Here is a 51061-nt window from a genome sequence, read left to right on the forward strand (position 1 = left end):
CGAAAGTGAGAGAGGACAACATCCCGGACCCCGGCGTCCTGCTCCCCATAAGGCATCTCTGGCTCAGAACGAGAAGACAGTGGGCAATAATGAGAATAAGACATACAATAGAAAAGGCGATACACGACTACTTTGATAACCTCGGATTTATAAGGATTGACTCCCCCATTCTCACACCCGCCGCCTGCGAAGGGACCACGACCCTTTTTGAAACCGACTATTTCGGAGAAAAAGCCTATCTATCACAATCAGGCCAGCTCTATCAGGAAGCTGCCTGTATGGCACACGGTAAAACTTACTGCTTTGGTACAATCGTAGTGCGTTAGCGCAAATTCTTCTTGAATGCTTTTACAGATCAATTAGAGATTGCAATCTGCCTTTCCAGGTAAAAAATATCACAATTCTAAAAATTAGGGTCTAACATGACCGATTGATGTACTCCTTTATAAGCAAAAATGCTATAGGAATAGCAAATTTATCAAATAGTCCTTAAAATTCGCAAAAATGGAGGTGCAAATGAGAATTACTGCTTGGTTACTATGTGCGGCTTTGACCTTGCCAGCTACATTATTGGCTCAAGAGGCATTATAAAAACGGAGCCAGCACCTGAAGACATAAGAGAGTCTATAAGCAAACAGCTTTCCAAAGAGGCAAAGAACATCCTGATTGTGAAAGAAGATGATAAAACGCAGCCCAGATTAGTAATTGTAACTTTCGAAGACGGAACCGTTGAAGTGTATAATATGCCTAAAGGCACAGTTTCAGAAGCTGGTACTTCGGGAAGAACCTTCCACACAATCAGCCAGACACTGCTGGGGTTTTCTCTGTACAGCTGGTCATTCCCTTCACTATTTGAACTCAAGGGCAATGCTGCGGGGCAGTAGGACTTTTGACACCTGTGGCGTGGTTTGGCTATTCACTATACTCAGCGAAAAACATCTCGTATCCCGAGGCTCTCGCGGGCTTTCTTGGTGGAATATCAGGCGCAGTGCAAGGTTATTATGTGGTAAGTGATGTAAAAGGTGTTTTCCCGTTATCTATGACGTCAAATTTTCTTGACCGCTATATTGTGAGGAAAACTGGAATCTAACCGGGCATCATATTTAGAAAATCTGTAAATAGCTATAACTCTTTTTATGAAGCCAACATGCTCAACTTGATAATTACAGGTAGAGGTCTTTCTGAAAATGGAATGAGGGGAGCCGCACTTTATTCTCTGCTTAAGAGTTATGGAACCTTTTTGCTTTTCAGAAATTCTAAGAATGTTACGGAAGGAGACGCACTATTTGAAGCTAAGCTTCAAATTCTAGGGGCAGAGTTTTTGCCTCTAATACTTCACAATGTTCAAATGGAAGGACAGGTTAGGGCTTTAACATCGTTCCTAGGATATGCCGCTGGATATGGCGTTGGATTGAAGCTCTCAGAAGACAGAGACCTTTCCTTTGGCAATGCTTTAATAATTGCCTTTTCCCCTGCTCTTGCATCATACCTCGTGGGTGGACTTACGTTACTTTTTACTGAAGATATTCCAGACGAAATGCTAAGCATCTATCCTGTCGTTGATTTGGGTCTAACTTATTTACTGTATCGGAACTTCTCAAGAAGAGAATATCTATCACCTTCCTCGATGCGGATCAATATATCATCTATGGTGGATGTTTTTGTTAAAAACTATGGGATAAGTTTTAATTTTAAGTTTTAAGGAAAAATCAGAACGGTATTGCCTGTTTTCAACTTTTTATCCACCTAATTTTCGCAACTCGTTCGTCGGGCGTATTTTTTCCATTTGGTGCTCTAAGGGTTTGTTGTAAATGGCTTTCTCTAAAACTGTCTTTAGCTTCTCAATCTTATCAGGATTCTTGCTTCTCGGGATACTTCTTAGATCGTATTTTACAGACGATGCTATGCAGGGAATAAGGTTGCCGTCGGCTGTGAGTCTTACGCGGTTGCAAGAACTACAGAATTTGTGAGATAAAGCAGAGATAAGGCCTACGTTCACCTCGCCTTGAGGTAATTTTATGATAAAATATCTTGCAGGTCCATCACCGAAAGTGCCACTTAGAGGTCTTATTTCTCCCAGTGCTTTCATTCTGTCGTAGAATACCTCTTCCCTGACGTAGTCTTCTTTCCATTTTCATCAAAGGGCATTAGTTCGATAAATCCACAGCGGATTTTCTGCAAGTCAACAAATTAGAGGACATATATTGAATTGCGAGTTTGAGCGCACCGATACCTTCGCTAGACATTTCAACCCTCATAAGAGACACATAGAAGAAATTCTTTAAATTATTTTTGTTTTTCCTCAACGCGGGGAAGCAAAAGTGCATTAAGGGTTGGACGTCTATGTCTATTTATTTTAACAAATATAATATTGACAAATCCCGGGAGAAGATATACACTTTAAAAATCTACAAGGAGGGTGCTATGTTAAAAGTACTAAGAAGCACAGGAGTAGTAGTGACTTTAGCAGCTATCCTCTCAGCGCAGGCATCTGCGTGTGATACTTGGGTAGCCATGAAAGATGCTACCGCTGATGGCTCAATTATATTAGCAAAGAACAGCGACAGACCTCCTATGGAAGCGCAACCTCTTGTCCACTTCCCTCGTCAGACATGGAAACCAGGATCCACTGTGAAATGCACATACATTGAAATCCCTCAAGTTAAAGAGACATATGAACATATTGGGTCAAAAATATGGTGGACGTACGGCTACGAGATGGGAATGAATGAGTTCGGAGTCGCAATTGGGAATGAGGCTGTGTGGTCAAAAGAGCCTTATCAATGGGGTGAGGGTCTTTTGGGAATGGATTTGTTGCGCCTTGGTTTGGAGAGAGGAAAAACAGCTTATGAGGCAATGCATGTCATAATTGACCTCCTCGAAAAATATGGTCAATGTGGAGATTGCGAGTATAAGGGAGAATGGGGAAATGCAAATTATCACAACTCATTTATAATTGCGGACCCTAACGAAGCATGGGTTTTGGAAACGGCTGGTAAATATTGGGTTGCCAAGAAGATTACGAGCGGCGTATATTCAATTTCCAATATCTACACAATTGAAAATGACTGGGATGAGGCACACCCTAGGTTAATAGACCATGCGATCGAAATGGGTTGGACAAAAAGCAGAGCTGACTTCAATTTTGCACGCGACTATGGAGCATACTGGACAAAGGAAGGCGCGAATCCTGGGGACATGCAAATAAGACGGAATGCCAGCTTAAGGCGTATGATGGAACAATATGGCAGGATTACAGTGGAAACAATGATGAATATCTGCAGAGATCACCATGAAGGTACTGTTGTGGAACCACGTTGGGGTGCAGCTGAAACGTTCTGGGCAACATTATGCATGCATGATAATCCAAAATCTGGATATCACACCGCGGCTTCAATGGTTGCTCATCTCAGATCCAACATGCCGCCACTCTTGAGGCAGGTATACTGGGCAAGTTTTTCAAACCCCTGTGTAAATGTCTTTAAACCATTCTACTTCCAAGGCGTGAAAGTACCTGCAAATTACGCAACAGGTACAAGCGATTACAACGCAAACTCACCATGGTGGTGGGCTAACCGCGTAAAACTTCTCTGCGACCTCAACTACGAGGCACTCGCCCCAGTAGCCCAATCGGTATTCAAGCAGACAGAAAAGTGGGAGCTGAATCGGATTCAGACAGTTGAAGCTACAGCACTCGATCTAGTTAGGAAAGGGAAGAATGCTGACGCGGTAAACCTTTTACAATCCTTTGTAAACGAGAACTGCACACGAGTCGAAAGTGAATACAAACTCTTAAACGAAATTCTTGAAAAAATGGTCAAATCATTAGGAATAAAATATCTCTATCTTGATTACTTGAAGAGCTGGACGAAACAAAAGAAAGTTCCTCTTCCAATAGAATAACACAACTGCAAGGCGAAACAATGGGCCCGCAGGAACTTGCGGGCCCATTGTTTCTCACAGCTCCTCTCTATTTTGTCTGAGCTACTAGAACAATCTGAACATCCATTACATTCGTGTTGGTTGGACCAGTAATATATAAGTCTCCAACTTTTTTGAAGAAATTATACGAGTCATTATTTTTTAAATATTCTTGTGGATTTAATCCTAACTTCCGTGCTCGAACCACGGTAGTGCCGTCTACAATAGCACCAGCAGCATCCGTGGGGCCATCTGTCCCATCGGTACCTGCGCTCATAAGTACAATGTTGTTTTCGCCTTCGAGTAAAATAGCTGCTGAAAGACACAACTCCTGATTCCTTCCACCGAGACCATTCCCACTGACCGTAACTGTAGTTTCGCCTCCGCATATTATGCAAGCAGGAGGAGATATCGGGTTACCTGATTTCATTGCCTCTTTTGCAACCGCACACAACACTTTTGCAACTTCTCTAGCTTCCCCCTCGACCATCGAAGAGAGAATAATTGCATTATATCCTAGATCCTTTGCTTTTTCTTTTATCGCTTGCAGAGCAATGTAATTATTCCCAACAATAAAATTATAAGTCTTACGGAATACATCCTCTCCTGGTTTTGGAGTCTCCGGAATTTTCCCTTGAAGGCCCATTTCGATCCTTGCAACCACCGATTTCGGAACTTTATCCTTAATATTATATTTCTCCAGTACATTAAAAGCATCAGCGAAAGTAGTCTCATCCGGAACTGTAGGCCCTGAAGCAATTGTATCAAGACGGTCACCAATCACGTCTGAAAGTATGAGGCTTACTACTGTCGCAGGATAAGCGAGCCTGGATAACTGTCCGCCTTTAATTTCCGAAATATGTTTTCGCACTGCATTCATATCCCGAATATTAGCCCCACAGGCTAAAAGAATCTTAGTTGTGAAAATCTTTTCATCCAGAGTAATACCATCTGCGGGATAAGGCAGTAAAGCTGACCCTCCTCCTGATATTAGAAAGAAAACAAGATCATCTTCTGTTGCACTTTTAAGGAAATTTAGTATTTCCTTAGCAGCTTTAAATCCATTTTCATCGGGAACAGGATGTCCGGCCTCAACAATCCTTATTTTATTTAGTTTTGCTGTATACCCGTATTTTACAACTATCAGGCCATCTGTTATCTTGTCCCCCAGTAATTCTTCAAGTGCTTTTGCCATAAAGGCAGTCGCTTTCCCCATGCCAAAAACATAAATTCTTTTAAATTGCCGAAGATCAAATGACTGTGAATCGCTGGTCCCATTTTTTATAAAAATAGAATCGTCTGATATCCTCACTGTATTTTTAATTATGTGATACGGATCGACGGCGAGTAATCCGTATCGAAACAGCTCTTTAATATCCCTACGTAAATCTACTATTGACTTCATAGCAATATAAGTGATATTATAAATATTACAATCATTGATGTGATCCCCATAACTATCGTCGCTGTAGTATATACCTTCAGAGCAATTGGAACATCGAGATTGGAGAATCTCGAAACAACCCAGAAATAACTGTCATTCGCATGGGACGCAACCATTGAGCCAGAACCCATTGCCAACAGAGCTAGCACTGGACCCCACCCAGCCGCCAAACCTAAACTATGCAACATAGGAGCAACAATTGCTGCAGTGGTAATAATAGCAACTGTAGAAGAACCCTGCGCTGTTTTCAGAGCCGAAGCTATGAGAAACGGAAGGAAAATTCCCAAGTGCAGATTTGTAAGCACCCCGCCGATGTAATCACCGATATGGGTAACTTTCAAAATATTCCCAAATACGCCACCCGCAGCCGTAATAGCCAAGATAGAACCTGCTTTTTCAACACCATCAAACAACCATTTATCTAATACATTTTTATTCCACGACTTGACCAGTGTAAGTGAAAAAAAGACCCCAATTAACAAAGCGAGCTGCGGTTCGCCCGCAAATATCACAAAATTTTTAAAAAAGCCACTTCCGATCGAGATACCTGGCATTAATATAATTGATTTTGTCGCAATGAGGATCACTGGTAATATTATTGGTATAAATGAATGCAGAGGGCTTGGTAATTTCTTATATTGCTCTTGAAGTTGTTCATACCTAACTTCGGATTCAGCAGGTACAAAATATTTTCTTCCCACTGTTACCGCCCAAATGTATCCAACAGCGGCAGGAAACAGCGTAACAGGCAAGCCCAAGAGCATTACACGACCAAGGTCCTCACCTACTATTCCAGCCGCGGCTGTTGCACCAGGATGAGGGGGTATTAAACAATGAACTGAATATAAAGCTGAACCAAGTGCCACCGCCATCACACTCATGCTGACTTTCGCTCTTTCTGCCAGAGCCTTATTCAGAGTGCTCAAAACCACAAATCCTGAGTCACAAAATATAGGTATTCCCACAATGTAACCGCTTATGCTCATCACTAAAGGTATTAACCGGGTCCCTACAATCTTTAAAATAAAATTAGCCATACTAAAAGCAGCTCCCGTTCTCTCAAGAATTACGCCGATTGTTGTGCCGCATATTATCACGATTCCGATAGATGCCATAGTGTTTCCAAACCCTTCTTTGATGGCTTCTAGGATTTTTTCGGCCGGTAAACCAGCAGCAATACCCACTCCAAGGGCAGTAATGAGCAAAACATAAAATGCATTCATCCTCACTACTGCCGTCATTATTATTATAAACAAAATTGCCACGAGGAAAATTATGAACAACCAGATACCATCAACCATTATCTCCTCCTCGCTAAAATTATAAACATATCCAACAGATGTGTCAAGTTGTTAACAAATTTATACATTTTTTTTATAAATAACTTGACATAACATCCCCATTATCTTATAATTTATCTACCTTAAAAGGAGGTTTCAAATGCTTAAATCAGCAAAAACCGTAGGAGCGGTGATACTAGCCACAATCGCAAGCATTGCAATTGTGGCTGCCTGTGACACCGGTGTGGCTCTCCCAGATGCGACAAAATCCGGATATACTATCCTAGGGAAAAACAGCGACAGACCGATATTTGACTGCCAGCCACTTGAGTTTCACCCCAGACAAAAGTGGCCTAAGGGAACAATGCTGAACCTTGAATACATTTCTATCCCACAAGTAGAAGAAACGTATGCTACCATTGGGTCAAGCCCATATTGGTGCTGGGGGTACGAAGAGGGAATAAACGAGTATGGGGTTGCGATAGGGAATGAGGCAATCTTCACAAAAACATTCAGGGAAGCCGCAAAGGCTTATAAAGAATCTGGCAAGGGAGAACTTGGCCTACTTGGAATGGACATCCTTCGCCTCGCACTTGAAAGGTCTAAAACCGCAAGGGAAGCAGTAGAATGGATCGGAAAACTAGTGGAAACCTACGGACAATTTGGTTCAGGTGTACCAACAGCCGATCACGCTAGCGGAGGTTACGATAATTCATATATTGTAGCAGATTGGAAAGAAGCATGGGTAGTTGAAACCTATGGTAAACGCTGGGTAGCCAAAAGGATTACTCACGGAACGTATGCAATCTCAAACGAGCCAAGCATTACTACACAATGGGATCTGGCCAGCTCAGACCTGGTGGATTATGCAGTCAAAAAGGGATGGTGGCCTAAGGATAGAACAGATGAATTCAATGTTGCACTTGCATATGTTGATTTCTATACCCCGGCTCAGGTATCACATATAAGAGCCATGAGATACAGACAACTATTAAAAGAGAGAGAAGGCACTATTGATGAAAATTGGTTCAAGAGAATCTTGAGAGACCATTATGAAACTACATTCCTCGAGGGGCCGCAATTTAACCCAGCGCTTCCTGATTTCCTCACAATTTGTATGCATTCCTCACCAGCAAACTTCACATGGGGAAATACTGCAAGTTCAGCAATATTCATACTCCCACCCCCTGGAAGCAATCACCTTGCTGTAATGTGGTGGGCACCTGTGGCACCCTGTAACAGCGTATATATACCTGTGTTTGCAAATATCACAAGACTTCCGGATTTTGCCACGAATGCTGGAGAGGCAGGAACAAAAGTTACTCCACCAAATGAAGCCAAACCAGATAAATACTCACCGAACTCACTTTGGTGGGAAGTCAGAAAATTGCTTGATCTAACTAAAGGAGATGAAATAGGTAGCACATGGCACATAAGACATCCTATAGTTAGAAAGGCTTTTGATGACCTAGAGGCCGAATTCGCAGCGGGCTTAAAGGTTGTTGAAGCAAAAGCGGTAAAACTTTACGCACAAGGGAAAAAGAAAGAAGCGGATGAACTACTAACAAAATATACAGAGGAATGCTTCAAAAAGGCACTGGATACAGTTAGAGAACTTCAAAAAGAAGTCGTGAAATATGGAAAACCTTTATCACCAAACATGGAGTAAAATGTTAATCTGCGCGGAGGCGAGAGTCGCCTCCGCGCACTCCAAAATGGGAGGAACCATGAAAAAGTTTTTGATGTTTACATTATTTTTATTGATAATCCCCGCAAAAAGGATTAGCGCAAAAGTAAGCGGTTTCGTAATATCAAACTACGAATATACAATCGATGGTCCAAAAACAGGTAAATTTTACATGCCCTTTGTATGGTTAATATTCAGTGATAACTTTGACGAACAATTCGGTTTCAATGTATGGTATGACTTTCAAAATTCCGGATTCCTAATGGGCTGGGTAGATATCAAATTAGCGAACTATTTCAATGTTAGTGCAGGAAAATTAGTAGCACCTTCAAATCAGGAATGGTACACATACCCACCTGACCAGCTAACCCCATTTTTCTCAGAAGTCTCTGGATTAGTTGGTGTGCTTGGAAAGGGCATGGATTATGGTTTAGGAATTTCCGGAAATGTCTCAAAGATTACTTATAATTTGGCTGTTTTACAGGGAGATGATAATGACTACAAAGATTTCTGTGGAAGAATCACTCTGAATTTATTCGACGGATTTTACCTTTCAGGGCATACATATCAAATAAGGGCTTATGCAAGTGGAGAGAAAAGGGCTTTTTCAGGTATAGACATCAATTACACCGGTTTCAACTTTGACTTACGCGCAGAATATGACTTTGGAATGGCAGATACCTTATTCACCATGGGTCCCAATAATATTAACCCCCAAAAGTTTAATGGATATTATGTGATGATCGGCTATTCAAAGCAGATTTCAAGTAAAATTTCCCTTCAACCTGTGGTGAAGTATAGTGTCTTTGAACCAAAAGTTAGTGGGTTCAGCCCAGTCAAAAACCTTATCGGGGGATTGAATTTGATTGTTGGCAACAAACTGAAAGTTATGATTGCCTATAGAAACATATCTGATGACTCAAGTGTATGCTACACCGATGCACAGAAAAAGGGATCAGTCGTTGTAAGAACACAGCTCTCTTTCTGAGGTAGATCCTTATTAGTATTCAAAGCTTAAGGGGAGAACGCTTGTTCTCCCCTTAAGCTTTTATTATAATTATAGCGATGCTATATATACCCTTATCGTTGATTGCAATTGCCGTTGCGATGCTCCTTATTATACTATCAATAGTAAAATTTCGATTGCATACATTTCTGATTTTAATTTTTTCAGCATACATATTCGGGATTATAAGCGGGATGCCGTTAAGAGAAGTCGTTGATAGAATTTGTGAAGGATTTAGCTCCACTCTTGCAGCCATTGGGATTGTGATTGCATTCGGTTCAGTAATTGGTGTATTTTTGGAAAAATCTGGTGGGGCGGTTTCTATAGCACAAACTATTATTAAAGTTGTTGGAAAATCAAGAAGCCCTCTCGCAATGGCAATTTCTGGCTTCATAATTTCCATTGGAGTTTTTTGTGACTCAGGTTTTATTATTTTGGCCCCTCTGAATAGGGCATTGGCAAAAGAAACGAAAATAAGCTTAGCAACATATGCTACAGCATTAAGTTTGGGGTTATATTCCAGTCACACCCTCATACCACCTACTCCTGGTCCTTTAGCTTCATCAGAAATACTTGGAGCAGATGTAGGAACGGTAATTCTTATAGGTTTTTTAGTGGCTCTTCCCACAACAATTGTAGGATATCTCTTCGCAAAATATTTTGCATCAAGATACGACATTTCTATTGATACCAGAAAACACCACGAAAATACTAAATCTTCAAACTACACTCTACCAAACCCACTACTAGCGATATTGCCTATAATAGTTCCTATACTCTTAATTCTTCTTAGATCATTTTCAACTATGTCACCTTGGATAGGAACCATACCCCAGCTGTCAAATATAGTAGACTTCTTAGGACATCCTGTAACAGCTATGATGACTGGAATGCTTATTTCTTTCACATTAGAAAAAAATCCCAAACAATTAGGCCAGAAAGGGTGGATTGCAGAAGGTTTTTCGAATTCCGCGATGATTATTTTAATCACAGGTGCAGGTGGTAGCCTTGGAAACGTCCTGCGCTACAGCAAATTGCTTGATATCGTGACACATTTCCTCCTCGGATCTCAATTATCGTTGTTATTACCCTTCCTGATTTCGTTGATTTTAAAAACTGCTCAGGGATCGTCTACAGTTGCAATGATAACAACTGCCTCGATCATGCAGCCGATCTTAGGTACTCTTGGACTTTCGTCTCCCATTGGAAGAGTATTAACTGTGTGTTCCATCGCTACTGGTAGCATGATCGTGTCACATGTAAATGATAGCTACTTCTGGGTGGTTTCCCAGTTTTCAAACATGGATTTCCCGACAGCCTATAAAACCCATACCCTTGGCACTTTGCTGACAGGATTGTTCTCATTTTGTCTTGTCCTAATATTGGGATTAATACTCTTATAAGCGCATAGGTATGCATATTTTAACCCTCCTGATTTTGGTGCTTTGTTCGAATGTACCAAGCCGGAACAGCCTGTTCGACGTCAAAGTTGAAATGGAATTTAATGGGCCATATTACTCCTTAACGTGTAACATTATAGGGAATGCTGATCCGGAATTGATAATAATTGACAGTAGTCAAAACAAGTTAACAATATTGAGTAGTACGCTTAAAACAATAACTACCGTTATTCCTGCAGAAAATCCAGATCATGAACGCCTATTTCTTGCATCCGCTACGTCGACTGACGAGACTTTTCAGACTTCGAATTTAAAGTATTTAATCATGTTTTCAAAAGATAGGAAAAAATTATACTACCTCAACCATAATCTCACGCTACAAGCATTGAACCTTCAAGAATTTGCTATTAAAACGGATAGCACGTTATACTGTTTTGTCCAAAACGAAAACAACCCTAATAAAATAATTTTTTTATTCATTTCTACAGAAGGAAATTATACAATCCTAACAACACTCACCTCAAAAGAGATGGAGAAGCACGAATTATTACCAGGAAAAGTTATACACGCAGCTTCATCTAAGGGTAAAATTTACTTTTGCTTAAAAACTGACACAGAACTAGTGTTTTATTCAAGAGACTCGACTTCCTCTCAAGAAATATTCAGGATGCCTGCAGATTCTGTTCTACATGCAATTATTGTTGACACTTCTGCAATAATTTTCACTAAGAGCGCAAAAAAACAGATTATTGCAACAATTACCGGCCTTGGCTCCCGCGTGTCTCAGCAAATACTTTTTACAGTCACCGGGTCAAAACTTAATACAATTGGGCTGGTAGAGGGTAAACCCTTTAAATTAGCGATTGTTTATGACGATTCTTGTTTTGCACTGTTTTATAACTCAAATCTTTTTCTTCGCAATTTCAGCGAGGAAATTTCTAGCGTTTCTTTAGTTTCAAATGCTCTCGGAGAAAAAAGTATATATTCAATTATAAGGTTTAAAAATTCACCAGATTTGACAATGTTCGACCTTTTCGGAAACGAAATTGTGAGATTTAAAAATACAAACTCTGTTTACGCTTTTCATGGCAAGGGAAAAAATGGCCTCATATTGAATAGACCCAATGGGGTTCAGATAGTTTCAGTGATACCTAACATCCTGCTTATCAAAAAGAAACTTCTAATCGCCGTCATCGTGCTTGGTTCATTAATTCTACTACCATCAATTGCTTATGTTATATCCCGAATTGATTTTGATATTTTTGTACACAAAACTTTTCTTTCGTTCTCGGACGAGCTTGTAATTGTGATCGACAAAAAAAAACTTGTTCGGTACATTAATGGCAAAATGAAAGCATTCCTGATTCCATTTATAAGTCCAAATACACATTTTCAAGTGCATATAAAATACCTCCTCGAAGATCCACGATTAAAAGATATCCTTGATTTGATTCTTCTTTCGATCAAAGAAAATCGAACCCTGGAGAAATTAATTGAAATAAACGTGGGAGAGAAGCATCTTTTTATTTTCAGGTGCATACCACTTAGAAGACATTTAAAGACGGGGGCCTATCTGTGCATTATGAAAGATGTAACTAAAATAATGGAGGAGCGACACATTATCTCTTGGGCGCAACTCACCAGAAATATCCTTCATGAGGTCAAAAATCCCTTATCTTCAATATTAATTGCCGTTGAAAGGATCAAAAAGAAATTAAGCCAAGAAAATGTAAAGACAAGAGAAAACCTAGATAACTACCTAAAAATCATAAAAATGGAAGCAGAAAGAATTAACAACCACCTTCGAAATCTAATCAAGTTATACTTAAATAAACAGCTAGATTTAAGTAAATATGATATATGTAAATTGATCACCGAGGTTCTCGAATCTGCAAAAATCAACTATCCTAATGTCTCCTTTCGGTCTTATTGCCCAGATAAGATCATTCTCCCCTTGGATGCAGAATTATTCAAAATGGCGATATCCAACTTGATCAACAACTCTATAGAGGCAGTTAACCCTCATAATGGCTATGTTGAAATTAAAGTCGAAAGAACGACTACAAGTCTTGTAACCATCATAATAAAAGACAACGGCATTGGAATAGACGAATCAGAGCTCAACAAAATATTTGAGCCTGGCTACAGTACCAAGACCACAGGGTTTGGTCTTGGACTTACAATTACTAAGGAAATTATAGAAAGTCTCGGGGGCTCCATAAATGTTGAGAGCAAGAAAAACAAGGGAACAACTGTAATATTGAAATTAAAATACGAGGAGGAAATTGATGCGCAAGTATAATATTTTAATTGTCGACGACGAAGAACATATCCGAACCTTACTTAAAGAAAGTTTAGAAGATGAGGGGTATGAAGTTTCAACAGCTAATAACGCCGTAATAGCACTTGATTTAGTAAAGGACAATAATTTTGACCTGATCCTATTAGATCTGCGTATGCCTATAATAGATGGAGTAGAATTTCTTACAAAAATAAGGGAAATAAATAGTATCCTCCCCGTAATTGTAATTACGGGACACGGTACTATAAAAGACGCAATAGCAACTGCACGCTTAGGGATTTTCGATTTTATAGAAAAACCCTTAGATTTCGAAAGGCTTCTGTCTACTATTAAAAATTGCCTAAAAGACTATGAACTCAAAACCCAGCGAGTGCTATTTCTCTGGGAACGCGAAAATGAGGTATTTGAATCAAAATCGATGCAGCGTGTGAAACTCTACCTTGAGAAAGAGTGTGATTCTCCTAAGATAAACCTGATTTTCTCCCAGAAAGGAGGGGACAGGCTAACTCCTGCTCGATTTCTTCACGAAATTTCAGGCAGGAAAAGCGGGACTTTCAAATATCTTAATTTAGCACTTATCCCCCCTAAACAACATAACTCAGCTGTTTTTGGACCCTATGGTGTTGTTTCAAATATTACTACAGGAACGATTCTTCTCGATATGATAGAAGAGTCCTCTGACGAACTTCAAGAAGAAATCCTAAACTTATTTGCAAAAAATATGCTTGAAGAAAACAAGGGCGTTTCAAACTCTCTCAAAATAGTCTGTGGTACCGTATCAGATATAAAGATACTTGCAAGGGAGGGAAAATTCAACAATGCATTATCCAACATACTTGAAGACTCTAAAATCGTTATACCACCCCTAAGTATGCGAAAAGATGATATTCCTTATATTTTCAATCAATACGTAAAGTACTACACAAATCTGTACAACATACCGCTAAAAACTATTCAAAAAGACGTAATTACGCAAATTAAAAAATATCCCTGGCCTGGAGACATTCAAGAATTGAAGAACTTTGTGCGTAACCTATGCCTAACCTTCCCGGAAAAAACCACTATTGACCTGGAAGATCTAATGGAAGTATGGACCGAACATAAGCACAAATTTCAATTTGAGCTATCAGGACAGATTCCATTGAAAGAAGCCAAAGAGCAGTTTGAGAAAGAATATATAACCTATATATTAAACGAAAACAATTGGGGTATAAGAGCCACCGCCAAAATTTTAAAAATCGAACGGACTTATCTATATTCAAAAATCAAGAGATACAACCTCCAAAAGTTCAAATAGAAGTATAGGCCTCAATGAGAATTTACAATTTTTAAAATCACTGGTTATTTGCAGACCACTTTAGACAAGTAAAACGCATAGGATCTAATAGGATCTAACCTGACCGATGGTTAATCTCAAATCAACTGTGAATCCTACCATTCCAGAAAATCTTAACCTAAAACATTTAATCAACCCAACTTTCTCGTTATTTTCACAAATAGCTTATATCTTATGAGGTTATTTCATATCGTAGGGTCAACACCAAATTCTATACCCAGTTCCTTTGCAAATCTTCCCGTTCCCACACCTACCTCAAGACCGATTCCATCAGGCACAACTTTCTTTAAGGCCTTCACCTCTGACTGAAAGAGATAATAATTCCTTTCATACCACTGGTCACAATCATCCGCAAATAGATCAAAGACTTCAATTTCCATATTTGAATTATGGTGCTTTTATTGTGGATTTTCAGCTCAAGCCCTTAAATAACCTGATTTTTAAAACACTCATCCATTGAACAGACGCCCATTCCATCGTAAAATTAAATCATGGGAAAGTTTATTTATATCAGCGACTTAAAACACCACATCGGTGAAGACGTAGAGATCCGGGGATGGATTTACAACAAACGTTCCTCGGGTAAGGTCAGATTTGTCATAGTAAGAGATGGTAGCGGATTCCTCCAATGCGTAATGGTCAAGGGTCAGATTGATGACAAATATTTTGACCTTTTTGACGAACTTACTCTTGAAACATCTACTATCGTTCGGGGAAAGGTGAGGGCTGACGAGAGAGCACCGGGCGGAGTGGAATTAGACCTCAACTACATTGAAATTGTGAGCAAATCTGTAAATTTCCCCATTTCGAAAGTGAGAGAGGACAACATCCCGGACCCCGGCGTCCTGCTCCCCATAAGGCATCTCTGGCTCAGAACGAGAAGACAGTGGGCAATAATGAGAATAAGACATACAATAGAAAAGGCGATACACGACTACTTTGATAACCTCGGATTTATAAGGATTGACTCCCCCATTCTCACACCCGCCGCCTGCGAAGGGACCACGACCCTTTTTGAAACCGACTATTTCGGTGAAAAAGCCTATCTATCACAATCGGGCCAGCTCTATCAGGAAGCTGCCTGTATGGCACACGGTAAAACTTACTGCTTTGGACCCACTTTCAGGGCTGAAAAATCAAAAACCAGAAGGCATTTAATGGAATTCTGGATGGTGGAACCGGAAATAGCCTATGCGGAATTGCCCGATGTCATGGAAAACGCCGAAGGTTTGATTACCTATATTGTGGAAAAAGTTCTGGAGACAAGGCAAGAAGAGTTAAAAATATTAGAGAGGGATATTTCCAAACTTGAAAGGATTAAAAAGCCTTTCCCGAGAATCACTTATACCGAAGCTATTGAACTTTTGCAGAAGAAAGGATTTGATATAAAATGGGGAGATGATTTTGGTGGCGACGAGGAGACCGCCATTTCTGAAGAATTTGATAAACCCGTCATCGTTCACCGCTATCCAGCCAATATCAAGGCCTTCTATATGAAACGAGACCCCGAAAATCCGGATCTTGCTCTGGCAATGGACATCCTCGCTCCGGAAGGCTACGGGGAAATTGTGGGTGGCTCGCAGAGGGAGGATGACCTTGAAACACTCATTCAGAGAATTAAAGAATACAATCTACCACAGGAAGCTTTTGAGTGGTATTTGGACTTGCGGAGGTATGGAAGCGTACCCCACGGTGGTTATGGGCTCGGGCTCGAAAGGACGGTGGCCTGGATCTGCGGGCTAAGGCATGTCCGCGAAACGATCCCATTCCCGAGGATGCTGGAAAAGATCTATCCATGAGCTTAGCTTTTCTTTCTCTTGGCTCCAACTTAGGGGATCGAAAGGAAAATTTAGAAAGGGCAATAAAAGAGTTATCTAAGCTGGGAAAGGTCTTAAAAGTTTCTCAATTTTTCGAAACGAAACCCTACGGTTACTTCAACCAGCCCGACTTTCTAAACTCTGCCCTCATTCTGGAAACGGACCTTAAACCTTTAGCCCTCCTTGAAAAAGTTAAGGACATAGAAAAAAAGATGGGGCGCGAAGAGAGAGGACGTTGGAGGGAAAGGCCCATTGATATCGACATTATCTTTTACGATGACCTTGTGCTGGACACACCGAATCTTAGAATTCCTCACCCTGACATGCAATATCGGGAATTTGTTTTAAAACCATTAAACGAAATTGCCCCCGACAAAAGACACCCTCTGCTCAAAAAAAATGTCAGAGAACTTCTTGAAGACCTTGCGTCAATCCCCTTCGTGGACTTTGTTTCGGCCCCTCCCGGAAATTTTTACTTCTCGGTTCTGGGCAATCAGGTTTACGAAACTTCCTTTAAAGAACTGAAGGGTAAAAGGGAAGAAAATCCCCTCCTTATGAATCTGAAAAAAGCCTTTGAGCATTATTTTAACGGAGAAAAGATAGATTTTTCAGAATTTGAGCTGGATTTTGAAAGGCTAACTCCATTTCAAAAGAAGATTTACACCTATCTCAGGGAAAATGTTACCCATGGCAAAACTATTACTTACGGGAAGCTGGCAGAAAAGGTTGGCCTTAGTGGTGGGGCAAGGGCCATAGGTAATGCCATGGCTAAAAATCCCTTTCCCATAATTGTGCCCTGCCACAGGGTTTTGAAAAGTGGAAACAAAATAGGAGGTTTTGGCGGTGGTATTGAATGGAAGAAATACTTACTACGCCTTGAAGGCGTTACTGTTTAGTCTGCTGATTTTTAGCTCTGCCTGTGCAGTGAAAACTTCTCGAGGGACACAACCAACAATTTCCTTCAAGCCCATTTCCTGCGAACTTGCTAATATTGAACTGAAGAAAATTGATTTTCTTTACCAGCTTTCGGTAATAAACAAAGGGCATCACGACGTTCAAATTGATAAGATGACTTACGAATTTTACATAAACGACGAAAAAGTGTCTGAAGGAGACTACATAAACCAGCCTGTCAGGGTAAGGGCACAAAGCATAAGAAACCTTCAGAAGTTTATTCCCGTACCAGAAGAACTGCAGTCACCATCGGTAAAAGAGGCAATTAGAGAAAGAAAGGGTACGTACACGCTAAAACTCTACGCTGTGATAACTACCATCACTGGAGAAAAGTTGGAAATTGACGAAACCCTCAAATTGAAAATAAGATAAAAAAATAGCATTATTGAAAAAATCACGCAGATCTTAAGCAGCAGAGAGACTCCTAAATTTTGCAAAACCGTTGCCCCTTGTCATTAAAGTGTAGTAGGCAACATTGTCGGTTTTTATCGAATGCATTCGACAAAATCGCACGCTTTTACCGAATAGATTCTGCAAATTCCGACAACATATGTTGTAATATTTCCTGGTGGAAAAATAAAAAGGGGGAAATCAATGCAAATTGACGAACTCTACCTGTTAAATCCCTGGTGGAAGGAGAGATCAGCAATAAATTCTGACAGTAACATTTTAAAATACCAGAACAGCTCTTTCCGCTATTTTCCCGAAAAAATTTTCAGGGAAATCAACCCTGACAAGCCTGGAATTTATACGATACGCGGGCCAAGACAGGTAGGGAAGACAACTTTTTTAAAACTATACATCAAAGAACTCCTCGAAAATGGCGTCAATCCTACCAGCATATTTTACTTAACCTGCGATGGGGTCAGGGATAGGTTTGAACTCAATGAGGTTCTTAAACTCTACTTTGAAACCTTTGGCAAAAATTTGCACAGCAAAAAGTACGTTTTTATTGATGAAATAACACTCATTAGGGAGTGGCCACTAACGATAAAATTTATGGCAGATGCAGGTGTCCTGGATGACACCATAGTCGTTCTCAGCGGCTCTTCTGCATATGACCTTAAACAATCAAGTGAAAAACTGCCCGGAAGAAATGGATTTGGAAAAGATCTGGTTTACATGCCCATAACCTTCAGAGAATATCTCAAGAATGTAGGCGAAGAAACCGACCAAATACCTCTGATGAATATTTTCTCTCTAACAGAGAGTGACCTTAAGGCGCTCGAATTCAAAAATGGAAAAATCAAAGAATATTTCTACAGGTACTTGAATTCTGGAGGATTCCCATTGGCAATAGATGAGTTTACAAGAGAGAATTCCCTTAAGACAAGTGTGAGTATATATAAAGATTTCGTGCTAAGTGATGCTGAAAAATATATAGGTTCCAGAATCAAAGTGTTAGAAATTTTAAGAAAACTACCGGATATAGTAGGGCAGAGGTTCTCATGGAACTCCCTGGTGAAGGTCTTCTCTGGCAGGATTGAGAGCCTGGAAACCATCGAAAAATACATGGAATACTTAGCTTATAGCTTCATCATATTTAATCTATTTTTTGTCGATTATTCGTCGAAAACCATAAGGCCAAAGAAGCATAAAAAAGTCTACCCCATCGATAAAATCATTGCCGATGTCGTTGCTGAAATAGGTGGGAAAAATATAGGAATCCCACAAATTATAGAAATGATAACCTTAAGACATATTTTACGAGATGAAGATATAACACTCTATGGACTAAATCTCTTCAAGGGACCATACTTCTGGTACTCTGAAAGGGGAAACGAAATCGATTTCGTATGTGAACGTGAGGGCAAACTGATTCCCATTGAAGTCAAATACCTGAATAATGTCAGCAAGTCCGATTACATAGGAATGAAAAGGGTCTACGGAAGAGGAGTTAACGTAACAAAAGATATAGCATTTAAAGACGGAGACATCGTGGGAATCCCAGTTTGGTTATTCTCAGGGATTGTCGTGTAAATTTACGCTTTGAAGAAGCTATTGACCCAGTTTCAGACGCAAGTTAAATCCTATTAAGCTCTGTGATACAAAGAAGCGAAACATATAAAAGGCTCAAATTTTCAAAATTCCATATTGCATTTTAGTGCAAATTTTTACTTTATTGTGACTTCGCTACCTACTATTTCTTCGCCGTTCTTTTCCAGATAAATGTAGAATTTGCCCTTGGAGAATGCTCTGAGGTCTCTGAGGGTAAAATCTGAGTCTAAAAGAGAGCCGAAAAACTCCTTTAAGTTCGCTTTTATGTCCTCTTTTGTAAGAAGAGAACGAACCCTTAAGGCAAAGAAGTCTGCTTTGGGATCGTCATTTTCTATTTTATCAGGAAATATCGCTGCGGTTTCTCTTTCCCCGTTATCCTCTATTTTGATGGCTTTAAGGTTGATTTCACCAAGAGGGAGATTTCCCCTTATCATTAAAACAAAGTACCTCCCCAGTTCATCTTCATCAAATTCTTCGTATGTAAGGCTTATTTTAGAACTCCTCCAGCTCTCTACCGCGTTTCCTCTCCATTTTTCAGTGAAGCGCATGCGGGGTTTTTGGCTGCAACTGCTCGCAAGTAGCAAGCCAAAAATTATTAGTTTTAACACACTATTTTTTATGTCCATCTTACCCCCCCATCCTTCTCATTTCGTTGGGTGCCTCCTTCCGGAGGTTGTGACCTAAAGGCTTGTAATAAATTGCCCATCTTATTGTTTCCCTAAGCTTTTCCTCATCACCGTTTCGAAGAATTTCCTTAAGATCGTAGTTTAAACGGGAGGCCATACAGGGCAAGAGTTTGCCGTCCGCAGTAATTCTTATTCGGTTACAATAATCACAGAACTTGTGTGACATTGCTGCGATAAGGCCAATTACGACATCTTCCCCACCCAAATTTAATTTAATATACCTGGCAGGGCCGTCTCCCAGCCTTTTCCCCATTTCTTCCATCGGCCCCAACTTGCCGAGCCTTTCAATGAGTTCTGCCTCGGGTACGTAATAGTTTTCCCAGCCACTCCCAAAGGGCATAAGTTCAATAAATCTTAAGGGAATCTGCATCTTTAAAGCAAAATGAACCAGCTCTTCAACTTCATCGATATTCAGGGCGGTGTAAACCGTGTTCATTTTTACCTGGATACCTCTGGCCTTTAAAGCCTTTATTCCTTCGACGACAACCGGTAATCTTGGAAGACCCGTAATTTTCGCAAAAGTATTCTCCTTTAAACTATCAAGACTAACGTTTACACTGTCAACCTTTGCCTCACTTATGTCATCTATATACCTTGTAAGTAAAGTGCCGTTCGTCGTGAGTGTAAGCCTTTCCACCCCTCCTATCTTCTTAATCTCCTTCAGAAATTCACCCACGCCCTTCCTGACAAGAGGCTCACCACCGGTAATCCGTACCTTCTTTATGCCAAATTCAGTCAAAATCTGAATTAGCCTGAGAATTTCCTCGTAAGTAAGGATTTCCGAGTGCTTCAAGGGAACAAACTGCCTGAAATTTGAGCAGTAGAAACACTTAAGGTTGCACCTATCTGTAATGGAGATTCTCACGTACTCAATTTCCCTACCGTATCTATCCTTCAAGCTTCGGAACCTCCGAAAAGACATGTTTGTATCCGCCAAGGATGGTAATTTCCTCCATGAACTCTTTGCTCCTTATGGCAAGTGAGAGGTAATGAAAGCGGTCATCTCTTAAAAAATCCTTGAAAATTAAAAGATCATACTCCTCTTCAGCAATGGGAATAAAGGAAAGGCCAAGAAGTTTTGCAATAGGCTTTATTCCAACGCCTACATCCGCAATGCCCATTTTAACGTAGTGCCCAACCTCCAAATGGTTCAGAACGTCGTTTCCATAACCCTTTATTTCCGATGGGTCTATTCCCTCTAATTTCAAAAGGTAATCGGTCAGAATTCTCGTCCCCGAGCCCCGCTGGCGGGTGACAAAGGTCAACTCCATCTCTCTGATATCTTTGAAACTCTTTATTTTACCTTCAAATTCCTCCCTTACGAGAAATCCCTGCTCCCGCTTTAAGAATGGCAATAAAGTGAAGTTTTTAAGTTCAAGAGCCTTCGCAAAACTTATATTATAAGTTCCATCCTTTTCATCTAAGAGATGAACACCAGCGATATGAGCGGCACCCTTTCTAATAGCGTTCATACCTCCCAAACTTCCAGCGTTTACAATATTGAGAGGAACTCTCCACTCTCTCCAGAGGATTTCTTTCAAGATGTCCACGGAGAGGTCGTGACTCCCAACAAAAAGGATACTTTTGTCAACCAGGTCTTTTCTAACAGTAAGGTAAACTTTCTTGAAGGTGTTCTCTTCTAATCCCTCAAGGCCCTTTTCTACAACCACGTATCCGCTTCGCCTTATAAAGGGCGAAAGGGGTCCGGAGCCTTGCTTGATCGGATAAAAGCAATAATCAGATTCCACCTTTGAAACGACGACACTAAATAGATGGTCTTCACCTTCACTGGCTGAAATTTTTCTACCAGCCTTAGCCTGCAGAGTAGCCGAACCCTCAATATATCCAAGAAAATCCTTCAAAACGGGTAATACAACGTACTCATAGGAAAAAAGAGCCGCGCCGGGATACCCCGGAACGCCAAAGAATGGAGTGTGGTCAAGGACACCGAAAACAAAAGGTTTGCCGGGCCTCAAATTGAGACCATGAATTAAAAGTTCCCCTTTTTCTTTCAAAATCTGGGCGGTAAAGTCATATTCACCCGCGGAAGTGCCACCGCAGACAAAGACCATATGGTAATACTTAGAAGCCTCTTCAAAAACCCTTTCCAGCTCCGTAGGCTTGTCGGGAACAACGTCGTGGACCTTCACAATTATCCCCAATTTTTTCAAGATATCTGCAAAAATGAAGGAGTTGGTTTCGTAAACCTTGCCTCTTTGATATTCACTTCCCGGTTTCAACAACTCATTACCTGTGGGAATAAAGAGAGCCACCAGTGGTCTTAAAACTTCAACCTCTTCAACACCTGCCTGGAGGGCAAGGGCAATGATCTTACCATCAATAATACGCCAGTTTTCTGCAATAAGGTCGAAGGGAAGGACGTCCTCCCCCGGGATTCTTACATTCTGATACCTCTGGTGGGGAGTTCTTACGATTACCGAAGAACCTTCCTCCCAGTAATCTTCTCTTCGAATGACGCAATCAAAACCTTCAGGGATCAAATTTCCAGTGTTTATAGGGACATAATCACCTTCTTTAATTACAATCGGATTTGAAGGCGATGCACCTTTAGTCAGATCCGCCCTCGTTGCAATTCCATCCATGGCGGAAAGGTATTCCCTCGGTACGGGAAACTTTGCTCTCAGACTTTTCGCCAGAATCCGACCAGAACCATTTACCACAGGGATGTGTTCGGTACCAATCCTGCCCGGTGTTAAAAGTTTTTTTAAAGTTTCAAATATTACCTTTTTGGCTTCTTCAGGCTCTGTGCGTTTTAAAAAATACTTTCTCATAGCGGATAAAACTCCACTTTTGAATCTTTGTGAATGCCTTCCATTTCCTCTGGTATCCTCACAAGTCCATCGGATTTTACAAGACTTGAAAGGATGCCCGATTCAGAAAATAGGGGATAAAGGTAATCACCATCCCTTCTAACCCTTATCCACTCCTCCCTCCCGGCCTTTGAGGGTATATCCCGCCCTGCGGTCAGGTACCCCGCAGGCTTCGGGGAAAAATCCTTATCTCCTTGCAAATACTTAAGGAAAGGAATGACAAATAAATAGGTTGAAACAAAGGAAGATACCGGGTGTCCAGGAAGTCCGATTATGGGTTTTTCCATAACTCTTGCAAAAATAGTAGGCTTACCTGGGCTTATGTAAACTCCGTGGTAGAGGATTTCAGAACCTTCAAACTCTTCAATCGCACTTACCGCAAAATCACCGCTTCCTTTAGAACTCCCACCAGAAATCAGAATTAAGTCATAATCCGCCATGCTTCTTCTTAAAACTTCATAGAGTTCGCCTTTGCTATCTCTAATTATGGGGTGTCTTTTCACTAATTCACAATACTCCTTTATTAATGCAATTACCGTGCTTGAATTGGTCTCCCTTATCTTTCCATCCTTTGGTTCCTGCCACGGTTCTACCAGTTCATTACCTGTGGGGATAAGAAGTACCCTGGGTTTACGACGGACTTTAACTTCAAGAAGTCCAAAGGTTTGTAAAATGCCTACTTCCTGAGGTCTTAGCCTCTTCCCTTTCAGGATAATAACCTCACCCTTTTTCACATCATCACCCACCTTAATGACATTCTCGCCGGCTCCCACTGGTCTGTAAACTTCTACAAATTCTCCCGTTAGCGAGGCATTTTCCAGCATCACTACCGCATTAGCGCCCTCCGGCAGCCATCCACCCGTCCATATCTTCACTGCTGTGCCTGGCTCGATTAGAATTTCAGGTTTTTCTGCCATCGGTATTTCACCTTTGATTTTCAGTAAAACCGGATTTTCTGCGGAGGCGCCAATGGTATCCTCAGCCCTTACGGCGTATCCATCGACGGTGCTTCTGGGGAAATAGGGAACGTTTTCAGGTGCAATGATATCCTCAGCCAAAAAGTATCCAGCAGAGTCAAAGATGGAAACCTGTTTTGTTCCAAGGGATTTAAAAATCGGAAAGTATTTCCTGTAAATTTCCTCTCTTCTTGCGAGCTTAAGGAACTCCATGTGTGAATTTTAAAGTTTCTATGAAAGATTTAAAAAATACCATGAACTCTTGAACCACAGTATTCACAGATCCCGCCCCGAGCGTGATTCTCCACAACCCAGAACCCTTTCCTCCGTATCACAACCCTTTTACAATTGGGACAGTAAGTGTCGTTTCCTTCATCACCGGGAATATTTCCGGCGTAAACGTAAAGAAGGCCCTCTTTAAGGCCTATCTCCCTTGCTCTTAGTACCTTTTTCACTGGCGTAGGGGGAACGTTTGACATTTTGTAATGAGGGTAAAAGCGAGAAACGTGCCAAGGGACATATTGTGCAAGTTCCTTTTTAATAAACCTCGCAATATCTCTGAGTTCCTCTTCGCTATCGTTATAACCTGGGATGATAAGGGTTGTAAGCTCAATCCATATGCCCATTTTGAAGTAAAGTTTAATGCTTTCAAGAACCTGATCAAGCCGGGCTCCCACAATCTTCGCATAAAATTCTTTACGAAAACTCTTCAGATCGATATTCGCACTATCCAAAAAGGGTGCTATCTCTTTTAGAGGATCCTCCTCAATATAACCGTTAGTAACAAAGGTATTCTTAATCCCCTTACTCTTCGCAAGAACCGCGATATCATAAGCATATTCGTAAAAGATTGTGGGTTCTGTATAGGTATAAGAAATCGATTCGCATCTGTATTTTTCAGCGAGCGCAACCACCGTTTCTCGTGGAACATGTTCACCAAAGATTTCACCATATTTAGGTGCCTGAGCAATATCATAATTCTGGCAGAATTTACAACTGAAATTGCAACCCACTGTGGCTATGGAGAGAGCCCTTGAGCCTGGCAAGAAGTGATAAAGGGGTTTTTTTTCAATAGGGTCAACGTTGATGGCAACGGGATAGTTGTAAACGAGAGTATAAAGAGTGCCTTTCTCGTTCTTTCTAACCCCGCAAATACCAAATCTCCCTTCACTTATTATGCAATTGTGCCTACAAAGGTGGCATTGAACTTTGTTATTTTCCAATTTGGTGTAAAACCGTGCCTCTCTCATCATGAAATTATTATATTCCAATTAGTCAAAAATGTGAAGGGCTGTTGCTTTAAAAATCGCGTAAACTTCCTTTCCTGGTGCGAGCTGAAGTTCCTCTTTTGAAGCATCGGTAACATATGCAGAAATCTGAATGTTTCCTACCTCCAGTTTTACTTCATTTACCTTACTTCCTGCAACAACCTCCACCACCCTCGCCTTAAAGTGGTTTCTCGCACTGGAATGGGCTGGTTCGGTTTCGCTTAAAATTATGTCTTGGGGCCTCAACATCACCACAAAGCTCTCCCTCTCCACCTCCCTTGGAAGAAAAATCTCATTACCATTAGCAAAGTACCTCTCGCCCTTTCTTTTCACAGGTATGAAATTTGCCTTCCCCAAAAAACTCGCCACGAAATCGTTGGGTGGAGATTTAATGAGTTCGTAAGGCTTTGAATAGCCTATCAGCCTTCCATTCTCAAGGATACCGATACGGTCAGAATAATAGATTGCTTCCTCCAGGTCATGGGTGACAAGAATGATGGGTAAAAGGAAAATTTCCCTGATTTCTTTAATTAAAATTCGAAGATCTTCTTTGTTTGTCGGATCAAGGAAGTTAAAAGGTTCATCCATTAAAAGGAGAAGAGGTCTTGTGGCTATAGCCCTTATTATGGAAATTCTCTGCCTCTGCCCCGCAGAAAGCTGGTGGGGATAGCGGTCAAGGAGGTCGGAAATCTTAAGACGCTCCGCCAGATTGTTTACGAACATTTCACAGGCTTTTAAGCCAAAGAGAAGATTTTCCTTAACAGTGAGGTGTGGAAAAAGGTAAGGGGATTGATAAACGATGGCGATATCTCTTTCCCAAGGTGGCAGCTTGGTAATATCGTTTCCATAGAGGTAGATTTTTCCAGTCTGAAGTTTCGTAAATCCCATTAACGCCTCAAGAAAAGTTGTCTTCCCGCTCCCCGAAGGTCCGAGAATGCTAACCATTTCATGGGTTTCCATTTCAAATTCGGGGATATCGAGGAAAAAGTCCCCCTTTTTAACCTTCAAATCCTTTACTTTCAGCATATCTTCCCCAAAACACCCTCAAAAGCAAAAATAAGGCGCCTGTCATCAAAAAGAGCAAAACCGCATAGGGCAAAGTTGCCTTAAGCCCGAGGCTTTCCAGTCTCTCGTAAACGAAAACGGTAGAGGTCATAGGAAAATAAGCGACCACCATAACCGCCCCAAATTCCGACACCGCCCTTCCCCAGGAGAGGATGATCCCCTTAAAAAGGTGGCCCCTCGTCATGGGCAAAAGTACTCTAAAAAAGGTGTAAAATCTTCCCCGCCCAAGAGAATAGGAAATCTTTTCATACTCTTCCGGCAACTGCTTCAATCCCTCTTTCAAACTCCCTAAAAAATAAGGGGCGCTTACAAAGGCCATCGCCACAACTATTCCGGTAACGGTCCCGTAAACCTCAAGCCCCAAAAAACTTAAAAATTTCCCCATAAAAGTTGCTCTTCCAAAGAAGTTTAGAATTGCAATACCTGCAACAGAATGTGGGATCGCCACGGGGAGTTCTAAAAGATTTTCAAGGATTCCCTTTAGGGGAAAACTTCTCCTCGAAAGAAGATAGGCAAGGGGAGTGCCCACAACAAGGATCAAGAGTATTGAAAGGGTAGCAGAAAGAAAAGAAACCTTTACGGAATTTAAAAACTCTGGATCTTTAAGAGCATTAAAAACGGAAACGGGGCTGGCCGAAAAAAGTAGAAAAAGCCCAGGAATAGCAAAAACAACTATTCCTATGAGGGAAAATATTCCGATAAAAACATCAAACCCTTTTTTCACAATAAAATTTTAAGCCAAACCCAACGTTTATTTGGAATGATTAAAGTGAAGTAAGGGTGAGAGTTTTCTTTTCTTCGCCCTTAAAATTTTACAATACGAGAAAAGGGGGAAACTATGAAGATGGTCAATGTTTCTGAAAAGCAGGAAACTCACAGAAAGGCCAGGGCAATGGCCAGGTTAATGGTAGAAAAAGAAACGATCAGGCTCATAAAAGAAGGTAGAATTGAAAAGGGTGACCCCGTTGAGGCTTCAAAACTTGTTGGACTTTCAGGAACAAAATTTACTGCACAAATCCTTCCTTTTTGTCATCCGATAAGAGTTACGTCTGCGAAGTTAGAGACCAAACTCTACGAAGAAGGTATTATTGAGATTTACTCCCAAGTAGAGTGCGTTGACAGAACAGGGGCCGAGATGGAGGCTCTGATGGCCTGCGGAATGGCAGCCCTTAACTTTTACGATATGCTTAAAAGGTATGACCGTAGGATGAAGATAACCGATTTAAGACTTTTAGAAAAAGAAGGTGGTAAATCGGGTCATGTAAAACTGGATTTTGAATTCAAAGGTAAGGTGGTTTACCTTGGTAAATCGGACAAAAAGGGATTAAAGGATAAAGTTGAAAGCATAAGACTCGTAGAAAATTTTGGGGTTGAGGGTGACGTTCACGCAGGAACACAAAGGGAGGTATCGATTTTTCCTATGGAAGCCCTATCCAAAGTCCCAAAGGAAAAATTCACCTTTCCTATTGACGAACTAACTGAGAATATCACCATTATCGGCATTCCTGAATATATTCTACTCCCCGGAAAGCACCTTCGCATTGGCGAAGCAGAGCTGGAAATTCTCCAAATTGGTAAGGAAGAATTTGTAGATGAGGGTAAGCCCTACGCAGTTTCAAGGTGGGGTAGATTTTGCAGAGTGATAAAGGGTGGCAATGTGAAACTCTACGATGATGTTCTTTTGACAATTTAAAATTTTATAACCAAGATGTAGCCGAAACGGAAATATCCTGAGGGCGGAGGTATTACCCCCCAAGAAGTGAGAAGTTTTAAGGAATTCAAAGAGTTAAAGGAGATAGTTGGAGGTTAAAATTTATTGCTGTTGACAGGCTCAATATGTTACAAAAATTGGAATTTATGCAAAATGCTCGTTCTCTTATTCATTTGAACTCAGTAGACCAGGTAGGAAAACCTTTTGGAAAAATCCTGCTAAGCTTTCTCCCGTTTCTCTAATGGAACTAAAGAGGATATACAACTCTGCATATCGGAAAAAATCGGCGTAACGAGGTCTATCCCATTTAAATAAGCAGTGACGATGATCCTAAGGGCTTTGAATAAAATTTTAAAATTTAACACCGTAAGGAGGAAAAACTGACAAAATAAGTTATAAAGTTTATCCCCATATCCACTTTCAGGTTATAGGTATCAGTGATTTCCTCGAAATAGTTGCCACTTAATGCTTTAAAATAATATTACTGGCAGAGATGAAGTTTATGGGAAAATTTCTAATTCAAGTAGGTATTCTTTTCATCATACTTGGCCTTGTTCTGGCTTTAGTTGAAAATCTAAAGTTTCGGATTCCCGGTGACATCATCATAAGGAAACCTAACCTCACCGTTTTCATCCCCATCGGAACCAGCATACTTTTGTCTATCCTTCTCACACTCCTTTTAAACCTTTTCATTGGTCTGAAAAAGTGAAAAAGATTGACTCTTACCTCATAAAAAACTTGCTCCTTTCCTTCGCTGGTTCGGTCTTTGCTCTTACCCTAATACTTTTGGTAAACACCGTCTTCCAGCTTATGGACCTTCTCATTAGAAAAGGTGTTCCCTTCCCAACGGTAGTGAAACTAATTGCCTATACCCTGCCCTTCATTATGAATATGACAATACCCATGTCTTTCCTCGTTGCAGGCCTTCTAACTTTCGGTAGAAGTGCAGGGAACAATGAGATATTATGTCTTAGGAGTTCGGGGATAGATCTCAAAGTGGTGCTAAATAAATTGGGGCTCATTATGGTAATCATTGCTTTTTTAAATCTCATCTTCAATTTGTTTATCTTGCCTGAAACTAATTACCGCATGAAGAAGACACTATACGAGATAAGGATTAAAAAACCTGCAATAGAGATAGAACCTGGGTACTTCAACAAAATTGAAAATTATTTGATTTACGCGGCCTCAAAGGATGAAAAAACAAGTATATTGAAAGACGTAAAAATACAAGAAATTAAGAGGGATGGGGTTCGTTTTATTTCTGCCAAGGAAGGAAAGATTCGCTCAACCACGGGGGGAAGCCTGATTTTAGAACTCTTGAATGGAGAGTTTCTTGAGGTTAAGGGGGAAAAGAAGGAGCAACTAAGAAGGGCAAGCTTTAAGAAAGATGTACTGGTGTTGAAAGTTGAGGAGGGAAGCTTTTACAGAGACGTGGTTTACAGATCCGACAGGGAAAAGAATTACTTCACCCTCCTTAAAGAAATCCGCGACGCCAGGAAGGAGTTAGTAAACTACCCGAAAAACGACAAAATCTCTCGAAATTTTGTTAGAAGACGTATAAATACCATTTTGGCTGAAATAAATACAAGATTTGCCCTATCCTTTGCCTCCATCGTCTTTGTATTCCTTGCTTTCCCCATTGCTCTGAGGTTTAAATTCTCCGGGTATGGTTCAGCCCTTGGTGTCTCTTTCTTTTTCTTTATCATCTACTACATTCTTCTTTTGGCAGGTCAGCAGACTGCCCGTAGGAGCCTCTTCAATCCCTATATAGCCCTCTGGACTCCAAACCTGATCTTCGGGATGTTCTCATTTGTTTTAACTAAAAAAGAACTGGAAAAATGAAACTTCTGCTAATACCCTTTCTCTTATTAGAGATACCCTTTGAAATTCCAGAATCGCTCATCTATAGGCCACCAGAATCCCTTTTTACTCAAAGAAAAGAAATTACTCAACTAAAAGAACCTAAAACTTACCATCTCTTTCTCTCAAACACCACCCTTGAGATTAAATTTCCATGGGGAAACATTAAGAGAACACTCTTGCCTGCTAAAGGGCCCGATGGAAAGCTGGTTAAAACTGTGATGGATTTTAGCCTGGAAAAAGGCTACTTTAACCTTATAGCAGGGGTAAAGGAGCTGGAGTACGGAAAATTCATCAGCATCGAGGACTCCCTGGAAGCATCTCTTATATCTGAATATTTCTTTTTCTCTTATAAAGTAAAAAACTGGACTGATTACTTTCCCTTGTTGAGAGAGGCGAAGTTTAAGTTTTATGCAACTTCTTACGCAACCTTGGGTTTTAAAATAAAAGACGCTATAGTACCCTACCTGCTCATAAGTCGTGTGGACAGAAAGCAAAAGGTGTGTTTTGGAATCACCTGGCTCATGCCACATGGATACATAGGGATGCAGGTTAAAGAGAATACCCTCAATGCCCTTTTTTTGAATTTTGCCCTTAAAGACGCATCGGTAGAATTGAAGTTGGACAGGAGTGATTATTATTACGGTCTATGGGCACATTCAGAGTACGTGCCCTTCGACAGTTTACTCCTCAGCAGAAAGCTATCAAAATTTACAGCGTTTAAAACGGCACTCACCCTTAATCCCTTTTATTTTAGCTACGAGAGGCGCCAATTCAGCCACGCATCCGTTCAAAATCCTTCCACCTTGTTACCCTTGGAAGCGGGAGATTTCACGGAAAATATTTACAACTTTGGTTTTGGCAGCGACAATTTTAACCTCTTTTACACCCACTTTCAGAGCCCTTATTCGGTGATTAAAGATACCCTCACCGCTGTTCTCTATCTTAGGGAAAAGTACTATGACCTGGCCTTATGCTTTAACATAAGAAACCACCAGGAAGTGTTCAATATGCTTAACTTAGAGGTTCTTTTCAAAATCTTTAAAAACTTTAACCCTTATTTAAAGGTTGTAAACCTTTTTGACGTTCAGGGGAATTACTTACCAAGCATAAAAGCGAAAAGGAGGTATGTAGAAGTTGGATGCCAGTTCCAGAGAGAAATTTAAGGCAGGTTATGTTGCCGTGGTGGGTAAACCCAACGTGGGGAAATCCACCTTTCTCAACACGATGATCCGGTTCAAACTTTCAGCCATCAGTCCAAAACCGCAGACAACGAGACACAAAATTCTCGGAATCTTAAACGGAGAGAACTACCAGATTCTTTTCTTGGATACACCGGGAATTATGGAAAAGCCAAGGCACGAACTGGATAAATGGTTATTAAAAAGGGCCTTCGAAGCCATTGAGGATGCGGATGTGATAGTTATGATAGCCGAGCCTGAAAAGCCCGATGAATTGGATATGCAGATTGTTAACAAGATAAAGGAGTCAGGTAAACCTGCGATACTCCTTATCAACAAGATTGACACTATTGATAAAAAACTGGTTCTTCCCGTTATTGATGCCTACGCAAAGACAGAAACCTTCAGGGAAATCATCCCTGTAAGCGTTTTGAAAAATGTAAACTTGGACGTAACCCTCGAGAAGATTGTAGATCTATTACCTGAATCTCCACCCTTTTACCCTGAAGACGCGATAACCGACAGAAACGAAAGATTTTTAGTACAGGAGATTATAAGGGAAAAATTGTTTCTTTTGTATGGGGAAGAAATACCATATTCAGCAGCGGTGGAAATTGAGGAATTCCAGGAACAGGATGAAAAGCACGGCGGTAAGGACTACATCAGGGCAATTATCCACGTAGAAAAGGATAGCCAGAAGAAAATTATAATTGGGAAAAATGGCGAAAAAATAAAGAAACTGGGGACGGTAAGCCGAAAGGAGATTGAAGCTTTTCTCGGGCGTCCGGTCTATTTAGAACTTTGGGTTAAAGTAAGTGAAAAGTGGAGACACAAATCCGGATTCATTAAAGAGATTGGATACTGAGCCAGCGAGAATTGGTATGCTCTAAGTTGCCCACCCTATACTCGCAATTGGGGGAGAATAGGAGTTCAAATCGAATAGCCTGCAAAACTTGACTGCCTCTAATCTAAAGTTTATAAAATTATAGCACTAAAAAGGAGGTTTTTATGCACCTATTATCTATGTTACTCCTTATCGCCCAGATGGGCGGAACAGATTGTAAATGCGGAAAAATTGATATCTCCGGATATGCCCACATGGTGTATGAGTACACAATGGACGGCACATCTGGGAACTACGGTCTCTTGACTCTTCCTTACGTAAGGGTAAAATTCACAGGAAAACTAACCGATAAACTCTTCTTTAGAATTGAGCCAGATCTCGTCACGGGGAAGGTACGCTATGCTTACGCTGACTTAAAACACATCCCCCATGTTATCCTACGACTGGGGCTCTTTAAGGTACCATTCAGTCATGAATTCCAGCCCTTCCCGGCAAACAACATAACCCCATATCTTACCGGTGCCACAAAACTCTTTACAGGTCTCGGAGTAGGAGCAGATGGTGGGGTGATGGCAATCGTAAAAATACCTTACACTGAGTTAAAGGCTGCCCTCCTTGAAAACGATCCCACATTAAATAAAGGTTATGTCGGAAACATTTCCATCAAACCAATTGAGATGCTTTCGGTCGGAGGAAGTTACTATAAGGGATACATCGGTGGATGGTACAAACTCTATGAAGGGTATCTTGCCCTCAAACACCCAGTCTTAAATATTGAAGGGAATTACATTGCCCGTGAAAAAGAGGGTGACAACTTCAAGTCTTATGGGTTTTATGTACAAGCCTACAAGAAGTTCGACCTCCCCATGAAAGGCCACTACCTTTGCCCAGCAGTAAAGTACGGAATGCTTGAGCCCAACGACACAACCGCCGATGACAAAACGCAGGAACTTTGGGTAGGATTTAATGTCGGCTTTAGCAAGTACATAAGGCTATTGACTTACTTCAACCTGAACCTGGAAGAAGGTACCCCAGTTGACAATAACAAGCTGGTTATGGACTTACATTTTAGCTTCTAAAACCTGTGATCTGAAATCTAAAGGGGGCCCCGTGAGGGGCCCCTTTTTATTTTCCAAAGGAGTAAAACTATAATAAAGTCGTGAAAAAATTCAACTATTTTTTAATAGACCTTGACGGAACTCTGATCTTGGGCAAAAGGGTCCTGGATGGAGCGATTGAACTACTCCAAGAATTGAAAAGTCACGGGAAAAAATTTCTCATCCTTACCAATAATTCTTCTAAAAGCAGTTTTGCTTACCTCAGGTTTCTCAGACAACTTGGGTTACCCGTTGGTTCCGAAAACATCTTCACATCTGGCAAAGCCACTGCGATGTATCTAAAGGAAATGGGCATAAAGGAGGCATACATCATTGGTACGAAAAGCACCATAAGGGAATTTGAAACCTACGGGATCAAATTTAACTTAAAGAGCAGGAATCTGGTCTTGGCCTTTGATACCACACTGAATTTTAAAAAACTTGAAAAGGCTACAGAAATCCTTAAAAATAAAAAGGGGGTTTACATTGCCACACACCCTGATAACATCTGTCCCATTGAAAATGGTTTCATCCCCGATGTGGGTTCCTTTATAGCGCTTCTTAAAGAAGCAACGGGACAAATTCCCGACTTCATACCTGGAAAACCCAGTAGATACTTCTTTACCAAGGCTATGGATTTGATGAATGCATTTCCAGAAGAGACCGCAATCATAGGAGACAGGCTTACAACGGATATCAAAACAGGGAAAGACTTTGGAATAACTTCCATGCTCGTCCTCACAGGAGAGACGAAAAGAGAGGATTTGGAGAGATCGGAAATAAAACCCGATTTCATTTTTGAAAATCTCACCGATTTATTAAAATTTTTAGGAAGATACTTATGAGAAAGACCGTTCTCTTCATTGCTTCATCGGGAAGGAATGTGGGTAAAACTTCAGTTTCCATAGGGCTTTTCAACTACTTCAAAGAGAGAAATAAAAAAGTAGCCTTCATAAAGCCCGTAGCTCAGCACTATACTGAAACATCGGGCTTCAAAATATCAAGAGACGTAATTTTGCTCAACAAAATATACAACTATCTGGATGAAGGGAGATTGCACCTTGCAAGCCCCTTTGTTATTGAATCTGGATTCACAAAATCTTAAGAGCATTCGAAAAAATTTTAGAAGAGTTTGACGTAGTAATTGTAGAAGGAACCGGACACCCGGGTGTCGGTTCCTGTATTAACCTCTCCAATGCAGCTGTTGCCAGAATGCTTAACGCAAATACCCTTCTCGTTCTGGAAGGTGGAATAGGTAACACTATTGACAATTATAACCTTGCTAAATCGGTCTTTAAGAGTGCTGGCTGGCCTATAGATGCGGTTATTATTAACAAAGTGAGGAAAGAAAAATACGCTGAGGTAGATAGAACGCTGAAGAAATTTTTCCGAGGAGAGGATGTATATTACTTAGGAACGATTCCATTTGTGCAGGAACTCTCAATGCCCTCCCTAAGACTTATATGCGATACTATTGAAGGCGATATACTCCAAAGAGAGGATCTTTTAAAGGGAAAGGTGAGCAACCTTTTAATGGCAATAAACGAACCCCACATTTTCTTAGAGGAAATTGAAAAGAGCAAAGAGGAGAACCTGATTCTTACAACGGGAGACAGAGAAGACATCTTGATGGCCATTTACGCCATTTACAACCAAATGAAAACAAAAATTAAAGCCCTCATCGTCTCTTCCATACCTCCCCACGAAAGGATTATAAACCTTTACAAGGAACTACCTTTACCCATCGTATTCACCAGAAACAGCATATTTAAAACCGCGAGTCTAATTTCGGGTATAACTGTGAAGATAGACCCATACGAGAGTGAAAAAATCAAAACCCTACAGAGTCTCTTTGATGAATTCATTGAAGATAGCCAGCTCAAACGTTTTGTTAACCTTGCCACAAGAAAGGTAGAAAGGCGAGGCTTCAAGGAAAGCGTTGGTAAATTCTTCGGGTTCCTTAGGGACATTTTCAAAGGATGATAATTCCTGAAAGACTTGGAAAATACCGGATTATTGAATTTCTCGGTTCTGGTTCCTTTGGCTCTGTTTACTACGCCGAAGATACGCTATTAAAAAAACCCGTAGCAATCAAAGTTCAAACAGCAAGAGCAGAAAAAAGCAAAGAATTAATTGAAGAAGCAAGGACACTATTTGAGTTAAACCACGAGAACATAGTAAGATTTTTCAACATAGAAATCATTGATGACAAGATTGTCCTCGTAATGGAGCCGGTGCGTGGACAGACTCTCAGAGATGTAATCGAAGGGCAAGCACCCTTAAAGGTCGAAGATGCGTTAAATATGATAAAAGAAGTCCTTAAAGCGTTAGATTATGCCCACAATAAGGGTCTCGTTCATGGAGACATAAAACCAGAAAACATACTTATAAGCGAAGAAGGAAAAATCAAACTGGCCGACTTCGGCTTGGCAAGGATCCTTGGCAAAGGCGAACTCAAGCCCACTATCGCAGGCACCCCTTTTTATATGGCTCCAGAGGCGTGGAAAGGAGAAATCACAAGTTTTTCTGATATTTACAGTCTTGGTTGCATCCTATTCGAACTCCTTACAAAAAAGCCTCCATTTTATGCAGAAAATATAGAGGAGTTGAGAAATAAAGTCTTCAACGCCCGTATAGATAAGATACCTGGCGTCTCCTTCGAAGTTAACGGACTGGTTAAAAAAATGCTGAATAAAATTCCCGCAAAGAGACCTTCGGCAGGGCAAATCCTTTCGGAGATCGATAGGATTATGAAAAGTCCGGAGATAAATTTCTTTACCATTGAAAGCAAAAAGAAAGGAACATTCTTTGGAAATCTCACGGAAGAACAAATAGACTTCGTAAAGGATTCCAATGATGTGATCATTTTAAGAGGGGTTGTAGGTAGTGGAAAAACAACTTCCTTAGGTTATAAAGTAGTATATGAAATCAAAGTAAAACAGGAAGAGCCCCAAAAATTTCTCTTTCTAACCTTTACAGGAAAGGCTGTAAACCTTTTCCGAGCAATTCTCGAAAAACTACTGGAAGAAGAGGTTGCAAGGGAAACAACTGCGGTCACCTTTCATCAATTTGGCCAAATGGTATTGAGGTACGGAATCGAAAGATTGGGATTCTCCGAGGACTTTCGCGTGATTACAGACAAAGAAGCCCAAGATATTTTGAAAGCCTTTGTTGGCAATGCCGTTCAGGCAAAAGCCTATCTCAGGGAAATCAAACTGGCAAAGGCAAACCTTTTAACGCCAGATAAACTGGAGGCTTTGGCAGAATCAGATTGGATGCGAGAGGTCGCCTACTTTTACAAAAAATACCAGGAAGAACTTACAAGAATGAATTCCCTTGACTTTGAAGATTTAATTTTTAAAACCGTTTTTCTCCTCCAAACACACCCAGATATCAGAGGAGATGTACAGGAACGCTTCAGATTTATAATCGTCGACGAATTCCAAGACGTTAACAAAGCGCTCTATGAATTGATTTTACTATTAAAAGGTCCCAAAAACAAACTATGGGTCGCAGGAGATGAAACCCAATCTATCTACGGCTTCCGCGGTGCATCCCCAATATTCTTGAAAAACCTCGAATCAAAATACCCCGAAGCATCAAAACACTTCCTGTCAAAAAACTTCAGAACCGCGAGAAAAATCGTAGAGGCGGGATTAAACCTTTTAAGCCACAGCAGAGAAATCAGGCAGGTACAACCAACTACCTTTCTTATTGAGGAAGAGGGTAACGTTTCAATCTCTTATTTTGAAAATGAAATAAAGGAGGCTTATTACGTTGCTGAAAGGATCAAAGACCTCAAAGAAGAGGGTATCGATTACACAGATATGGCAATAATCTACCGCACAAACGACTATTCCAGAAGTATAGAAGATGCTCTTAAAAAATACGAGATACCTTATACCATCCTGGAAGGGGAAAGTTTTTACGATCTCCCCGAAATAAAGGTCGCTCTCGGGATAATAAATCACTGCTTAGGGAATTTTGAAGGCAAAAACATCGAATATCTTTTGAAATATTTTTTAAAAATACCTGCAAATATTGCAGCAAAGGCAATAAGAAAATATGAAGGCAGTGGGCGTGTGGATGTCTCAGGAAAAAGAGAAGAAATTTCAAGTGAGCTAAAAACACTAAATGCCTTCCTTTTGAAGTTAAAAAAAGAAATAGATGAGGAAACATCACCAAAAGAACCTTATGAAATTACTGAGGAAATAGTAAACTTTGGGCAAAGTCAGGGATGGTTTTCTTCAAAATCCATAGAAATTTTGCAGGAATTCTTGACTTCGCTTCACGAGACGGGAATAAAAAATCCAAAAGATGTCTTCAACTATGTTTCTTTGATGCGAGAGGTGGGAATATCCACTACAAGACATTTCGGAGTGCTTTTGCTCACTGCCCACAAGGCAAAAGGCCTCGAATTCAACACAGTCTTCCTGGTTGGCCTCGTTGAAGGACTTTTCCCACTCGGAAAGAAAATCCTGAAAAGAGAACATTTGGAAGAGGAAAGAAGGCTTTTGTACGTAGCATTGACAAGGGCGCAGAAGAACCTTTTTCTGACTTATCCTTTATACTATAGAAATGAGAAAAAGGAACCTTCTAGATTTATTCTTGAACTTATGAAAAGGAGATAAAATGATACCCCTTAAAGACCTTAACCCATCCAGGAGATTTCCGATACTGAATTTTATTTTGATTTTCGTTAACGTTATCGTTTTCTTTTATGAACTTTCCCTGGGAAGGGGAATTGTTAAATTTTTTTACGAATTCGGTTTTGTTCCCTATAACTTTACCTTATACTTAACTGGCAGGACTGATACCCCCTATATTACGCCGATTTTCACATCTATGTTTCTCCATGGTGGGTGGGCCCACATTATCGGAAATATGCTCTACCTTTACGTATTTGGAGATAACATTGAGGATACTCTCGGGAAAGTGGGATATCTCCTCCTATACACCCTGTCAGGAATCTCTGCAATCTTTGCTCAGTACATTATCTCGCCTCTTTCAAGAATTCCGATGATTGGTGCCTCTGGTGCGATTTCAGGAGTTCTTGGGGCATATTTAGTGTTTTTCCCACAGGCGAAGATTATCTCTTTGGTACCTGATCCCTTTACTTTTGGCCTCTTTTTTAGAATAGTTCCGATCAGCGCATTTTACTATCTCTTCATATGGTTTTTACTTCAGTTAATGCAGGGTGTGGCAACACTTCCCTTCGCCGGAAAGATCGGTGGAACCGCCTTCTGGGCCCACATAGGAGGCTTTATCTTTGGTGTAGTTTACGCCATTATATACCGCTCATTCAAGACTTACAGGCATAAGAAGGTATAAGAGTCTAAATTCTGATTGATCAGCAGGGCTGATCTTGCAAGCCATCTTCGGTCCATAGAAATTAAATACCACTTCGTCCCCAGGAATATGTCGAACGACTTCATGTAGAAATTTCACATTGAATCCTATCCTGAGATCCTCTCCTTTGTAATCTCCCGAGAGGAATTCCTTAGCCTTCCCACTCTCTGAGATACCGCTTAGATAGGAGCCATTAGAGGTTAAGTTCCATTCAACAACGGGGCTCCCAGAAGCTACGATTTCCTGGATCCTCTTAAGACTACCTTCCATTTCTTTTACGGAAGTTCGAAACGTAAATCCCTCTTCCTTAGGTATTACGTCCCTATAAGGCGCATATGGTCCTTCTATAACTCTCGTCACGAGCTTCGATCTCTTGAAAGTAAAGGAAAAGAGTCCTTTATCATGTGACAGGACTACCTCTTCTTCGTCTGTATTTTCAATAAAATCAAACACGTCTTTACTCAGAATTGCCTCGAACTTCGCTTCACTTGGTTCTACTTTTCTAACATAAAGACCAAGTTTGTGTGCATCCGACGCCACCATCCTCAATTCACCTTCGTCAACTTCAACTAAAATACCGTTCAAAAAAGGCCTTGGATCGTCCTTTGCCGCACAAAAACTAACGAAGGAATATCCCGTCAGAAGAGTGTCGGTGCTTACGGTGACACTCTTCTGCTCAACGAATTCCTTCATTCTTGGAAACTCTTCCGGCGGCAGGCTCGGAAAAGTGTACTCACTTTTGTCCCATTTAATTGAAGACACTCTGTCTGCATAAGCTATTTTTACAACGGGAACATCAAGGGTAGAGAGAATTCTCAATATAGATCTTCCAGGAACAGTAAAAGATGCGTTTTCCACACTTTCCACAGGTAGGTATCCCTTTATGGAAAAATCCATATTAGACGCATAAAGAAAGAGTTTACCATCCTTAACTTCAAAAAGGATATTACTCAAAATCGGGAGAGAAGCCCTTGAAGGTATCGCCGTAGAAACTTGTTGAATTAACTTGCGCAGATTTTCTTTATCCACAGCAATCTCCATAACTACCTCCTATTTTTAAAATCTTTTTTAAATATAAGTAACATTAGTAGCCACACCACAGAGCTGTGCAAAATTATAAAACCTCCTACTCTAATAATAAAAATGGTTGTGGAAAAGGGTGTGGAAAACATGTTAAATCAGCTTAAGTTTTCTGTTTATTTCACTGAGTAAAACTTCGATTTGTGGATCGTCTTTCATTTGCTCTATTTTTTGAATGCTGTGGAGAACAGTAGTGTGATCCTTTCCCCCAAAGTAACTACCAATTGCGCTCAGGGACAAGCCAATAATATTTCTTGCTACATACATAGCAATCTGCCTCGCAAGAACTACTTCTTTTTTTCTCGTTCTTGATTTCAGGTCGTAAGGTGTTAACTTGAATTCTTGGGCGACTACCCGCAATACCTCTTGCATGGTTACGTTTGGTGTTGGTTTTATGAAATTTGCAAGCAGTTCCTTAGCCTTATCCAGCGATACGAGGCTTTTTGTCAATGACATGTAGGCTTTCAATATTTTTATCGCCCCTTCAATGGACCTCACATTGTCCCTTATATTCTCAGCAATGAAGATTATAACATCTTCTGGTAAAAAGGTTTTTTCCTCCTCCAGTTTTTTCTTAGTGATGGCCACCCTCGTTTCGAAATCGGGTCTTCCTATCTCTGTTACCAATCCCCATTGAAAGCGAGAAACCAGTCTCTCCTCCAGTGCATAGATTTGCTGAGGAGACCTATCGGATGTCATTACTATTTGTTTCTGTTTTTCAAAGAGGTAGTTGAAGGTGTGAAACAATTCTTCCTGTAAGATGTTTTTATCCTGCAGAAATTGTATGTCATCAATAAGGAGGATATCAACGTTTCTATACTTTTCGCGAAATTCTTTCATCCTTTTCCGCTGAAGAGAGTCAATAAGATCATTCATCAGGTCTTCGCACCTTATCAAAGCAGCCCGAATCTTTGAACCTTTTGAGTATATGTAATTTCCTATTGCATTGAGAAGATGGGTCTTTCCGAGTCCAACTCCACCGTATATGAAAAGGGGGTTATATTCCTTTCCTGGATTTTGTGCAACCCTTGTAGCGGCATGGTAAGCCATCTCATTGGACTTTCCGACAATGAAGGTGTCAAAAGTGAAACGTGGGTTCAGAGGGTAGCGTGGAGAAAACATATCCCTTCTGGTGGGAGAAATCTTTTCTTCGGTGTCCTCTATTTCTCGGGCTTTTGGAGTAAAAATTACGGAAAAATTTTTCCCAAGCTCCTTCAGAATGTCATTGATAACTTTACGGTAGTTGGACTCTATCCACTCAATCCAGAAACTGTTTGGTGCCTCTACAATAAGCCTGTCTCCTGTAAACCCGACACCAGCGGTTTTTACGAACCAGGTATTATAGGAACTTTCAGGTAGTCGGGTTCTTAATATTTCAAGAATATCAGACCATATCTCTTTTGCTTTACCCTCATTCTCTCTAACCGAAATATTCTCCATACACTACTCCTTTTCACAAATATTCTAAATTTAAGTAATTATATCAGAGCAACTTATAAAGTTTTCCACAACCCCTGTGTGGATTTTTTGTAGATAACTTTGCAAATTGTTGATATATGGAAGGTTATGTAAGTCCTTGTTGTCCAATGACTTATGAGGAAGTAATCCTTTCATCCTAATGTGAATATAAGGGGTCGGTTTCAAATGGTCAAGTGCCTTCATTTTTCCCGTTTTTTAATGGTTTTTCCATTGTTTATATTTCTCAAGATCATCTTTCACTGATGCCACAACAAAACCAAGAACCGCAAGATCGTCGAGCATTCCAAGGGGTAAGGAAAGGTCCGGAATGAGGTCGAGGGGGTTAAGGAGGTAAAGGAGTGCAAAAACAGTTAAAGTTATAGTTCTCCACGGTACAACTTTGTACTCGTCTTTCCAGTAGTCTTTAATTAGAGATAATAAAAGGCTTAGGTCTTCTTTAAGGTCTTTTTGAATCTTTCCTTCCAGCTCTTTAAATCGGTTTTTAATTGATTCTTCATTCTTTACCACTTTTTCTACGTCTTCTTTTCTTACTTTCTCGCTTCCTTTCTTTATTAAGTCTTCAACCATACTAATCCCCCTTCTGCCTTAACTTGATGCGAACATATGCGATTAGGATAATGTAAAGAAGGGAAAATAGCAAAAAGTGAGTGGGAGAACCAATTTTTAAACTGCTGCCAGGTAGTTGGCTTAAATACCCCAAAGTATACAGCATGAAACGCGATAAAAACAAGGCGCAATTTCTGAATGGTATCCAGACAGGCAGTCCGATTATGTGAAAAAGGATAGCGAAGAAGGATTCAAAAATTAATAAAAAGGTTATAGGAACGAGAATAAAATTGGAGATTATAGAGAGGAAGGAAACTCTTTTGAAGAAAACAGATTGGATGGGTAAGGTAAAAAGAAGAGGCACAAGAACTGAAATAAGGTAACTCTCAATCTTCCCTCCCCATTTTTTCCTTTCTATTTTGATGGGAAAAACTTCCGAAAGGAAAAGATAACCGAGGATAGCTAAGTAGGACATCAGAAAAGAGGGGTCCCTAAGCCATGAAGGTTTGAAAAATATGGAGAAGGAAAAGGTGATGCCCCAGATGTTCAGCGCCCTTACCTTTCTGCCAAACAGATGGCTCAGATTGAGAAGGATAAGGAACCAGAAGGCTCTTAGACAGGGAGCCAAGGGACCAAGGGAAAAGGCGTAAAATCCTCCAAGGATAGAGGCCAAAAGTTTTGATATTAAGTCACTGCGGAAGATAAACATGAAGATGGTACTAAGTAATAGGAAAAGGAAGCCAATATGGAGTCCCGAAATAGCTAATAGATGTGCAACACCCGCTTTTCTGAACTTCTCAACGGTTTCTCTGTTTAGACCCTTTCTATCTCCTATTAATAATGCCTTTATAAGGATACTCTCTTCATATAAACCAAAAGTCTGCAAAAGGTGAAAATTAAAACGATTGTGAATATTATCAAAAAGGTTTTTGCTTTCCCCTACGACTTCAACTTGGTTAGGGATAAGCATGTTAATGTCTTTTTTGTAAACACCTTTTAATTTCAGAAGTGCACCCTGTTTGAATCCTGGCATTGAGGATCTCAGCTCAATGTGAGTTCCATTCAGTCTTAGTACCCCTTCGTTGTATATCCTGAAATCAGAGTTTATCTGGGTGTTGTCCAGTTCTGCCAGCATTTTTTGGGTTTTATTAAGAGGCAATCCCCTTAGAAATCCGATTACAGAAAAAAGTGCGAGAATTAAAAAATCGGGATTCCTTAAAAATGTTGAAAGTAGCAAAGAAAGGGACAAAAAGGCAATAAATAATGCGATATAAGGGGAAAATAGCATCCCCAGCCCCATGGCCACTGCTATGTAAAACCATGGGGCTTGGGATGGTTTTACACTACTCAATTTTTATGATTCTATAGGAATTTGAGTAATTTTCCTTGCCAGAGTCTATCTTGACTATGTAAACTCCCGACCGCAGTGAGGAAAGGTTTAATGTTAATTTTTGTTCGCCGGGTTTAAACATTTCTTGATACACAACCCTCCCTGTGGGATCATAGATTGTTACATTTCCGCCTGATGTGAAGTTTATTGCCTCTAAGTATAGGACATTCCTCGTAATGTTGTTTTTCAAGAAGACTGTAGGCCTTACCGCCTCTTCTATAGGGGTTATTTCTGGACTGTCAGTGGTGAATTTGATGAACTGGCTGGAAGCTAAAGGAGCGATGGAAGGATCATATTCACCGTTGAAATAGCACAATAGGCCAGTTGCGTGATTGGGTGATTCAATTCCTACCGTTGCATTTAGGTTCTGAGGTATGGTGTTGTAAAGGAAAATTATCTCACCGTCGCCAGTCTGGGTTTGATAGTAAGAGGGGTCTCTTAAAATGACCTCAAAGGTTGCTCTATCAGCCTGCCCCCATATTTTAACATCTTTCCACATGATAATAAATTCATGGACCTGTGGGTCGTAATAATAATAAATATCTCCGTTTGATGAAGGATCAAGATCAGGAAAGAAGGGTGCAATCGTTGCAGGAGGGTTGTTAGGATCGGGAATGGGTCTGTTTTCGTAAGCATTATTGCTTGTAGATCCCATTGCTATCCATCCGTTGGTGCACACTGATACCATGCTGTAATCCATACCATAGTATTTGAAAGTAAAGGGAAGGGTTAGCTGAGTGGTGGCGTCGTCCGAGTTGGTAATCTGAGAGATAATGGTTCCATAAGATGATACATCACGAAAAGTTAAATTTTCAAACTCACTATAAACGCTGTCCATAATGTCATATGCGTAGTACCCGTAGTCGTCTGGTCCAAGATAGACGTAAACGGTTCGTTCGTTTATTTTTAGGGGCAGATCGTAGGAAAAGGTTTGGTTATCGGCGTTAAGATGAATTGTCACGTTAAAGGAGTAGTCGTAGGGTAAGTTTGTTGTGGTGTTAAAGGTGAGATGAGTAGGTATTGTTGCATTTGGTGCAACATTTGTCAGAATTACGCTGTCTTCTATAAAGCTTACGTAAGAATCTTGTAGCTCTGGTTTGATGATTAAATTAACAACGGTGCTGGGGGAGTTGTTTTTAAGGGTTATATTAAGTTTTCCTACTTCTCCCGGGTTTACAATACCGTTACCATTGCCGGTCAGCTCCGTTACGTTATAAGAAAGGATGGCAATTTCCGGTAGGGTTTTTACTACAATGGCATCAAGGTCGTAACCGCACTTTTTGACGCTTGTGGAACCGTCGCCATCATCAACTATTTTCAAATATCTGAAAGAGTTTCCACCGGCGTATATAACTGCGTTGCCGTAATGGATGTTTCCAATCTGAGTCCATGGGCCGTAAGGTGATTCTGAATAGTAGATTTTGAAACCTTCGTTGGGGGTGTTATCTGTACCCTCATAAACGTATAGTGTGTCCGCTTTTATGCTCTTACCCAGGTCAAAAATGGCGTATCCACTATCTCCCAGGCTATAGTAACTCCCGTCGGGTTCGCCAAGGGCGTAGTGGGTCATAAAAGTGTCGGTTGTTATTACACTATTATCGGCGCTTATGTAAATAACTTCCGGTTTGAAAAGGGAAATTTTGCCGTCGTTTCTTGGCTTAAGTTCCACATTTACCCAAGTCAAAGTATCCTGCTGGACGGAGATTCCTGAAACAGTTTTCGTCACATAACCTGGAGCTTCTACTTTTATGGAGTAAGTTCCTGGCAAAAGGGGCCTTATAAAGTTTCCTGTATATTGGTCCGTCCAGATGGGCCAGTCGACGGGATAAATTGTAATTCTTGCCTGTTTTATTGTATCACCACTTAGTGAATCAATGACAATCCCGCCAATCCCCTGTCCCATTTTGCGCACAAAGAGGTTCATTGCAGGCTTATTGTTGTTAAAGATAGGATCTATCTGGCTGGGATCAGGAATATATTCATCGGAAAGCTCAATGGTCCAGTCAATATCACCGTTTATTCCATAAGAATAGTCGTTAAGGTCTCCCAAGGTCTGGTACCAGTCATACCCTTCGGTAATGGGGTATCCTGTTAGATTTCCATACTGCGTGGAGTAATTTTCAACCATTCCGTTAAATCTGTCGTCAGCGCATCTTATAGGAGTATAGTTCCATATGTAGTTGACATAGGTTGCCCCCGAGTGGAAAGAGATGCTAAGGTTGAAGTTTCTTGCTTTTGAAAACTCGTGCACCGCTCTTGTCTCGGGTTGGTCGTATGGTGAGCTACCACTGTAGTTTTTTATATAGCCGAAGTTTCTGTTGAGGTCGACTCCATTGGCGTTGTACCTTGACTGATTTACATGTCCATCAGGGTTCAAAATGGGGATTATGTATATCTCCCGATTGTTAACGAGGCTTAGAACGGTATTGTCAGAAGCATAATTTTCAAGTAGGTACTTAGCGTAAAGGAAGGAAACTTCAGCACCGATCCATTCGTTCCCGTGAATTGCACCTACAATTCTGGACTTAGGCTCTATTTCGTTAACCTGTGGATTGTCAGAGATTTTAAGACAAAGAATGGGCCTTCCAAGGGTGCTGAATCCTATGGTATCAAGCTTCGCTATACTGGAATAGGTACTTGCAAGGTTTTCGAGTTCCGTTTTCATTTGGTCAAAGGTGTGGTATTGGGATTTTCCCGTATAGTATAGTTTTTTCTTAAGCGTGAGGTCTTCAATTATTGTATATGGAAGATTGAGGGATTCTATCCTTTCCATTTCTTCGTCTTCAATTAGGATAGCGATACCTTTTTCTGTCGGCCTTACGAACTCAGCGGTTTTGAAGTTTTTCTCCAGCCCTCTCCACTCCTCCTTGGATATAGGTAGCTCTACCACCTTCTCAGCGTGGATCAGAGCTGGAAGAACCAGCATTAGGCCAGCAATACACATATTTTTTATTGTGTCACACATTTTGTAAACTCCTTTTGTATAATTATAAAACAAGAGGAGTGTTAGATTAAGCTTTTAGTTGTGCGAAATTTTTTTCCGAAGCGGGTACCCCTTGAATAAAAACTGGATTGATTTTATCATTTTAGCGCTATGAGAGAAGTTGAAGTAAGTTATAGTATTTTTATTTTAAACAAGTTTCTGGAGCAGTTGCTCCCTCCCATCCCATTGGAAGTTGCGTTGGATCAAGCCTTTCTTGAAAAAGTGAAAGACAAACTCGACCCTCTCCTCATCCGTTCGGGCCTTAGTAATTTAATCAGAGAATTTTCCTTATGCGAAAGAAATCAGAATGAAGCGGTAGGCGCCCTTTCTTTCGGTAGTGGAATAGTCAATTTTAGAGTACCGGTTGCAAACTCTAACAAATATTTGAGAGTCGATTTTGAGTGCGACCCCTCAGACCTTCCCAATCTTTCCATCCTTTCCATTTCTCTGACTTTAGCTTTAAAGGAGGTTCATAAGGAGGTAGAAAAATTGAAGGAAGGCGGGATCGTAGGAATACCCGAAGACATCGTTATGAAAATTAAAAAAGCGGCGGCATCAAATCTACCTTGTCTTATTTTAGGAGAGACTGGTGTGGGTAAAGAGGTTGTTGCGGAGCTCATTCACAGGTGGTCAGGCCGCAGGGGCCCCTTTGTTGTGGTTAACTGTGGAGCAATACCCCATGGACTCTTTGAGAATGAACTTTTTGGGCATGAACCTAACTCCTTCACGGGTTCATCCAAAACGGGGCTAAAAGGTAAAATAGAAATAGCCGACGGAGGTACCCTTTTTCTTGACGAAATTGGTGAAATTTCACTATACTCCCAGGCAAAACTTTTGCGGGTAATAGAGAGGGGCGAGTTCTGGAAGCTTGGTGCTATGAAACCCACAAGGGTTGATGTTAGGTTTATCGCTGCAACCAACAGACCTCTTAGAGAATTTGTTAATGTGGGCAGATTTAGGAAGGATCTTTACTTTAGATTGAAAGGAATGGAGATTGTAATTCCCCCCTTAAGAGAGAGAAGGGAATTGATAGAGGCCCTCGTCAACAGTTTTCTCCGAGAGTTTTCCGGAGGCAGGGTCTATTTCACCGGCGATGCGATTGGAATTTTGAGGGCATATCATTGGCCAGGAAATGTAAGAGAACTCAAATACCTTGTCCAATACGTAGTGGATGAGATTAAAGAAGGACCTGTTTCTGCAACCAAAGTTAAGTCCATCTTGGGAATGGAAAGGTCCGTATGTCCTTATGAAGAGGCCAAGAGGCAATTTGACAGAAGTTACATTTTAAGTGCGCTGGAATTAAATGCAGGGAATATAACGAAAACTGCCCAGCAGTTGGGTATGTCGAGGCGCTGGCTTCAGTTGAAAATGAACGAACTTGGTCTTAAGAATCAAAGGGAATTTTAAGGAGACATAGGTGTCAAAAATCTTGACACGCTGTCTTCTTTGATTTAAGCCAGTTTTGGCCATTAGTGGTTTTTAACTGTTAAGTTTTTTGACACCTTCTCTACCCCCATTACTTTGAAAATTGCCTTCCTATCGAGGTTTCAAGCATCGGAAGATTTTGGCACAAAATTCGCAGTATTTATACCAAAAGGGGGTTAAAATGGTCAAAAGGATTGCTGTGGTACTTGGGATCTTGATAGCGACGGCCCTGATGGCCCAAACCACTATAATTTCCGATAATATGACCAACTTCCCAACGGGGTGGAGCACTTATTCAAGTTCTTCATCTCACCAGTGGACGAAGGTCTCATCAAACTATAATTCGGCCTCCTATTCAGCAAAAAATACGAAGTACGCTAGATATGGAAATAGTGTGGATGAGTATTTCTATCGCACCATCAATCTTTCAGGTTACACCTCTGCAACACTAACCTTTTACTATTGGATGGATACCGAAGCTAATTACGATTTCTTTGAAGTCTGGTATTATACGGGTTCATGGAATCGTGCGTGGTACAAAAGCGGAAGGTACAGATATTGGCAGAAAGCCAGTGTCAGCATCCCTACCAATGCCACATATATTCTTTTTAGATTCCTTTCTGATGGGAGTGTAACTGATACAGGGGTCTATGTTGACGATATTGTTTTGACCGCCACTTCAGATGGTGGAAGTGGTGGTGACGACGGTGGAACAACCCCCACCACCAAAGAGTGGACCATCATGGTTTACATGAATGGTGACAACGACCTTGAGACTTACGCCATTAAAGATTTAAACGAAATGGAATACGGTGGCGGTTCAAATTCCTACAGGAATGTTGTTGTCCAGGTTGACAGAATTTCTGGCTATGACACTTCTAATGGCAACTGGACAACCTGCAGAAGATACTATGTTACCAATGACGCCAGTAACTCTTCCACTATAGTTTCCACCCTCATTCAGGACATTGGCGAAGTAAACATGGGTGATCCTAACACCTTAGCGACTTTCGCGAAGTGGGCAATTCAGAATTACCCAGCCAAAAAGTACTTCTTAATTCTTTGGGATCATGGTGATGGATGGTACAAGGGTGAGGACGAGTCGCCTATTTTCAAAGGTGTTAGTGTTGACATGTCTTCATCCAATGCTCAGATAAATGTGTATAATGGCGAGCTTGCTAACGCCTTATCCTCGATAAAGAGCTATCTTGGAAGGAATATTGACATTGTTGGTTTTGATGCCTGCCTTATGGGTATGCTTGAAGTAATGGATATTGTTAGAAATTACGCTAATTATTTTGTCGGTTCAGAGGAAACAGAGGCTGCGGATGGCTGGTATTACACGGGCTTCCTTAGCACAATGAACAGCAATCCCACTATTTCCCCTGCTGACCTCGCCAAGGCAGTAGTTAACTCGGCCACAGGTCTTTCTACCCTTGCATCCGTTGATCTTTCTAAGGTAGGAACATTGGTCTCCTACCTCAATACTTTCGCTCAAGAACTCATCAACGCAAGAAATGCTGGTTATGGCAGTGCAATAAATACAGCTAGAACAAATGCAAAAAGCTTCTATATTAGTGATCACAAAGATCTTTACATGTTTGCAAACAATATCTACAGCAACACGAGCCTACCTTCTACGCTTAGAAATGCTGCTTACAATGTGATGAGTGCCATTACTAATGCTGTGATGAATTACAAGAACTCTTCAACCTATTCTTCCTGCCGTGGTGTTGCAATTTATTACCCTGCATCTTCTTCCAGCTACAACACCAATTACAATTATCTGCCTATTGCTTCTTCAACTAAGTGGGATGACTTTATTAAAGGTGCTACTGCGGTTTCACCTGAACCTGACGACAACGATGTCACTCAGGAGAGGATTAGTGGCGTCACATTCTTTGAGGTTGTTTCCAATGTGGCTTCTGGTCCTGTTTACTTCAAATACGCCATATCTAAACCTACAAGGGTGTCTCTAAAAGTATACAACTCTCTTGGTCAGCTTGTTAATGTCGTTGTCTCTGATTATCAGGAACCCGGCGAGTACAAGGTGAAAGTTGATTCCGGACTCGAGAGAGGCGGAGTCTACTACTACCAGTTCTCCACTGATAGTGAAACAAGATCTGGGAAGTTCATTGTGACAAAATAATGATTTGGAGAAGGAGAAGTCTAACGGGCCCCTTTTGGGGCCCGTTTTTTTTGAAAATAAGAGGAGGTCTTTTATGAGGGCTTTAAAAATTATCTTTCCATCGTTACTCCTTTTAATATTATTCTTATCCTCTTGCCAAAAAGTTGATGTAGTTGAGACACCTTCGGGTGATAAACCTGAGACCGCCACTATATTTGACGAAGGCGAAGTAATCGTTAAAGTCCCCGTAGATATTAAAAAGGAGCTGATTAAAGTTGAAAAGCAAGATAAAAACATAATTAATCTAAAATTTGTGAACGGTTTAAGAGTTTCGCCAGCATACAATATTGTTCTTCCAATGTATGTTTATGAGAAGTTAAAGAAATACAACGACATCGAGGTCGGAATTAGGGTCAAGGATTTTGTAGATGGATACGACTTTTTTTACGTTATCTTTAACGGGAATTACGAACACCCATGGATTGGAAAGGCGATTAAGAATGAGAAAGGGGACTTCATTTTCTTTAGGATCAGCGGAATGCTTCTTAAAGAGTACTTCAAGAATCAGAAGTTAGATAAGCTCATGCTGGAATTTAGTCTTGTTAGAAACCCCGATTATCAGAAAAAGGCCTTTGAGAGCAAATTTTACCTTTTGAAATATCAGAATGGGTTTTTCACAATGACTCAAAGTGTTACACCTCCTCCCCCGGGGCAAAGGCCTGTGATTATCATTCACGGCTGGCAACTTCCTTCTTGGAGTGAGGATTATGCATCTTATGTGAAGGGTGTTTCTCAGGAGATTGTAAAATATCTTACTTCCTTGGGACTTGAAGGCAAATACGAGTTTTATGGCTTCGCCTACGATCCCGATTATGATATTTACAATTATTCTGCGCCCGCTCTTGCTCAATACATTTCCCGTTTCTTTGGCTCATCTGATTCGTTAATTTTGATAGCCCATTCGATGGGAGGAATAGTTGCACGAGTTTATGATAAATATTACCGAATAAAACCGGTAAAAAACATTATCACCCTTGGGACTCCACATCACGGTACTCCCTTTGCCAACCTAATCTTTGGTGGATATGTGGTCCCCTTCGTGGTGCCAATAAATCCCTGGCTAAGGTGGGATAATCTCTACTGGACTTGGGCCATGTATCTACATTTTTACCTCTTCGACGGAAATCCTTACCTTGATGCCCTTAATTATAGATATCCTGACTGGTCAAAACTGCATACCTTCTCAGGCTATTCCCTTACCTCTTCCCATCCTTTCTACTATGTTACCGGCGACGATTTGTTAAGATTTATGGGGTTTGGTGATAACGATGGACTTATTCCTCTCTCCTCTGCAAGAGCAAATAATTACTCACCTATTAGATGGTATTTCTATGACACTGATCATTCTGAATTGACCTCAAAGTCAGCAGTTCTTAATGCAATCTTTAACGTTTTGAAATAGTCAATAGGACGGTGCAATGTTATCGGGGCGGGTAATTCCGCCCCTTTTTATTTACGACACTTTTAAAATAGTTATTTAAAATGTTCAAAGTGCTTAAAGCACGATTATTTCGTTTTTTGTAAACACACCATTTGAAGTTTGACATTTCAACCCTAACATAATATAATATTTGAGCTTTCAAACGTTCTTTGAAAATAGGGCAAGAAGGTTGGGTGGTTAGCGAGCAAGTGATCAAATCTTCCTATGGAGGGTTTGATCCTGGCTCAGGGCTAACGCTGGCGGCGTGTCTTAGCCATGCAAGTCGAGCGGGCCTGTGGGTTTACCTACAGGTCAGCGGCGGACGGCGGAGTAACACGTAGCTAACCTACCCCCTGGACGGGGATAACCACTCGAAAGGGTGGCTAATACCCGATGGAGTCCCTATCTGAGATGGTAGGGATGAAAGGTGGGCCTCTGCGGAAGCAAGCTCATGCCGGGGGAGGGGGCTGCGGCCTATCAGGTAGTTGGTGGGGTAATGGCCCACCAAGCCTATGACGGGTAGCCGGCCTGAGAGGGTGACCGGCCCGAGGGGC

The 51061-nt window shown here is 40.8% G+C and carries 42 protein-coding genes, 1 rRNA gene and 3 pseudogenes; 30 read left to right on the top strand and 16 right to left on the bottom strand.

The features are described 5' to 3' along the window. The 4 genes and pseudogenes from QMD82_02130 to QMD82_02145 all read left to right on the top strand — a co-directional run bounded on the left by QMD82_02130 (window position 1) and on the right by QMD82_02145 (window position 1702). Window positions 1-308: pseudogene (locus QMD82_02130) on the top strand (asparagine--tRNA ligase). A 222-nt stretch (window positions 309-530) separates the two neighbouring features. Then, window positions 531-884 carry a hypothetical protein gene (locus QMD82_02135; GenBank protein ID MDI6850723.1) on the top strand — a complete coding sequence of 118 codons (354 nt, stop codon included), beginning with the start codon at window positions 531-533 and terminating at the stop codon, window positions 882-884. 14 nt (window positions 885-898) lie between these two features. Then, a complete protein-coding gene (locus QMD82_02140; GenBank protein MDI6850724.1) occupies window positions 899-1090 on the top strand; it encodes a hypothetical protein in 192 nt (63 codons plus the stop codon). A 57-nt stretch (window positions 1091-1147) separates the two neighbouring features. Next, a complete protein-coding gene (locus QMD82_02145; GenBank protein ID MDI6850725.1) occupies window positions 1148-1702 on the top strand; it encodes a hypothetical protein in 555 nt (184 codons plus the stop codon). 36 nt (window positions 1703-1738) lie between these two features. Here the strand turns inward: QMD82_02145 and QMD82_02150 are convergent. Next, window positions 1739-2116, bottom strand: a pseudogene (locus QMD82_02150) (hypothetical protein). 308 nt (window positions 2117-2424) lie between these two features. Here QMD82_02150 and QMD82_02155 point away from each other — a divergent pair. Beyond that, window positions 2425-3903: a C69 family dipeptidase gene (locus QMD82_02155; GenBank protein MDI6850726.1), complete on the top strand. Its 1479-nt coding sequence runs from the start codon at window positions 2425-2427 to the stop codon at window positions 3901-3903. 67 nt (window positions 3904-3970) lie between these two features. Here QMD82_02155 and QMD82_02160 read toward each other — a convergent pair whose 3' ends face one another. Both QMD82_02160 and QMD82_02165 read right to left on the bottom strand, forming a co-directional pair. After that, a complete protein-coding gene (locus tag QMD82_02160; GenBank protein ID MDI6850727.1) occupies window positions 3971-5326 on the bottom strand; it encodes a glycerate kinase in 1356 nt (451 codons plus the stop codon). Beyond that, window positions 5323-6666, bottom strand: a complete 1344-nt coding sequence (locus QMD82_02165) for a GntP family permease (GenBank protein MDI6850728.1) — start codon at window positions 6664-6666, stop codon at window positions 5323-5325. The genes QMD82_02160 and QMD82_02165 overlap by 4 nt, the downstream gene beginning before the upstream one ends. A gap of 139 nt (window positions 6667-6805) precedes the next feature. Between QMD82_02165 and QMD82_02170 the strand changes: the two genes are divergently transcribed. The 5 genes from QMD82_02170 (at window position 6806) to QMD82_02190 (ending at window position 14337) form a co-directional block, all read left to right on the top strand. After that, entirely contained in the window at window positions 6806-8314 is a 1509-nt protein-coding gene (locus tag QMD82_02170; GenBank protein MDI6850729.1) for a C69 family dipeptidase, read from the top strand. A gap of 58 nt (window positions 8315-8372) precedes the next feature. Further along, window positions 8373-9320, top strand: a complete 948-nt coding sequence (locus QMD82_02175; GenBank protein ID MDI6850730.1) for a hypothetical protein — start codon at window positions 8373-8375, stop codon at window positions 9318-9320. 77 nt (window positions 9321-9397) lie between these two features. Further along, window positions 9398-10741 carry a GntP family permease gene (locus tag QMD82_02180; protein ID MDI6850731.1) on the top strand — a complete coding sequence of 448 codons (1344 nt, stop codon included), beginning with the start codon at window positions 9398-9400 and terminating at the stop codon, window positions 10739-10741. Window positions 10742-10832: 91 nt separating this feature from the next. Then, window positions 10833-13040: a HAMP domain-containing sensor histidine kinase gene (locus QMD82_02185; GenBank protein MDI6850732.1), complete on the top strand. Its 2208-nt coding sequence runs from the start codon at window positions 10833-10835 to the stop codon at window positions 13038-13040. Beyond that, the gene (locus QMD82_02190) at window positions 13027-14337 is read left to right on the top strand and encodes a sigma-54 dependent transcriptional regulator (protein ID MDI6850733.1); all 1311 of its coding nucleotides are present in this window, start codon (window positions 13027-13029) and stop codon (window positions 14335-14337) included. Before QMD82_02185 ends, QMD82_02190 begins: the two co-directional genes overlap by 14 nt. Window positions 14338-14561: 224 nt before the next feature. Here QMD82_02190 and QMD82_02195 read toward each other — a convergent pair whose 3' ends face one another. Then, window positions 14562-14756 carry a hypothetical protein gene (locus QMD82_02195; GenBank protein MDI6850734.1) on the bottom strand — a complete coding sequence of 65 codons (195 nt, stop codon included), beginning with the start codon at window positions 14754-14756 and terminating at the stop codon, window positions 14562-14564. A 111-nt stretch (window positions 14757-14867) separates the two neighbouring features. On the opposite strand from QMD82_02195, the gene asnS reads away from it, so the two are divergent. The 5 genes and pseudogenes from asnS (at window position 14868) to QMD82_02220 (ending at window position 19127) form a co-directional block, all read left to right on the top strand. Beyond that, on the top strand, window positions 14868-16175 hold the full coding sequence (asnS, locus tag QMD82_02200; GenBank protein MDI6850735.1) for an asparagine--tRNA ligase: 1308 nt from the start codon (window positions 14868-14870) through the stop codon (window positions 16173-16175). After that, window positions 16172-16618, top strand: a pseudogene (gene folK, locus QMD82_02205) (2-amino-4-hydroxy-6-hydroxymethyldihydropteridine diphosphokinase). The gene asnS and the pseudogene folK overlap by 4 nt, the downstream one beginning before the upstream one ends. 129 nt (window positions 16619-16747) lie before the next feature. Beyond that, the gene (locus tag QMD82_02210; GenBank protein MDI6850736.1) at window positions 16748-17089 is read left to right on the top strand and encodes an MGMT family protein; all 342 of its coding nucleotides are present in this window, start codon (window positions 16748-16750) and stop codon (window positions 17087-17089) included. Further along, window positions 17043-17519 carry a hypothetical protein gene (locus QMD82_02215; protein MDI6850737.1) on the top strand — a complete coding sequence of 159 codons (477 nt, stop codon included), beginning with the start codon at window positions 17043-17045 and terminating at the stop codon, window positions 17517-17519. The genes QMD82_02210 and QMD82_02215 overlap by 47 nt, the downstream gene beginning before the upstream one ends. A gap of 222 nt (window positions 17520-17741) precedes the next feature. Beyond that, complete coding sequence (locus QMD82_02220; GenBank protein MDI6850738.1) at window positions 17742-19127, top strand: ATP-binding protein; 1386 nt, start codon at window positions 17742-17744, stop codon at window positions 19125-19127. Window positions 19128-19261: 134 nt separating this feature from the next. Here QMD82_02220 and QMD82_02225 read toward each other — a convergent pair whose 3' ends face one another. From QMD82_02225 to QMD82_02255, 7 genes are read right to left on the bottom strand one after another with little or no spacing between them, the layout of a single operon-like run. Then, window positions 19262-19771, bottom strand: a complete 510-nt coding sequence (locus QMD82_02225; GenBank protein MDI6850739.1) for a hypothetical protein — start codon at window positions 19769-19771, stop codon at window positions 19262-19264. Window position 19772: 1 nt separating this feature from the next. Further along, entirely contained in the window at window positions 19773-20729 is a 957-nt protein-coding gene (gene moaA, locus QMD82_02230) for a GTP 3',8-cyclase MoaA (protein MDI6850740.1), read from the bottom strand. Continuing rightward, window positions 20719-22623 carry a molybdopterin biosynthesis protein gene (locus tag QMD82_02235; GenBank protein ID MDI6850741.1) on the bottom strand — a complete coding sequence of 635 codons (1905 nt, stop codon included), beginning with the start codon at window positions 22621-22623 and terminating at the stop codon, window positions 20719-20721. The genes moaA and QMD82_02235 overlap by 11 nt, the downstream gene beginning before the upstream one ends. Next, window positions 22620-23831 carry a molybdopterin molybdotransferase MoeA gene (locus tag QMD82_02240; GenBank protein ID MDI6850742.1) on the bottom strand — a complete coding sequence of 404 codons (1212 nt, stop codon included), beginning with the start codon at window positions 23829-23831 and terminating at the stop codon, window positions 22620-22622. Before QMD82_02240 ends, QMD82_02235 begins: the two co-directional genes overlap by 4 nt. A gap of 29 nt (window positions 23832-23860) precedes the next feature. Further along, window positions 23861-24871, bottom strand: coding sequence for an AmmeMemoRadiSam system radical SAM enzyme (amrS, locus tag QMD82_02245; protein ID MDI6850743.1), 1011 nt, complete (start codon window positions 24869-24871; stop codon window positions 23861-23863). A gap of 18 nt (window positions 24872-24889) precedes the next feature. After that, complete coding sequence (locus tag QMD82_02250) at window positions 24890-25912, bottom strand: ABC transporter ATP-binding protein (protein ID MDI6850744.1); 1023 nt, start codon at window positions 25910-25912, stop codon at window positions 24890-24892. Then, complete coding sequence (locus QMD82_02255) at window positions 25884-26675, bottom strand: ABC transporter permease (GenBank protein MDI6850745.1); 792 nt, start codon at window positions 26673-26675, stop codon at window positions 25884-25886. Before QMD82_02255 ends, QMD82_02250 begins: the two co-directional genes overlap by 29 nt. Before the next feature lie 93 nt (window positions 26676-26768). Here QMD82_02255 and moaC point away from each other — a divergent pair, with 93 nt between their 5' ends. The 11 genes from moaC (at window position 26769) to QMD82_02310 (ending at window position 37978) form a co-directional block, all read left to right on the top strand. Then, window positions 26769-27644, top strand: a complete 876-nt coding sequence (gene moaC / locus QMD82_02260; protein MDI6850746.1) for a cyclic pyranopterin monophosphate synthase MoaC — start codon at window positions 26769-26771, stop codon at window positions 27642-27644. Between the two features lie 520 nt (window positions 27645-28164). After that, complete coding sequence (locus QMD82_02265; protein MDI6850747.1) at window positions 28165-28371, top strand: DUF2905 family protein; 207 nt, start codon at window positions 28165-28167, stop codon at window positions 28369-28371. Beyond that, window positions 28368-29507, top strand: a complete 1140-nt coding sequence (locus QMD82_02270) for an LptF/LptG family permease (GenBank protein ID MDI6850748.1) — start codon at window positions 28368-28370, stop codon at window positions 29505-29507. Before QMD82_02265 ends, QMD82_02270 begins: the two co-directional genes overlap by 4 nt. Beyond that, entirely contained in the window at window positions 29504-30691 is a 1188-nt protein-coding gene (locus tag QMD82_02275) for a hypothetical protein (protein MDI6850749.1), read from the top strand. The genes QMD82_02270 and QMD82_02275 overlap by 4 nt, the downstream gene beginning before the upstream one ends. Then, a complete protein-coding gene (gene era, locus QMD82_02280; protein MDI6850750.1) occupies window positions 30663-31571 on the top strand; it encodes a GTPase Era in 909 nt (302 codons plus the stop codon). Before QMD82_02275 ends, era begins: the two co-directional genes overlap by 29 nt. A 143-nt stretch (window positions 31572-31714) precedes the next feature. Beyond that, window positions 31715-32629, top strand: coding sequence for a hypothetical protein (locus tag QMD82_02285; protein MDI6850751.1), 915 nt, complete (start codon window positions 31715-31717; stop codon window positions 32627-32629). Window positions 32630-32709: 80 nt separating this feature from the next. Further along, on the top strand, window positions 32710-33492 hold the full coding sequence (locus QMD82_02290) for an HAD-IIA family hydrolase (protein MDI6850752.1): 783 nt from the start codon (window positions 32710-32712) through the stop codon (window positions 33490-33492). Beyond that, window positions 33489-33752 carry an AAA family ATPase gene (locus QMD82_02295; protein ID MDI6850753.1) on the top strand — a complete coding sequence of 88 codons (264 nt, stop codon included), beginning with the start codon at window positions 33489-33491 and terminating at the stop codon, window positions 33750-33752. The genes QMD82_02290 and QMD82_02295 overlap by 4 nt, the downstream gene beginning before the upstream one ends. Before the next feature lie 14 nt (window positions 33753-33766). Further along, window positions 33767-34630, top strand: a complete 864-nt coding sequence (locus QMD82_02300; protein ID MDI6850754.1) for an AAA family ATPase — start codon at window positions 33767-33769, stop codon at window positions 34628-34630. Further along, window positions 34627-37278 carry a UvrD-helicase domain-containing protein gene (locus tag QMD82_02305; GenBank protein ID MDI6850755.1) on the top strand — a complete coding sequence of 884 codons (2652 nt, stop codon included), beginning with the start codon at window positions 34627-34629 and terminating at the stop codon, window positions 37276-37278. Before QMD82_02300 ends, QMD82_02305 begins: the two co-directional genes overlap by 4 nt. Window position 37279: 1 nt before the next feature. Further along, window positions 37280-37978 (top strand): rhomboid family intramembrane serine protease, encoded by a 699-nt coding sequence (locus QMD82_02310; GenBank protein ID MDI6850756.1) that lies wholly within the window; start codon window positions 37280-37282, stop codon window positions 37976-37978. Here QMD82_02310 and dnaN read toward each other — a convergent pair. The 5 genes from dnaN to QMD82_02335 form a co-directional block, all read right to left on the bottom strand. Then, a complete protein-coding gene (gene dnaN, locus QMD82_02315) occupies window positions 37946-39037 on the bottom strand; it encodes a DNA polymerase III subunit beta (GenBank protein ID MDI6850757.1) in 1092 nt (363 codons plus the stop codon). The genes QMD82_02310 and dnaN overlap by 33 nt on opposite strands. Window positions 39038-39169: 132 nt before the next feature. Further along, window positions 39170-40516 carry a chromosomal replication initiator protein DnaA gene (dnaA, locus tag QMD82_02320; GenBank protein ID MDI6850758.1) on the bottom strand — a complete coding sequence of 449 codons (1347 nt, stop codon included), beginning with the start codon at window positions 40514-40516 and terminating at the stop codon, window positions 39170-39172. Between the two features lie 234 nt (window positions 40517-40750). Continuing rightward, entirely contained in the window at window positions 40751-41122 is a 372-nt protein-coding gene (locus QMD82_02325; GenBank protein ID MDI6850759.1) for a DUF1232 domain-containing protein, read from the bottom strand. Between the two features lies 1 nt (window position 41123). Next, a complete protein-coding gene (locus QMD82_02330) occupies window positions 41124-42452 on the bottom strand; it encodes a ComEC/Rec2 family competence protein (protein ID MDI6850760.1) in 1329 nt (442 codons plus the stop codon). Further along, window positions 42445-45456, bottom strand: coding sequence for a M14 family zinc carboxypeptidase (locus QMD82_02335; protein ID MDI6850761.1), 3012 nt, complete (start codon window positions 45454-45456; stop codon window positions 42445-42447). Before QMD82_02335 ends, QMD82_02330 begins: the two co-directional genes overlap by 8 nt. Window positions 45457-45585: 129 nt before the next feature. Between QMD82_02335 and QMD82_02340 the strand changes: the two genes are divergently transcribed. From QMD82_02340 to QMD82_02355, 4 genes are all read left to right on the top strand, one after another. Next, entirely contained in the window at window positions 45586-46881 is a 1296-nt protein-coding gene (locus QMD82_02340) for a sigma 54-interacting transcriptional regulator (GenBank protein ID MDI6850762.1), read from the top strand. A gap of 199 nt (window positions 46882-47080) precedes the next feature. Continuing rightward, a complete protein-coding gene (locus QMD82_02345) occupies window positions 47081-49048 on the top strand; it encodes a clostripain-related cysteine peptidase (GenBank protein MDI6850763.1) in 1968 nt (655 codons plus the stop codon). 73 nt (window positions 49049-49121) lie between these two features. Next, window positions 49122-50489, top strand: coding sequence for a hypothetical protein (locus QMD82_02350; protein MDI6850764.1), 1368 nt, complete (start codon window positions 49122-49124; stop codon window positions 50487-50489). 240 nt (window positions 50490-50729) lie between these two features. Then, window positions 50730-51061, top strand: a 16S ribosomal RNA gene (locus QMD82_02355); the annotation flags it as partial.

The sequence above is a fragment of the bacterium genome (genome assembly GCA_030019025.1).
Taxonomy (GTDB): domain Bacteria; phylum Hydrothermota; class Hydrothermia; order UBA1063; family UBA1063; genus UBA1063.

Coding starts and splice junctions, on each gene's coding strand:
- QMD82_02145 (MDI6850725.1), top strand. CDS start 1,148: ATGCTCAACTTGATAATTACAGGTAGAGGTCTTTCTGAAAATGGAATG.
- QMD82_02155 (MDI6850726.1), top strand. CDS start 2,425: ATGTTAAAAGTACTAAGAAGCACAGGAGTAGTAGTGACTTTAGCAGCT.
- QMD82_02160 (MDI6850727.1), bottom strand. CDS start 5,326: ATGAAGTCAATAGTAGATTTACGTAGGGATATTAAAGAGCTGTTTCGA.
- QMD82_02165 (MDI6850728.1), bottom strand. CDS start 6,666: ATGGTTGATGGTATCTGGTTGTTCATAATTTTCCTCGTGGCAATTTTG.
- QMD82_02170 (MDI6850729.1), top strand. CDS start 6,806: ATGCTTAAATCAGCAAAAACCGTAGGAGCGGTGATACTAGCCACAATC.
- QMD82_02175 (MDI6850730.1), top strand. CDS start 8,373: ATGAAAAAGTTTTTGATGTTTACATTATTTTTATTGATAATCCCCGCA.
- QMD82_02180 (MDI6850731.1), top strand. CDS start 9,398: ATGCTATATATACCCTTATCGTTGATTGCAATTGCCGTTGCGATGCTC.
- QMD82_02185 (MDI6850732.1), top strand. CDS start 10,833: ATGGAATTTAATGGGCCATATTACTCCTTAACGTGTAACATTATAGGG.
- QMD82_02190 (MDI6850733.1), top strand. CDS start 13,027: ATGCGCAAGTATAATATTTTAATTGTCGACGACGAAGAACATATCCGA.
- QMD82_02195 (MDI6850734.1), bottom strand. CDS start 14,756: ATGGAAATTGAAGTCTTTGATCTATTTGCGGATGATTGTGACCAGTGG.
- asnS (MDI6850735.1), top strand. CDS start 14,868: ATGGGAAAGTTTATTTATATCAGCGACTTAAAACACCACATCGGTGAA.
- QMD82_02210 (MDI6850736.1), top strand. CDS start 16,748: ATGAATCTGAAAAAAGCCTTTGAGCATTATTTTAACGGAGAAAAGATA.
- QMD82_02220 (MDI6850738.1), top strand. CDS start 17,742: ATGCAAATTGACGAACTCTACCTGTTAAATCCCTGGTGGAAGGAGAGA.
- QMD82_02225 (MDI6850739.1), bottom strand. CDS start 19,771: ATGGACATAAAAAATAGTGTGTTAAAACTAATAATTTTTGGCTTGCTA.
- QMD82_02235 (MDI6850741.1), bottom strand. CDS start 22,623: ATGAGAAAGTATTTTTTAAAACGCACAGAGCCTGAAGAAGCCAAAAAG.
- QMD82_02240 (MDI6850742.1), bottom strand. CDS start 23,831: ATGGAGTTCCTTAAGCTCGCAAGAAGAGAGGAAATTTACAGGAAATAC.
- amrS (MDI6850743.1), bottom strand. CDS start 24,871: ATGATGAGAGAGGCACGGTTTTACACCAAATTGGAAAATAACAAAGTT.
- QMD82_02250 (MDI6850744.1), bottom strand. CDS start 25,912: ATGCTGAAAGTAAAGGATTTGAAGGTTAAAAAGGGGGACTTTTTCCTC.
- QMD82_02265 (MDI6850747.1), top strand. CDS start 28,165: ATGGGAAAATTTCTAATTCAAGTAGGTATTCTTTTCATCATACTTGGC.
- QMD82_02275 (MDI6850749.1), top strand. CDS start 29,504: ATGAAACTTCTGCTAATACCCTTTCTCTTATTAGAGATACCCTTTGAA.
- QMD82_02285 (MDI6850751.1), top strand. CDS start 31,715: ATGCACCTATTATCTATGTTACTCCTTATCGCCCAGATGGGCGGAACA.
- QMD82_02295 (MDI6850753.1), top strand. CDS start 33,489: ATGAGAAAGACCGTTCTCTTCATTGCTTCATCGGGAAGGAATGTGGGT.
- QMD82_02305 (MDI6850755.1), top strand. CDS start 34,627: ATGATAATTCCTGAAAGACTTGGAAAATACCGGATTATTGAATTTCTC.
- QMD82_02310 (MDI6850756.1), top strand. CDS start 37,280: ATGATACCCCTTAAAGACCTTAACCCATCCAGGAGATTTCCGATACTG.
- dnaN (MDI6850757.1), bottom strand. CDS start 39,037: ATGGAGATTGCTGTGGATAAAGAAAATCTGCGCAAGTTAATTCAACAA.
- dnaA (MDI6850758.1), bottom strand. CDS start 40,516: ATGGAGAATATTTCGGTTAGAGAGAATGAGGGTAAAGCAAAAGAGATA.
- QMD82_02325 (MDI6850759.1), bottom strand. CDS start 41,122: ATGGTTGAAGACTTAATAAAGAAAGGAAGCGAGAAAGTAAGAAAAGAA.
- QMD82_02335 (MDI6850761.1), bottom strand. CDS start 45,456: ATGTGTGACACAATAAAAAATATGTGTATTGCTGGCCTAATGCTGGTT.
- QMD82_02340 (MDI6850762.1), top strand. CDS start 45,586: ATGAGAGAAGTTGAAGTAAGTTATAGTATTTTTATTTTAAACAAGTTT.
- QMD82_02345 (MDI6850763.1), top strand. CDS start 47,081: ATGGTCAAAAGGATTGCTGTGGTACTTGGGATCTTGATAGCGACGGCC.
- QMD82_02350 (MDI6850764.1), top strand. CDS start 49,122: ATGAGGGCTTTAAAAATTATCTTTCCATCGTTACTCCTTTTAATATTA.